The sequence below is a fragment of the Actinoplanes lutulentus genome, from assembly GCF_003259845.1.
Classification (GTDB): domain Bacteria; phylum Actinomycetota; class Actinomycetes; order Mycobacteriales; family Micromonosporaceae; genus Actinoplanes; species Actinoplanes lutulentus.
This window is the reverse complement of record NZ_QLMJ01000006.1, coordinates 56,321-113,991: the sequence shown is the minus strand read 5'-3', so window position 1 is coordinate 113,991 and position 57,671 is coordinate 56,321. Positions and strand designations below refer to the sequence as shown.

The 57,671-nt window shown below is 69.6% G+C and carries 49 protein-coding genes, 1 tRNA gene and 1 riboswitch (2 of these 51 running past the window's edge); of the genes, 16 read left to right on the top strand and 34 right to left on the bottom strand.

Features of this window, described 5'->3' with window-relative positions; genetic code table 11:
- Window positions 1–439, bottom strand: the beginning of a protein-coding gene (gene groL, locus B0I29_RS15800) for a chaperonin GroEL (RefSeq protein ID WP_111649750.1). It extends 1,184 nt beyond the left edge of the window; only the first 439 of its 1,623 coding nucleotides appear in the window; it begins with the start codon at window positions 437–439; its stop codon lies beyond the left edge, outside the window.
- A gap of 365 nt (window positions 440–804) precedes the next feature.
- Between groL and B0I29_RS15795 the strand changes: the two genes are divergently transcribed.
- Entirely contained in the window at window positions 805–1,311 is a 507-nt protein-coding gene (locus B0I29_RS15795) for a GNAT family N-acetyltransferase (RefSeq protein ID WP_245972545.1), read from the top strand.
- Window positions 1,311–1,751, top strand: coding sequence for a hypothetical protein (locus B0I29_RS15790; protein WP_111649749.1), 441 nt, complete (start codon window positions 1,311–1,313; stop codon window positions 1,749–1,751). Before B0I29_RS15795 ends, B0I29_RS15790 begins: the two co-directional genes overlap by 1 nt.
- 224 nt (window positions 1,752–1,975) lie before the next feature.
- Here the strand turns inward: B0I29_RS15790 and thrC are convergent, their stop codons facing one another.
- The 4 genes from thrC to B0I29_RS15765 form a co-directional block, all read right to left on the bottom strand.
- Window positions 1,976–3,259: a threonine synthase gene (gene thrC, locus B0I29_RS15785; protein WP_111649748.1), complete on the bottom strand. Its 1,284-nt coding sequence runs from the start codon at window positions 3,257–3,259 to the stop codon at window positions 1,976–1,978.
- A gap of 10 nt (window positions 3,260–3,269) precedes the next feature.
- Window positions 3,270–3,407, bottom strand: a riboswitch (SAM riboswitch).
- Window positions 3,408–4,766: 1,359 nt separating this feature from the next.
- Window positions 4,767–5,633: an ABC transporter permease gene (locus B0I29_RS15775; RefSeq protein ID WP_111649746.1), complete on the bottom strand. Its 867-nt coding sequence runs from the start codon at window positions 5,631–5,633 to the stop codon at window positions 4,767–4,769.
- Complete coding sequence (locus B0I29_RS15770) at window positions 5,630–8,434, bottom strand: alpha/beta fold hydrolase (protein ID WP_111649745.1); 2,805 nt, start codon at window positions 8,432–8,434, stop codon at window positions 5,630–5,632. Before B0I29_RS15770 ends, B0I29_RS15775 begins: the two co-directional genes overlap by 4 nt.
- Before the next feature lie 46 nt (window positions 8,435–8,480).
- Window positions 8,481–9,098, bottom strand: coding sequence for a hypothetical protein (locus B0I29_RS15765; RefSeq protein ID WP_111649744.1), 618 nt, complete (start codon window positions 9,096–9,098; stop codon window positions 8,481–8,483).
- A gap of 75 nt (window positions 9,099–9,173) precedes the next feature.
- On the opposite strand from B0I29_RS15765, the gene B0I29_RS15760 reads away from it, so the two are divergent.
- The gene (locus B0I29_RS15760; RefSeq protein WP_111649743.1) at window positions 9,174–11,393 is read left to right on the top strand and encodes an AAA family ATPase; all 2,220 of its coding nucleotides are present in this window, start codon (window positions 9,174–9,176) and stop codon (window positions 11,391–11,393) included.
- A 9-nt stretch (window positions 11,394–11,402) separates the two neighbouring features.
- On the opposite strand, the gene B0I29_RS15755 is transcribed toward B0I29_RS15760, so the two are convergent.
- The 5 genes from B0I29_RS15755 to B0I29_RS15735 all read right to left on the bottom strand — a co-directional run bounded on the left by B0I29_RS15755 (window position 11,403) and on the right by B0I29_RS15735 (window position 14,958).
- Window positions 11,403–11,747 (bottom strand): DUF3263 domain-containing protein, encoded by a 345-nt coding sequence (locus B0I29_RS15755; RefSeq protein WP_111649742.1) that lies wholly within the window; start codon window positions 11,745–11,747, stop codon window positions 11,403–11,405.
- An 84-nt stretch (window positions 11,748–11,831) separates the two neighbouring features.
- Window positions 11,832–12,830, bottom strand: a complete 999-nt coding sequence (locus B0I29_RS15750; RefSeq protein ID WP_111649741.1) for an ABC transporter permease — start codon at window positions 12,828–12,830, stop codon at window positions 11,832–11,834.
- Window positions 12,827–13,813, bottom strand: coding sequence for an ATP-binding cassette domain-containing protein (locus B0I29_RS15745; RefSeq protein WP_111649740.1), 987 nt, complete (start codon window positions 13,811–13,813; stop codon window positions 12,827–12,829). Before B0I29_RS15745 ends, B0I29_RS15750 begins: the two co-directional genes overlap by 4 nt.
- A 49-nt stretch (window positions 13,814–13,862) precedes the next feature.
- Window positions 13,863–14,096 carry a contact-dependent growth inhibition system immunity protein gene (locus tag B0I29_RS15740; protein WP_111649739.1) on the bottom strand — a complete coding sequence of 78 codons (234 nt, stop codon included), beginning with the start codon at window positions 14,094–14,096 and terminating at the stop codon, window positions 13,863–13,865.
- A gap of 76 nt (window positions 14,097–14,172) precedes the next feature.
- On the bottom strand, window positions 14,173–14,958 hold the full coding sequence (locus tag B0I29_RS15735) for a DeoR/GlpR family DNA-binding transcription regulator (RefSeq protein WP_111649738.1): 786 nt from the start codon (window positions 14,956–14,958) through the stop codon (window positions 14,173–14,175).
- Window positions 14,959–15,150: 192 nt separating this feature from the next.
- On the opposite strand from B0I29_RS15735, the gene B0I29_RS15730 reads away from it, so the two are divergent.
- The 3 genes from B0I29_RS15730 to nagA are packed head-to-tail and all read left to right on the top strand — an operon-like array spanning window position 15,151 to window position 18,085.
- The gene (locus B0I29_RS15730) at window positions 15,151–16,074 is read left to right on the top strand and encodes an SIS domain-containing protein (protein WP_111649737.1); all 924 of its coding nucleotides are present in this window, start codon (window positions 15,151–15,153) and stop codon (window positions 16,072–16,074) included.
- Window positions 16,071–16,997: an ROK family protein gene (locus B0I29_RS15725; protein ID WP_111649736.1), complete on the top strand. Its 927-nt coding sequence runs from the start codon at window positions 16,071–16,073 to the stop codon at window positions 16,995–16,997. The genes B0I29_RS15730 and B0I29_RS15725 overlap by 4 nt, the downstream gene beginning before the upstream one ends.
- Window positions 16,994–18,085, top strand: a complete 1,092-nt coding sequence (gene nagA, locus B0I29_RS15720) for an N-acetylglucosamine-6-phosphate deacetylase (RefSeq protein WP_111649735.1) — start codon at window positions 16,994–16,996, stop codon at window positions 18,083–18,085. The genes B0I29_RS15725 and nagA overlap by 4 nt, the downstream gene beginning before the upstream one ends.
- Here the strand turns inward: nagA and B0I29_RS15715 are convergent.
- Window positions 18,080–18,784, bottom strand: coding sequence for a phosphatase PAP2 family protein (locus tag B0I29_RS15715; RefSeq protein WP_111649734.1), 705 nt, complete (start codon window positions 18,782–18,784; stop codon window positions 18,080–18,082). The genes nagA and B0I29_RS15715 overlap by 6 nt on opposite strands.
- A 10-nt stretch (window positions 18,785–18,794) precedes the next feature.
- Complete coding sequence (locus tag B0I29_RS15710) at window positions 18,795–20,201, bottom strand: trypsin-like serine peptidase (RefSeq protein WP_111649733.1); 1,407 nt, start codon at window positions 20,199–20,201, stop codon at window positions 18,795–18,797.
- 89 nt (window positions 20,202–20,290) lie between these two features.
- Here B0I29_RS15710 and B0I29_RS15705 point away from each other — a divergent pair, with 89 nt between their 5' ends.
- Window positions 20,291–21,526: a DUF4032 domain-containing protein gene (locus tag B0I29_RS15705; RefSeq protein WP_111649732.1), complete on the top strand. Its 1,236-nt coding sequence runs from the start codon at window positions 20,291–20,293 to the stop codon at window positions 21,524–21,526.
- A gap of 51 nt (window positions 21,527–21,577) precedes the next feature.
- On the opposite strand, the gene B0I29_RS15700 is transcribed toward B0I29_RS15705, so the two are convergent.
- A complete protein-coding gene (locus tag B0I29_RS15700; protein WP_111649731.1) occupies window positions 21,578–23,305 on the bottom strand; it encodes an NAD-binding protein in 1,728 nt (575 codons plus the stop codon).
- 137 nt (window positions 23,306–23,442) lie between these two features.
- Here B0I29_RS15700 and B0I29_RS15695 point away from each other — a divergent pair, with 137 nt between their 5' ends.
- Window positions 23,443–24,255 (top strand): hypothetical protein, encoded by an 813-nt coding sequence (locus B0I29_RS15695; protein ID WP_146616799.1) that lies wholly within the window; start codon window positions 23,443–23,445, stop codon window positions 24,253–24,255.
- 68 nt (window positions 24,256–24,323) lie between these two features.
- Here the strand turns inward: B0I29_RS15695 and B0I29_RS15690 are convergent, their stop codons facing one another.
- On the bottom strand, window positions 24,324–25,820 hold the full coding sequence (locus B0I29_RS15690; protein ID WP_111649729.1) for an outer membrane protein assembly factor BamB family protein: 1,497 nt from the start codon (window positions 25,818–25,820) through the stop codon (window positions 24,324–24,326).
- A 96-nt stretch (window positions 25,821–25,916) separates the two neighbouring features.
- Here B0I29_RS15690 and B0I29_RS15685 point away from each other — a divergent pair, with 96 nt between their 5' ends.
- Complete coding sequence (locus B0I29_RS15685) at window positions 25,917–26,399, top strand: MSMEG_6728 family protein (RefSeq protein ID WP_111649728.1); 483 nt, start codon at window positions 25,917–25,919, stop codon at window positions 26,397–26,399.
- A 348-nt stretch (window positions 26,400–26,747) separates the two neighbouring features.
- On the opposite strand, the gene B0I29_RS15680 is transcribed toward B0I29_RS15685, so the two are convergent.
- Both B0I29_RS15680 and B0I29_RS15675 read right to left on the bottom strand, forming a co-directional pair.
- Complete coding sequence (locus tag B0I29_RS15680) at window positions 26,748–27,209, bottom strand: GNAT family N-acetyltransferase (RefSeq protein WP_111649727.1); 462 nt, start codon at window positions 27,207–27,209, stop codon at window positions 26,748–26,750.
- A gap of 175 nt (window positions 27,210–27,384) precedes the next feature.
- Window positions 27,385–28,473 (bottom strand): ABC transporter ATP-binding protein, encoded by a 1,089-nt coding sequence (locus tag B0I29_RS15675; RefSeq protein ID WP_111649726.1) that lies wholly within the window; start codon window positions 28,471–28,473, stop codon window positions 27,385–27,387.
- A gap of 139 nt (window positions 28,474–28,612) precedes the next feature.
- Between B0I29_RS15675 and B0I29_RS15670 the strand changes: the two genes are divergently transcribed.
- Window positions 28,613–28,686, top strand: a tRNA-Thr gene (locus B0I29_RS15670).
- A gap of 146 nt (window positions 28,687–28,832) precedes the next feature.
- Here B0I29_RS15670 and B0I29_RS15665 read toward each other — a convergent pair.
- Window positions 28,833–31,280 carry an Hsp70 family protein gene (locus B0I29_RS15665; protein WP_146616798.1) on the bottom strand — a complete coding sequence of 816 codons (2,448 nt, stop codon included), beginning with the start codon at window positions 31,278–31,280 and terminating at the stop codon, window positions 28,833–28,835.
- Window positions 31,273–31,728, bottom strand: coding sequence for a hypothetical protein (locus B0I29_RS15660; protein ID WP_111649724.1), 456 nt, complete (start codon window positions 31,726–31,728; stop codon window positions 31,273–31,275). The genes B0I29_RS15665 and B0I29_RS15660 overlap by 8 nt, the downstream gene beginning before the upstream one ends.
- Before the next feature lie 87 nt (window positions 31,729–31,815).
- Here B0I29_RS15660 and B0I29_RS15655 point away from each other — a divergent pair, with 87 nt between their 5' ends.
- Window positions 31,816–32,913 (top strand): outer membrane protein assembly factor BamB family protein, encoded by a 1,098-nt coding sequence (locus B0I29_RS15655; RefSeq protein WP_111649723.1) that lies wholly within the window; start codon window positions 31,816–31,818, stop codon window positions 32,911–32,913.
- A gap of 3 nt (window positions 32,914–32,916) precedes the next feature.
- Here the strand turns inward: B0I29_RS15655 and rlmB are convergent, their stop codons facing one another.
- The 5 genes from rlmB to B0I29_RS15630 form a co-directional block, all read right to left on the bottom strand.
- Entirely contained in the window at window positions 32,917–34,041 is a 1,125-nt protein-coding gene (gene rlmB, locus B0I29_RS15650; protein WP_111649722.1) for a 23S rRNA (guanosine(2251)-2'-O)-methyltransferase RlmB, read from the bottom strand.
- Window positions 34,041–35,450, bottom strand: coding sequence for a cysteine--tRNA ligase (gene cysS, locus B0I29_RS15645; protein WP_111649721.1), 1,410 nt, complete (start codon window positions 35,448–35,450; stop codon window positions 34,041–34,043). The genes rlmB and cysS overlap by 1 nt, the downstream gene beginning before the upstream one ends.
- A gap of 80 nt (window positions 35,451–35,530) precedes the next feature.
- A complete protein-coding gene (locus tag B0I29_RS15640; protein WP_111649720.1) occupies window positions 35,531–37,183 on the bottom strand; it encodes a S8 family serine peptidase in 1,653 nt (550 codons plus the stop codon).
- Between the two features lie 78 nt (window positions 37,184–37,261).
- Window positions 37,262–38,659 (bottom strand): class II fumarate hydratase, encoded by a 1,398-nt coding sequence (locus tag B0I29_RS15635; protein ID WP_111649719.1) that lies wholly within the window; start codon window positions 38,657–38,659, stop codon window positions 37,262–37,264.
- Window positions 38,660–38,663: 4 nt separating this feature from the next.
- Window positions 38,664–41,588, bottom strand: a complete 2,925-nt coding sequence (locus tag B0I29_RS15630) for an AfsR/SARP family transcriptional regulator (protein ID WP_245972544.1) — start codon at window positions 41,586–41,588, stop codon at window positions 38,664–38,666.
- 282 nt (window positions 41,589–41,870) lie between these two features.
- On the opposite strand from B0I29_RS15630, the gene B0I29_RS15625 reads away from it, so the two are divergent.
- Entirely contained in the window at window positions 41,871–42,386 is a 516-nt protein-coding gene (locus tag B0I29_RS15625) for a hypothetical protein (protein ID WP_111649717.1), read from the top strand.
- A 34-nt stretch (window positions 42,387–42,420) separates the two neighbouring features.
- Here the strand turns inward: B0I29_RS15625 and B0I29_RS15620 are convergent, their stop codons facing one another.
- From B0I29_RS15620 to B0I29_RS15610, 3 genes are all read right to left on the bottom strand, one after another.
- Window positions 42,421–44,085, bottom strand: coding sequence for a fumarate hydratase (locus B0I29_RS15620; protein ID WP_111649942.1), 1,665 nt, complete (start codon window positions 44,083–44,085; stop codon window positions 42,421–42,423).
- An 84-nt stretch (window positions 44,086–44,169) separates the two neighbouring features.
- Window positions 44,170–45,462 (bottom strand): outer membrane protein assembly factor BamB family protein, encoded by a 1,293-nt coding sequence (locus tag B0I29_RS15615; RefSeq protein WP_111649716.1) that lies wholly within the window; start codon window positions 45,460–45,462, stop codon window positions 44,170–44,172.
- 62 nt (window positions 45,463–45,524) lie between these two features.
- On the bottom strand, window positions 45,525–46,013 hold the full coding sequence (locus B0I29_RS15610) for an Lrp/AsnC family transcriptional regulator (RefSeq protein ID WP_111649715.1): 489 nt from the start codon (window positions 46,011–46,013) through the stop codon (window positions 45,525–45,527).
- 169 nt (window positions 46,014–46,182) lie between these two features.
- Between B0I29_RS15610 and B0I29_RS15605 the strand changes: the two genes are divergently transcribed.
- Both B0I29_RS15605 and hisC read left to right on the top strand, forming a co-directional pair.
- Complete coding sequence (locus B0I29_RS15605; protein ID WP_111649714.1) at window positions 46,183–47,190, top strand: RDD family protein; 1,008 nt, start codon at window positions 46,183–46,185, stop codon at window positions 47,188–47,190.
- Window positions 47,187–48,266: a histidinol-phosphate transaminase gene (hisC, locus tag B0I29_RS15600; protein ID WP_111649713.1), complete on the top strand. Its 1,080-nt coding sequence runs from the start codon at window positions 47,187–47,189 to the stop codon at window positions 48,264–48,266. The genes B0I29_RS15605 and hisC overlap by 4 nt, the downstream gene beginning before the upstream one ends.
- A gap of 138 nt (window positions 48,267–48,404) precedes the next feature.
- Here the strand turns inward: hisC and B0I29_RS15595 are convergent, their stop codons facing one another.
- Window positions 48,405–49,622 (bottom strand): MFS transporter, encoded by a 1,218-nt coding sequence (locus B0I29_RS15595; protein ID WP_245972543.1) that lies wholly within the window; start codon window positions 49,620–49,622, stop codon window positions 48,405–48,407.
- A 44-nt stretch (window positions 49,623–49,666) separates the two neighbouring features.
- On the opposite strand from B0I29_RS15595, the gene B0I29_RS15590 reads away from it, so the two are divergent.
- Complete coding sequence (locus tag B0I29_RS15590; RefSeq protein WP_111649711.1) at window positions 49,667–50,794, top strand: ROK family protein; 1,128 nt, start codon at window positions 49,667–49,669, stop codon at window positions 50,792–50,794.
- Here the strand turns inward: B0I29_RS15590 and B0I29_RS15585 are convergent.
- The 7 genes from B0I29_RS15585 to B0I29_RS15555 form a co-directional block, all read right to left on the bottom strand.
- Window positions 50,791–51,933 carry an outer membrane protein assembly factor BamB family protein gene (locus tag B0I29_RS15585; RefSeq protein ID WP_111649710.1) on the bottom strand — a complete coding sequence of 381 codons (1,143 nt, stop codon included), beginning with the start codon at window positions 51,931–51,933 and terminating at the stop codon, window positions 50,791–50,793. The two genes, B0I29_RS15590 and B0I29_RS15585, sit on opposite strands and share 4 nt — an antisense overlap.
- 18 nt (window positions 51,934–51,951) lie before the next feature.
- Window positions 51,952–52,794: a hypothetical protein gene (locus B0I29_RS15580; protein WP_181557826.1), complete on the bottom strand. Its 843-nt coding sequence runs from the start codon at window positions 52,792–52,794 to the stop codon at window positions 51,952–51,954.
- 39 nt (window positions 52,795–52,833) lie between these two features.
- Entirely contained in the window at window positions 52,834–53,964 is a 1,131-nt protein-coding gene (locus B0I29_RS15575; RefSeq protein WP_111649709.1) for a tetratricopeptide repeat protein, read from the bottom strand.
- Window positions 53,965–53,983: 19 nt separating this feature from the next.
- Window positions 53,984–54,370 (bottom strand): PPOX class F420-dependent oxidoreductase, encoded by a 387-nt coding sequence (locus B0I29_RS15570; RefSeq protein ID WP_245972542.1) that lies wholly within the window; start codon window positions 54,368–54,370, stop codon window positions 53,984–53,986.
- Between the two features lie 970 nt (window positions 54,371–55,340).
- A complete protein-coding gene (gene ispF / locus B0I29_RS15565) occupies window positions 55,341–55,817 on the bottom strand; it encodes a 2-C-methyl-D-erythritol 2,4-cyclodiphosphate synthase (protein ID WP_111649707.1) in 477 nt (158 codons plus the stop codon).
- Between the two features lie 26 nt (window positions 55,818–55,843).
- Complete coding sequence (ispD, locus tag B0I29_RS15560) at window positions 55,844–56,701, bottom strand: 2-C-methyl-D-erythritol 4-phosphate cytidylyltransferase (RefSeq protein ID WP_111649940.1); 858 nt, start codon at window positions 56,699–56,701, stop codon at window positions 55,844–55,846.
- A gap of 47 nt (window positions 56,702–56,748) precedes the next feature.
- Window positions 56,749–57,234 carry a CarD family transcriptional regulator gene (locus tag B0I29_RS15555; RefSeq protein ID WP_014447856.1) on the bottom strand — a complete coding sequence of 162 codons (486 nt, stop codon included), beginning with the start codon at window positions 57,232–57,234 and terminating at the stop codon, window positions 56,749–56,751.
- A 335-nt stretch (window positions 57,235–57,569) separates the two neighbouring features.
- On the opposite strand from B0I29_RS15555, the gene B0I29_RS15550 reads away from it, so the two are divergent.
- Window positions 57,570–57,671: the start of a hypothetical protein gene (locus B0I29_RS15550; RefSeq protein WP_111649706.1), read on the top strand. The gene runs 678 nt beyond the window's last position; the window shows 102 of its 780 coding nt (coding positions 1–102); the start codon lies at window positions 57,570–57,572; the stop codon falls past the right edge of the window.

The following is a 57,671-nucleotide window of genomic DNA, read 5'->3' as shown; positions in this document are numbered from 1 at the left end:
CGGTGGAGGCGATCTGCTCCTTGGTCTCCACGTCCTTGGCCAGCTGCTGCAGGCCCTCGGAGACGCTGGCGACAGCAGCCTCGATGCCACGCTTCAGGGCCATCGGGTTGGCGCCCGCGGCAACGTTACGCAGGCCCTCACGGACCAGCGCCTGCGCCAGGACGGTCGCGGTCGTCGTGCCGTCACCGGCGACGTCGTCCGTCTTCTTGGCGACCTCCTTGACCAGCTCGGCGCCGATCTTCTCGAAGGTGTCCTCGAGCTCGATCTCCTTGGCGATGGATACACCATCGTTGGTGATCGTGGGGGCGCCCCACTTCTTCTCGAGGACGACGTTGCGGCCCTTCGGGCCGAGCGTCACCTTGACGGCGTCGGCAAGCTGGTTCATGCCGCGCTCGAGGCCCCGACGAGCCTCCTCGTCGAATGCGATGATCTTGGCCATACGGCGTTGTCCTCCCGGACATCCGCGGTGCCGGGCCTCGTCGGCCCCGCTTTCCGCACGTTGAGGAACGTCTGTGGACGTCACCACCTGGCGATGTGACGTCCTCAGGCCGAGCCGGAAAGCCCGCGACGACCGGTTTCGTGTCGAAGCACCGATGGCAGCGCTGCGACCGGAACCCCACCGTCCCGACCTGCTGGCACTCACAAGTAGCGAGTGCCAATGACTTGTTTAGCACTCTGGGGTACCGAGTGCAAGAAACACCATCTTCCCGCGAAACCCGCGACCCCGGCCGTGTATTCACATAAGGATCTTGAAAGTGCAGGTCAGGGTTGCTCCCGCGCACGGCGGACGGTATGGAGGACGTCATGGAGAACTGGACCGTACGCCGGGTCACACCAGAGGACACGGGACGGATGCGGGCCCTGCGACTGGAGATGCTCGCGGACAGCCCGCTCGCTTTTCTGGAAACCCTGGCCCAGGCGGCGGCCCGGCCGCACGAGAGTTACCGGCACCGGACCCGGCAGTCCTCGTCCGGCCCGGACACCGCCCAGTTCGTCGCCGACCCGGTCGACGGTCCCCTGATCGGGCACGCCGGTGGGACCGTGCTGCCGGACGAGCCGCACTGCACTGTCGTCTTCGCGGTCTACCTGACTCCGGCACATCGGGGCGGCAAGGTGCTGGCTCAGCTCGTTGACGCGGTCGCCGACTGGTCGCTGGCGTCCGGGCGGGACGAGCTGATGCTGGAAGTGGTGGTCGGCAACGATCGGGCCGTCCGGGCGTACGAAAAATTGGGTTTCACCGACACGGGGGTGCGGTTGCCGCATCCGACCGTGCCCACGCTGACCGAGCTGCAGATGCGCCGGCGGATCTGATGCGTCCGCGGGCTCGCACTGTCCTCACCGCCGTCAACGGCACCACGGGCGCGGGTCTGCTGCTCGCGCTCGCGACCCGGACGAAGATCAGGCGGGGTCCGGACGGGATCCTCATCGCCGAGAACTACCGCTTCAAGAAACCGCCGGCGTCCTGCTTCACGATCGGCTCGGTGATCATCACGAAGCGGTCCGCGGAGTGGCTGCTCGACCCCCGCCGCGAAAAGCTGCTGCGCCACGAGTGCCGGCACGCCAGTCAGTACGCCGCGCTCGGCCCGTTCTTCTGGCCCGCGTACTGGATCGCCTGCATCTGGTCGATCATGCTCACCCGCTCATTCGGGGTTCGCAATTACTTCGAGAAGGCGGCCGGGCTCGCCGACGGGAACTATCCCGAACTCGAACCGCTGCGGCCATGGGTGCAGCGACTGCTGCGGAAACCCTGAAGAAGTTGGTCGGGAGGACGGACGCACAGCGCCTCCGGCTCGAAAGCCACGTGGGTCAGCGCTGGATCGTTGGGTCCCTCGGAGATTGTCGCCAATGTCCAGGTGAGGAGCCTCGTACGGCGTCGCGTCCTCCCGCAGTGAGCATCCTGCCGATCCGGAGATCAGATCGCAAGTCCTCGCAGGAGGGAATCTTCGACAGCGGGCAGAGAAGTGACTACTGAGAGTTATCCCAGCAGGCCGGCCTCCCGGGCGCCCTTCAGCGACGGCTTGATCGTGTGGGTCGGTCCAACCTGGCCGGCGACAGCGTCCAGAGTCTTCAGGCCCTCGCCGGTGTTGTAGACGACGGTCTCCTTCTCCGGGTCCAGCTTGCCGCTCTCGACCAGCTTCTTCAGTACGGCCACCGTGGTGCCACCGGCGGTCTCGGCGAAGATGCCGGTGGTCTCGGCGAGCAGCCGGATGCCGGCGCGGATCTCGTCGTCGTCGGCGTAATCCATCCAGCCGCCGGTCCGGTTGACCGCCTCGATCGCGTACGACCCGGCAGCCGGGTCGCCGATGTTCAGCGACTTCGCGATGCCGGTCGGCTTCACCGGGATGATCTCGTCGGTGCCCTTGTGCAGCGCCGTGGCGATCGGGTTGCACCCGGCCGACTGCGCGCCGAACACGGCCCAGCCGCCCTCCGGCGCCTCGACCAGTCCGATCTCGACCAGCTCGGTGAACGCCTTGTCCACCTTGGTGAGCAGCTCACCCGACGCCATCGGGATCACGACCTGGGCCGGGATGCGCCAGCCCAGCTGCTCGGCGACCTCGTACCCAAGGGTCTTTGATCCTTCGGCGTAGAAAGGACGCACGTTCACGTTGACGAACGCGGTGTCCTCGAACTCGTCGGTCTCGACGAGCTCGCTGCAGAGCCGGTTCACATCGTCGTAGGAGCCCTCGATCGCGACCAGCTCGCCACCGTAGACCGCGGTGGTGATGATCTTGCCCTGCTCCAGATCGGAGGGGATGAAGACGATGCTCGGCACTCCGGCGCGGGCCGCGTGCGCGGCGACCGAGTTCGCCAGGTTGCCGGTCGAGGCGCAGGAGAAGCGGTTGAAGCCCAGCTCCTTGGCCGCGGTCAAGGCCACCGAGACGACCCGGTCCTTGAACGAGTGGGTCGGGTTCTGCGAGTCGTCCTTCACCCAGAGCGGCGCTTTCAGGCCGACCGCGGCGGCCAGCGCCGGCGCGCTCACGAGCGGGGTCAGACCGGGGTCGAGCGTCACCCGGGTGGCCGGGTCCTGGCCGGCGGGGAGCAGCCCCGCGTAACGCCAGATGTTCTGCGGGCCGGCTTCGATCTCGGCCCGGGTGACCCGCGCAAGCGCCGCCTGGTCGTAGGCGACCTCGAGCGGGCCGAAACACTCGTAACAGGCGTGCTGCGCGGCGAGCGGGTATTCCGCCCCGCACGCACGGCAAACCAGGCCGCGAGCGGGGGAAGTGGTGGTAGCGCTGGGTGCACTGACGGCAGACGTCATCGAGGCTTTCCTCTCATCTTTCCCCGCGGCGACCTGCCGGAACGGGGACGGAATTAGCACCTGCCGCAGCGCTGGCCTCGTCATCGAGACACGCGCGGTGGTTGCCGGGGCTTCATCGGGCCGTTCCCTCTGCCCCTCTGGATGAGGTATTCAGTTGTTTCTCGAAGCTTACGACGAGATTCCGCCATCACCACCACGAGTTCCCGAGGTGTGAGCGACTACTCCCCTCAAAATCCAGATCAACTTCAGGTCGCAGCCGGGTGGTGGGTACAGACCGCTGCTCCCGCCGAGGGCCCGGCGCGCCTCGCTGGCCGCTACGCGTCCAACCCGCTCCCCCCACCGCGCGACCTGCGTAATCCCCCCCCCCCCCACCCCCCACCCCACGTGCCGGCGGGTGCCGGCGGGTGCCGGCGGGTGCCGGCGGGTGCCGGCGGGTGCCGGCGGGTGCCGGCGGGTGCCGGCGGGTGCCGGCGGGTGCCGGCGGGTGCCGAGTCGCGGTTAGGGGTGACAGAAGCACACGGTGGGCTCCTGTCACGGCGGCGAGCGCACGCCTCCGCCACCCCGGCCAGAGCGCGTGTCGAATTGCGGCGCGCATCGAACCCCACCTCGACACAGAACACCGGCCAGCGGCACGCGTGTCGACTTCAGGTTCGATACGCGCCCTAACTCAACACGCACCAGCGGCGGATCACTCGCGGCGGGTCGACTTCGCCCCGGAGCGGAACCCGAACCGCCCATTGAGCAAGCCGACCCCCCGAGCGGGCCGACCACCCAGCGCGAGCCGACCACTGAACGCGGCGGACCGCTCAGCGCGAGCCGACCGCTCAGCGCGAGCCGAGCCGTAGCTCAGACGCGTCACCGGGCCCTCATAACGTGCCTGAACGACGGCCGAGGGACGCGAGCCGTAGCTCAGACACCTCATCGCAGTCGCATGACATGTCTGAGCTACGGCTCGCCCCCGCGGCTGGCCGATCTTGGGCCGCTATGCCCCCTGGGGTGTGGCCCGGGGACCAAGATTCGCGGCAGGACGCCTCTCGCTGGCAGCCGTGCCGCAGAACGAGCGAACGAGCGGGCGACTTCCAGATCTTGAGCGATCGTGCACCGCCGACGGTGGAAAATCGCTCAAGATCTGGGCGGCTGCGGCACCGCAAACGCCCCGCGCACCGGGGCGGCCCGGCGAACAAGCTCTCAACCGGCCAGCCAGCCAACCGGCCAGCCAGCCAATCGGCCAGCCAGCCAGCCAGCCGCCAGCCAGCCAGCGGCCAGCGGCCAGCGGCCAGCGGCCAGCGGCCAGCGTCCAGCGGCCAGCCAGCGTCCAGCGGCCAGCCAGCGTCCAGCAAGCCGGCCGACCGCCAGCGAGCCGGCCGCCAGCGAGCCGGCCGCCAGCGAGCCGGCCGCCAGCGAGCCGGCCGCCAGCGAGCCGGCCGCCAGCGAGCCGGCCGCCAGCGAGCCGGCCGGCCGGGCCGCGGCCCGGCCGGCCGGGCCGCGGCCCGGCCCCCGCGAAGCGTCAGGAAGTGATGTCCTTGCGGGTGAAGCGGTAGAAAGCGACCCCCCAGAAAACCGTGGCATACACAATCGCCGAGATCGCGCCCTTCGCCAGGTCCTCGGATTGGATCGGGGTGGAGAGCAGCCCCCGCCACGCATCCGTGTAATGCGTCGGCAGGAAGTCCCGGATGCCGCCGAGCGCGGTGATCTGGTCCAGGATGCTGGAGAGGATCCACAGCATCACCGCACCGCCCACGGCACCCAGCGCGGCATCGGTCAGCACCGACATGAGGAACGCCAGGCCGGCCACAACGAGCATGGTCACCAAGAGGTAGGCCAGGATCCCGAGCAGCCGCAGCAGCCCCTCAGCAGGCGGGATCTCCGAGGCGATGGTGCTGCCCAGCGGCCCCCAGCCGTACCGCAGCGTGCCCATCAGCAGCGCCGACCCGAGCAACGTCAGGAACGCCAGTACCGAGTACCCCGCCGCGACGATCAGCTTCACGCCGAGCAGCCGGGCGCGTGGCACCGGGACCGCCAGCAGGTAACGCAGGCTGCCCCAGCTCGCCTCCGAGGCCACCGTGTCGCCGAAGAACAGCGCCACCACCACGACCAGCAGGAACCCGGCCGAGACGGCGAGGCAGAAGAGCGCGAAGTTGAGCCCGCCGGAGGTGCCCAGGTCGGCGATGCTGCTGAACGCGCCACCGCCGTCGGCGTCCTCGTCGCCCGGACCGCCGGTGTCGAACTCGAACGCGATCAAGATGATCAAAGGCAACAAAACCATGAAACCAAGAGCCAATTGGGTACGCCGACGCGAGGCCTGCCGGCGTACCTCGGCCCAGATCGGCAGCGTGCGAGACGCCCGGTACCCGGTTGCCGCAGATGCGCTCATCGGTCCCCACTCCCCCGCGAGTTGTCGCCCACCAGGGCCAGGAACGCGTCTTCGAGCCGACGCCGGGGCACCAGCCGGTCCACCCCGATGCCGGCCGTGACCAGCGAGGCGACCAGCTCGGACCGGGCCGTTCCGTTCATGTCGACGATCAGGCCGTGCGTGCCTTCCGGCGTCACCGAACGCACGCCCAGCTCTTCCAGGACCCGGGTCGCGGCCGGCACGTCGGAGACGTCCAGCTGCACCGACGGCGAGTCGCCGACGATGTCGTCGACCAGGCCGGACGCGACGATCCGGCCCTTGTTGACCACGACGGCGTGCGTACAGGTCTGTTCCACCTCGGCGAGCAGGTGGCTGGAGACCAGCACGGCCCGGCCGTCGGTGGCGTACCGCTGCAGGACGCGGCGCATCTCGGCGATCTGCGGCGGGTCGAGCCCGTCCGTCGGTTCGTCGAGCACCAGCAGCTCGGGCAGACCGAGCATGGCCTGCGCGATGGCGAGGCGCTGCCGCATGCCGTGGCTGTAGTTCTTGGTCCGGCGGTGCACCGAGTCGCCGAGGCCGGCGATCTCCAGCGCCTCGTCGAACCGCGCGTCCTCCCACGGGCGGCCGGTGGCCTGCCAGTAGGCGCGAAGGTTCTCGTACCCGGTGAGGTGCGGCAGGAAGCCGGGGCCCTCGACGAGCGCTCCCACCCGGGACAGGATCGGTGCGCCCGGCACGAGCCGATGCCCGAACACGTAGATCTCGCCGGCGGTCGGTGTGGTCAGGCCCATCAGGACCCGCAGAGTGGTCGTCTTGCCGGCGCCGTTCGGGCCGAGCAGGCCGACGACCTGCCCCCGTTCGACTTTGAAGCCGATCTCCTGCACGGCCACGAACCCGTCGCCGTACGCCTTGCGCAGTCCGTCGACCACGAGGGGCGTTTCCGCGTACCCATCAATCACCGAGGTCTCGCGACGCCGATGCCGGCGGCGAATCACCAGAATGACCACCGTCAGGCCCAGAAGGATCGCCGCGATCACGCCCGCGAGGGCGTACCACCAGAGCGTGCCCGGATCCGCGATCGGCGTGCCCACCAGGGTGGGAAGCGTGAGCGAAGGCTCCACCGCGACGGTGTAGGTCGCCGGCTGGGCCGGCGTGAGGAACGCCTGGTCGGAGGTGGCGACGGCGATCCGCACGGTGTGACCGGCCTCGATCCGCCGCACGATCGCCGGCAGCGTGACGGTGATCGGCGCCGCGGTGGCGATGTCGGCGGGCAGGCCGGTGAGCCGGACCGGGGCGACGAGACCGGCGCTGAGCGTGGACGCGCCGTTCTGGTCGACGTCGTAAAGCTTCACGAAGAGCGTGGCCTCGCCGGTCGGCGACGCCGCCTTCAGCTGGAGCGTCGGCGAGCCACCGACATCCACCCCGGCGGTCAGCGGCTCCGAGGTGAAGGTCGCCACCTGACCGGGAATGTCCATCGCGACGCCACCGCTCAGCACCGAACTGAGCCGCCCGCCGAGACCGGGCAGCGAGCTCAGCGCGCCGGGATTGCCGTTCGGCGGATTGGCGATCGGCTGCGCCGATCCCGTGAGCGAGATCTGGGTGCGACCGGTTCCGCCCATGCCCGGGTACGCCTGAGCGGAGTACCCATTAGTCACCAGCCCTCGATCGAGGGCACTGAAACCGGCCACCCGCGACCACGTGAAGTCGTCGCCGGGCACCTCTCCTTCGCCCTTGAGGTAATGATCGAGCCACTGCACCGTGAGGTACTTGACGCGATCCGAGTCGGAGGTCGGCCCCTCACCGCCGTCGTGTCCACCGGTGAACCAGGCGACCCGGACCGGCGTGCCGGTCGCGGCGATGCCCTTGGCGTTCGCGTCCGCCTCGGAGAGCGGGAAGAGCGTGTCGACCGCGCCCTGCACCAGCAGCGTCGGCGCCTTGATCTTGTCGAGCACGGTGGCCGGGCTGGACTTGCGCAGCAGCTCGGTGGTCGCAGCGTTCGGGATGCCGGTCGTGGCCATCTGCAGGTACGCGGCACAGACCTCGGCGGAGAACCGCCCGCAGGCGGGATCCAGCGCGGCCGCACCACCACCCACGCCGCCCTCGGCGGTCTCGGATCCGCCGCCCAGCTGGGCACTCACCGCGCTCTCCGCGCCGGCCGCGCCGTTGCCGAAGAAGAGGCCGGCCCAGGACTTCTTGAAGACCCCTGTCGCGTCGGTGCCGGCCGACTGCGGCAGGAAGGACTTGTTCAGGTCGTTCCAGGTGATCGACGGGACGATCGCGTCGACCCGCTGGTCCTGGCCGGCGAGCAGCAGTGCGAGCGCGCCGCCGTACGAGCCGCCGACCACGCCGACCTTCGGGTCGCCGGCCGCGTCGGTGCTCACCTCGGGCCGGGTGGCGAGCCAGTCGAGCAGCCCCTGAGCGTCCTTGACCTCGTAGTCCGGGCTGTCCAGGTGGATCTCGCCGCCGCTGCGGCCGAAACCGCGGGCGGTCCAGGTCAGCACCGCGTAACCACGGGAGGCAAGGCTTTCCGCGTCCGAGCTGACCGAGTTCTTGGTGCCGCCGAAACCGTGCGCGAGCAGCACCGCCGGAACCTTGCCGGACCGGTCCGCCGGCAGATAGAAGCGGGCGTCCAGGTCGACCGGCTCGTTGCCGGCCGGGCCGGAGCTGACGGTCAGCCGCAGATCTTCGGAGGTCCAGTCGCTGCGGTCGGATCGAACGGTCCAGACGGCCGCGGCGGCGAGCAGCACGACAACGACCGAAGCGGTGATCGCCCGGCGCCGGGTGAGCCGGGGTAGCTTGCGCAACCCGGCGGACAGGGCAGACATGGCGCACACGCTAGCCGGAACCGCCTGAGCAACGCCTGTGAACTGGTTAGCAGCCCATTCCGGCTTTGTAACGGCGTTCCACACTGGTGGCGAGGCCGCCGATGATCGTGGTCACGTCGTCGCCGGTGATCTTCACGAGCAGGGTGTTCTCGCCGTCGACGGTTTCCCAGCCGGCACCGGCCGGACCGTAGATCACTTTGCCGTCCGGGTACTTCTCCTGCGCCTCGGGGAGCTGCGCGCCGATCATCAGTCCGGTGTCGGTGACCGCGCCCAGCGTGCTCAGCTCGATCTGGGCCAGTTTGCCGTCGACGAACCGGAGCCGCGGCGAGTTCATCAGCTTCGAGCCCCAGCCGATCACGCAGCCGGTCTCGTCCACCTTCATGGCCCGGGCCATCTTCGCGTCGACCAGCTCCTGCTGGCTCTGACCCACTCGGTACGGCCCGTACCCGTTCGCGTTGAGCATCAGCGGGGTCTCGGCGCTCGCGGAGTGCCCGCCCGGCTCGCTGCGCAGCGGTTTCGGCGATCCGGCGTCCGCCGGCGGCATGTCCACCGGCCCGCTCGGCGCCGGAGTCGGCGAGACGACCGGTCCGGCCTCGTTGTCGCCGCTGTCGGTGCACCCGGCAAGGGTCGCCACGACGAACGCGGCGATCAGTACGAACCTCACCAGACGACCTCCCGAGCCTGCGACGGATAGCGTGGACGTCCTAGAGCCCCAAACGATCAATCGGAGGCATCCGCAGTGGCTGATGATCTCACGCTGACCGTGACATTACGGCCGGCAGCCCTGGACGCACGCCGAGGCATCGTCCGCCTTCACCCCGAGGTGATGGCCGCGCTCGCGCTGCGCCCCGGCGATCCGGTACGCCTCACCGGCGCCCGCACCACGGCCGGCATCGTGGCGAGGGCCGAGACGACGGCGAGCCGGGCACTGATCTACGCGGACGATCTGATCCTCGGCAACCTGGGTGTCCGCGACGGCGGCCAGGTCACGGTCGAGCCCGCTCCGGTGGTCGAGGCGCGCCGGGTGACGCTCACCGGCCCGCCCGAGATCGTCGCGGTGGTCTCACCGGAGATGCTGCGCCTCGCCCTGCTCGGCAAGGTGGTCAGCACCGGCGACGATGTCTCGCTGCTGCCACAGGACGTGCTGCCCGGCGCCGCTCATCGCGGCTTGGTCGAGGCGGCGCGGCGCAGCCTCGCCAACCGGGTGGGGTACGCGTGGACGAGCACCCTGTTGACCGTCACCGAGCTGGCCGGGCCGGACGCCGCCCTGGTCACCATGGACACCGTGGTCGCCTGGCAGGACGGCCAGGTCACGTCCGGGCCATCACCCGCCGCGGTCACCGCCGTCGTCGCCGACCCGGAGATGCCCCCGCCCAGCCTCGACGACCTGCCCGGCCTGCGCGCCCAGGCCAAGGAGCTGGAGGAGCTGCTCGACCTGGGCTTCAACCACGGCGAGGTGCTGGCCCGGCTGGGCACCAAGGTGACACTCGGCGTGTTGATCTCCGGCCCGTCCGGCTCCGGCAAGTCCGCGCTGGTCCAGGCGGTCGGCGCGGCTGTCGGCGCGACAGTCCGGCCGATCTGGGCACCGGAGCTGGCCGCGCTCACCAACAACGCGGCGGCGGCCCGGCTGCGTGAGCTGAGCAAGGAGGTCCGGTCCGGCAAGCCATCCGTCCTGCTCGTCTCGGACGTGGAGGCGCTGGCGCCCCGCGACGAGCCCGGGCCGATCTCCACGGTCTTCCGCCAGGTCCTCGCCGAGACGGTGGCCGACGGGGTGGCCGTGGTCTGCACGACCAGCCGGCCGGAGTCGGTGGACCCGGCACTGCGGGCGCCCGACCTGCTCGCGGTCCAGCTGACCGTCCCGCTGCCGGACGCCGCGATGCGCCGCGAGCAGCTGGGCGCGCTCACTCGCGGGATGCCACTGGCCGAGGACGTGCGCCTGGACGACGTCGCTGGGCGTACCCCAGGGTTTGTGGCCGCGGACCTGGGCGCGCTTGCGCGCGAGGCCGGGGTACGCGCGGCGTTGCGGCATGTCGGCAACGGAGTTGCCGGCGACGCGGCTGAAACTGACGCACCCAGCGTGACCATGGCTGACTTCGAGGCGGCACTCGACGTGGTCAGGCCGACGTCGATGGCCGACTCCACGCTTGAGGTGGCCGAGGTGACGCTTGACGACGTCGGCGACATGGTCGAGGTGAAACAGGTGCTCACCGAGTCGGTGCTGTGGCCGCTCACCTACCCGGACACGTTCGCCCGGCTCGGCGTCTCACCACCGCGAGGTGTCCTTCTGTACGGTCCGCCGGGCTGCGGCAAGACGTACCTGGTGAAGGCGATCGCCGGGACCGGCAAGGCGAACGTGCTCTCGGTGAAGGGCGCCGAGCTGCTCAGCAAGTGGGTCGGTGACAGCGAGCGGGCCGTGCGGGAGTTGTTCCGCCGGGCTCGCGAGGCCGCGCCGACCCTGGTCTTCCTCGACGAGGTGGACGCGCTCGCGCCGACCCGCGGGCAGTCCACCGACGGCGGCACCGCGGACCGGGTGGTGGCCGCGCTGCTCACCGAACTGGACGGTGTCGAGGACCTGCGCAACGTCGTGGTGATCGGCGCGACGAACCGGCCGGACCTGATCGACCCGGCGCTGCTACGACCCGGCCGGTTGGAACGGCTCGTCTACGTGCCGCCGCCGGACGGTGAGGCACGTGCCGCGATCCTGCGGGCGTCGTCAAAGGCGGTTCCGCTGGATCCCGCCGTGGACCTGGACGCGCTCGGCGCCGACCTGGAGGGTTTCTCGGCGGCCGACTGCGCGGCGCTGATCCGGGAGTCGGCGCTGGCCGCGATGCGGGACTCGCTGGAGGCCTCGACGGTCACCGCGGCGAACGTGGCGGCCGCGCGCAAGCGGGTGCGGGCGTCGCTCGACCCGGCTCAGGTGGCCTGGCTCTCGGCTTATGCGGAGACGCACCAGCCCTGAGCTTTGTGCTTATCGGCGGCGGGTGCGTGCCCGTGCTGATCGCAGCCGTCGCAGGCGGCCGATCAGCACGGGGTCGTGCTCCAGCGCGGCCGGGTTGTCGAGCAGGCCGTTGAGCAGCTGGTAATAGCGGGTCGAGGAGAGGTCGAAGGTGTCCCGGATCGCCTGTTCCTTGGCGCCGGCGTGCTTCCACCACTTCGTCTCGAACGCGATGATCTGCTGCTCGCGCTCGGTGAGCTTGGGTGTTTCCGGCGTCACCGGTTCGGTTGCCGCGGGCTCCGGGCTCTCGCGCGGGGCAGGGATGTGCTGCTGCTCCTCGACCGGCTGGTCTCCGGTCGGTTCGGCGGCGGGTTGCATGGCACTCCCAGAGCATCGGCAAGCACAGATGTACGAAGGGGATCACCAGCATAAACGCAGCCGGCGATCCCCGCGTACGTTACATCAGGTGATGTCGCGCTTACGCATTGTCCACATTGCGGCCCCCACGACGAGAGCCACGACAATCGCCATGCCGATGCCGGCGGTTTGCCACGTCATGGTGAATTTATCCAGTTCGCACCCGGCGGTCGCCGAGTAATCACAGGACCGGAAGTCCTCAAGAACCAACTCTTTGTCCAGCCAGGCATAGCCCCACACCGGCAGAACCCAGGCCTCGGTGAACTTGAACTCGGCCAGATTGGCCATCACGTAGACGCCGATCTGCAGCGCGCCGAGCCCCACCAGCGCGCCCAGCGCCATCCCGGTGTGCCGTCCCAGCGAGGCCAGCGCGAACCCGAGAGCACCCGCCACCAGGACCAGCGCGAGCGCGCGCAGCCCGGTCAGCCCGAACGACTGCCAGACGCCCGCGGTCATCTTCTCGGTCGAGCCGCGTACCTCGGCGACCAGCTGGAAGATCCCGGCCCAGGCCGCAAGGAGCAGAAGCGTCAGGCCGGTCAGCCAGGACAGGAAGACGGTCAGCTTGGTGGACAGGACGCGTACCCGCTGCGGGCGCCAGAGCAGCAGGTTCATCATTCCGCCGCTGCTCCACTCGGAGCCCACGAAGGACGCTCCGATCAGGAACGCCGCGCCGGCCAGCACCACGGCCAGCACCGAGATCATGTTCGGGAACTCGCTGCGCAGGTCGAACGTCGCCGGCATGTACCAGGTGTAGTCGTACTGATCCGGGGTCGGCACCCAGACCTGCTCGGAACAGGGCACGCCGTCCGTCGTGGGCGGCGCGGCCTGGCATTTCGCCATCTCCTGCTCGGACTGCCGGACCGCCTCCTGGTAGTCCCGGTCCGCCTGGGCCTTGGCGCTGGCGACCTGGGTCGCGCCCACCTTCTCGTTGCTGAACCAGGTGCCCGCCACGGTCGCGGCCAGCACCAGCAGCGCGCCGATGACGATCAGTTTGGTGAAGCGCCGTTTGAACAGGCGCCGTGACTCCGCGCGTGCCAGGCTCACTGACCCCACCCACCCTTGCCCGCGGTCATCGCGCTCTGGTCGACCTGCCGGTTCTGGCCCTCCACCGGCGCGGTGCCGGTGAGCTCCAGGAAGACGTCCTCCAGGTCGGCCGAGACCGGGGTCAGCTCGCTCACGTAGATCTGCTGGTCAGCAAGCAGTTTGGTGATCTGCGCCGGGTTGCTCGCGTTGCCGACGGTGAAGTAGTCCTTCTCCAGGGCGACCTGGGCACCGGCCGCGCGCAGCAGCTGGGCCGCGCCCATCAGGTCGACACCCGGTTCGAGGCGCACCTTGACGGCGCCGCTCGTGTGCTGCGCCAGCACCTCGGAGACCGAACCCGACGTGACACGCTTGCCGGCCGAGATGATCGTGACCGAGTCACAGATCAGCTGGATCTCACCGAGGATGTGGCTGGAGAGCAGCACCGTCATCCCGGAATCCGACAGGTCCCGCATCAGCGTGCGCATCTCCCGGATGCCACCCGGGTCCAGGCCGTTCGCCGGCTCGTCCAGGATGAGCAGCTTCGGCTCCTTGAGCAGCGCGGAAGCGACCGCAAGGCGCTGCTTCATACCGAGCGAGTACGTCTTGACCCGCTCCTTCGCCCGGTCCCGCAGACCCACCAGGTCCAGCACCGACACGACCCGGTTGCGGTTCACACCCCCGGCGTCGGCGAGCAGCGACAGCGTGGTCTCGGCGGTGAAGTTCCCGAAGAACTGCGGGCTCTCCACAATGGCGCCGACCTCGCGGGCCACCTCCGGCAGATGCCTCGGCACCTCACGCCCGAGGATCGCCATCCGGCCGTCATTGGGCTTGATCAGGCCGAGGAGCGTACGCAACGTCGTGGTCTTGCCGGAACCATTGGGCCCGAGGAATCCATGCACCTGGCCGGCTTCCACAACCATGTCGAAGCCGTCCAGCGCATTCCGGACACCTTTACGGCCGCGATAGGTCTTCCGCAGCCCTGATATCTCGAGTACGGCGGTCATGCGCCGCACGATAGGTGAAGATCGCCACCCCCGGGATCCCGAAATGCGGTCACCACCCCGAAGCGCCACTCCCGAGCTTCGCGATCTCGGTCTGAACCTCGTCGTCGATCTCCGCCAGACCCACCCGCTGACTGATCAACAGCCGGAGACCCTCGGCGCCGAGCTCAGCGATCGGCCGCCTGCGCAGAGCGTGCACACTCGCCACGAGGCGGGTGGAGTCAGCGGGCGGCTCACCCCAGTTCGCCCCCTCGACCTGCTCCAGCGACAACGCCTTCTCCTCCATCGCCCACGGCTTTCCCGGGTCGGCGGTCAGCGTCGCCGCTGAGGCCCGGGAGCAGATCCTGAGACCCGAAATGCGGTCAGGCGGTGATGACCTCTACGCCGGCTTCACGGAAGGAGGACACCAGTGCGGGTGATGCTCCGGAGTCGGTCACCAGGGTTTCGACCTTGGAGATGGGGCAGATCCGGGCGAACGCGTGGCCGCCCAGCTTCGACGAGTCGGCGATCACCACGACCTTCTTGGCTCTCGCGACCATCAGGCTGTTCATCGCGGCCTCGCCCTCGTGGTGCGACGCCGCGCCCAGTTCCACGTCCAGCGCGTCGACGCCGAGCAGGACGATGTCGATCGTGACTTCCTTGAGGAGCGCGCCGCCCAGAGGGCCCACCACCTCGAAGGACTGCGGGCGGACCACGCCGCCGGCTACGACGATCTTCATGCGGGAGCGGACCAGCAGCTCGTTGGCGATGTTGAGCGCGTTGGTCACAACGGTGAGCTGAGCGCCCTCGCCGACCGCGTTCAAATCGGGGCGGACCGCCAGCGCGCGGGCCACCTCGGTGATCGTGGTGCCGCCGTTGAGGCCGACCACGGTGCCGGGGGTGACCAGTTTCGCGGCGGCCTCACCGATGCGCTGTTTCTCGGCCGAGTGCTTGGCGCTCTTGTATCGCAGGGGCAGGTCGTACGACACTCCGTTGGCGACCGCACCGCCCCTGGTGCGGGTGATCATCTGCTGCTGGGCAAGCTGGTCGAAGTCGCGACGGATGGTCGCCTGGGACACGTCGAGGGTCTCGGCGGCCTCTTCGACCGTGACCCGGCCACTCTCGGTCAGTAGCTCGAGCAGGGCATTCCACCGCGCGTACCGGTCCACCCGTCACTCCCAGCTGCACGTTTCATGATAAGTGTGTGCACATTAGTGCGCGAAAGGCCCGGAAGCAAAGCGACACGGTGCTCAAAGGTCTCGCAGAGCTTGCCCCCACGGCAGCGTCATGAGCACAATAACGCGCGAAAGTCCCGGGAACCGAGCGCGAATGCGCAGCTACTACCGGTGTGAGGAACAGCCATGAGCCATGTGAAAGCGGAGATCGCGACTCAGCCGGAGTGCTGGCGGCAGGCAGCGAAGCTAGCCTCGGCACCGGGCCTGCCGACCACTGGGGAGCGGGTCGCCGTCGTCGGCTGCGGCACCTCCTGGTTCATGGCGAAGGCGTACGCGGCACTGCGCGAGAAGGCCGGACAGGGCGAGACGGACGCCTTCCAGGCCTCCGACTTCCCGCTTGATCGACGGTACGACCGACTGGTCGCGATCACCCGTTCCGGCACCACCACCGAGGTGCTCGACGTGATGCGTGCCTTCGGCGAGACCGCCCCGGTCACCGTGCTCACCGCGGACCGCGCCCAGCCGGCCGCCCAGATCGCCACGAACGCCGTGGTGCTGGACTTCGCCGACGAGCGTTCGGTCGTGCAGACCCGGTTCGCCACCAGCGTGCTCGCCCTGCTCCGCGCCGCCCTCGGCGAGGACCTGGAGGACGCCGCGACCGACGCCGAGGTGGCGGTACGCATGCCGCTGCCGGTGCACCCGGCCCTCTTCGACCAGATCACCTTCCTGGGCCGGGGCTGGACCGTCGGCCTCGCCGAGGAAGCCGCGCTCAAGTGCCGGGAGACTGCCGGTTTCTGGACCGAGTCGTACCCCGCAATGGATTACCGGCACGGCCCGATCTCGATCGCCGGCCCGCGCCGCGTCGTGTGGGCCTTCGGTGACGTCCCGGACGGCCTCACCGAAGAGGTGGAGGCGACCGGCGCCGCGTTCCTGCACAGCCGCCACCACGGCGGGTACGCCTCCCTCGGCAGCTGGGTCGGCGGACGTGAACCGCTCGACCCGATGGCCGACCTGATCCTGGCCCAGCGCGTCGCCGTGCTGCTCGCGACCACTCAGGGCCTGGACCCGGACAACCCACGCAACCTGACCCGCTCTGTAGTCCTGAAATGAGCCAAGCCGTCGTCGCCCTCGACGTGGGCGGCACCGGGATGAAGTGCGCCCTGGTCCGGCCGGACGGCACGGTTCACCACGAGGAACGCCACCCCACCCGGGCCGAGCGGGGCCCAGTCGCGGTCACCGAGAACATCCTGGAGATCGCCGAGTCGCTCGCAGGGAAGGCGCGCGCCGACGGACTCATCCCGGTCGCCACCGGCATCGCGGTGCCGGGGGTGGTCGACGAGGTCACCGGCGTCGCGGTCTGGTCCTCGAACGTGGGCTTCCGGGACGTACCCCTGAGAGATCTCGCACGGCAGAGGCTGGGCATGCCCGCCGCGCTCGGCCACGACGTCCGGGTGGGCGCCCTCGCCGAGGCGCGCCTCGGCGCCGGGCGCGGGCGCAGGCACGTGCTTTTTGTTGCCATCGGTACGGGCATCGCGGCCGGCCTGGTGGTGGACGGCTCCGGCTATTCGGGAGCGCACGGTGCGGCCGGCGAGCTCGGGCACGTCGTGGTCCGGCCGGGAGGTTCGCCCTGCGGCTGTGGCCTGCGCGGCTGCCTGGAGGCGGAGACCTCGGCGAAGTCGATCGGCCGGAAGTACGCGGAGCTGTCCGGCGAGCCCGGCGCCACCGCGTTCGACGTGGCGACCCGCGCCGCGGCGGGTGAGGAACTCGCCCGGAAGGTCTGGCAGGACGCGGTCGAGGCGCTCGCCGACGGTCTGCTGACCGCGCAGGCGCTCTACGACGTCGGAGTGATCGTGCTCGGCGGCGGGCTGGCCGAGGCCGGCGACGACCTGCTCCGGCCGGTGCGTGCCGCGCTCGCCGAGCGGGTCACCTTCCACCGGCCGCCGGAGATCGTCCGGGCCGAGCTGGGTGACACGGCCGGCTGCCTGGGCGCGGCTCTGCTCGCCCTCGACACCCTTGAAGAGGCCTCCCGATGAACGGCCGGATCGTCACCCCAGACGGAATTATCAACGGGCATATCGCCATAAATGGCGAAATGATCGAAGCGATCACCCCGGACGACACCACCGACGCCGCCGGCACCGACATCATCGTGCCCGGCTTCATCGACCTGCACTGCCACGGCGGCGGCGGGCACACCTTCACCACCGGCGACGCCGAGGCGGCCCGGAAGGCGGCCGCCTTCCACCTGCGGCACGGCACCACGACGATGCTGGCGAGCCTGGTCAGCTCACCGTTCGAGCTGATGCGGGACGCCGTCGAGGCGTACCAGCCGCTGGTCGCCGACGGCGTGATCGCCGGGATCCACTTCGAGGGCCCGTACCTCTCCCATGCGCGCTGCGGCGCGCAAAACCCCGCATACCTGCGAGACCCCGCGCCGGTCGAGCTCACCGAGCTGGTCAAGGCCGGTCCAGAGACGGTACGCATGATGACCATCGCCCCCGAGCTCCCCGGAGCCCTGGAGGCGATCACGTTCCTCCGCGATCACGGTGTGCTGGCGGCGATCGGGCACACCGACGCCTCGTACGATCAGACCCAGGCCGGAGTGGCAGCGGGCGCAACAGTGGGCACCCACCTCTTCAATGGAATGCGCCCGCCGCACCACCGCGAACCCGGACCGGTAGTCGGTCTTCTCTCGTCGATCGCGGCGGTCGAGCTGATCGCCGACAACATCCACCTGCACCCGGGCATGCTGGCCTTCGCCGCCCGCAGCGCCGGCCCGGACCGCGCCATCCTGATCACCGACGCGATGGACGCCACCGGCATGCCGGACGGGCGCTATGAGCTGGGCGGCCAGGAGGTAGTGGTCGCCGACCGGGTGGCCCGGCTCGCACACAACGGCTCGATCGCCGGCAGCACCCTGACCATGGACGTGGCGGTGCGCAACGCGGTCGCGGCCGGCCTGTCCCTGACCGAGGCGGCAACCATGGCCGCGACCACCCCGGCCCGCCTGCTGGGCCTCACCGACCGCGGCGCGATCACCCCAGGCCTCCGAGCCGACCTGGTGATCCTGGACGCCGACCTGAACCTGAAACAGGTAATCCACGCCGGCGTCCCGCTATAGGCCGGCGGGGCGTTCCCAGCCCTTCAGCGGCGGCAGGGGGATCGTGTCCCAGGGGATTCGGGTGAGGATGCGGGCCAGGACCAGGCCCAGCAGCACCCCGGCGACCGAGTCGGTCACCCAGTGGAAGCCCAGATAGACCGTGGTGCAGAAAACGATCACCACGGGCGCCACCCGGATCGCCAGCCACTCCCGGCGTGTCAGCTGCCGGTGCAGCAGTGCGGCCAGCAGCAGGGCCATCACGGTGTACCAGACCAGGACGTTGCCCATGTGCCCGGACGGATAACTCATCCCGTACTTGCCGATGGCCGCCGGGTTGAAGAGCTCGGTCTTGTCCGGGCCGGTGAAGGCGGGCGCGGCCCGGTCGAAGAGCAGTTTCGCCGGCCCGATCGTGAAGTAGGTCAGCACGAACGCCGCCGCGAACGGCAGCACCGCCCGCACCGACCTGGTCCGGTACAGCAGCAGGCCGGTCAGGATCAGTGAGATCGGGGTGAGCACCTGCCCACCCTGACCGAGATAGTTCAGCACCCGCGCGGGCCAGTAGACGACCGCCGGCTGGTGTGCGAACGCCCAGTCGGCCACCCGCTGGTCGAACGTCAGCAGGTGGCCGGAGGCGAGCGCCACGGTCAGGCCCGCGAAGGCTGCCACGGCCAACAGGTCAGGCCACCAGCTGGACGCCTGCCTGCGAAGTACAACGGTCACGTCAACAAAACTAGAGGTACGTGCGCAACCTGGCCGCCAGCAGGTCTCCCCGGACGCCCGAGTTGGGGCACCCACCGAAGTGATGCAGCGCCACAACCTTGTTGGTCCGCCGCGACAGCACCGGCGAACCGGACGAACCCCCCGCGGTGTCACAGAAGTACGAAATATCGGAATGCGCCGTATAGCCGGTGTAGTCCGGGTTCTCCACCGCGCAGTTGCTGGCCTTGTCCCCCTTGGCCCCGGCGATCTTGGTGGGTTCGCCGGCCGGGTGCTGTGGCACGTAGAGCTCCTGCCCCCGCACCGGCCTGCCGGTGTCGAAGGTGAGGTATCCGAACTTCTCCACCGTCGCGAACCCGTCGACCGAGAAGAGCGTGTAATCCAGCGTCTTGTCGGTGGCGAGCACCTTGTCGCCCCAGACCTTGGTGGGCTTGAAGACGTCGTACCCGCCGCACTTGGCGCACTGGTAGTTGAACCACACCTCGGTGTCGTACGCCTCGGTCGTCGACGTGAGGCAGTGGTTGTTGGTGATCATCCGGTTCTGCGGGCCGACACGCCAGCCGGTGCAGAGCTCGGTCCCGTTGATCAGGAGCCGGGCGATCGCCTTCGACTTGGTGTAGGCCACCGGGTCGGCCGACTGGTAACAGACCGCGTCGCTGGAGGTGTCCGCCCCGCAGACCGACTCCTCCCGGCCGGGCCCGGCCTTCTGCCGTTTGGAGGCCTTCTCGGTACGGTCGAAACCCTTGGCGACCCGGTCCACCCGCACCCCGAGATCGCCGAGCAGGTCGCCGAGACCCAGCGGATTGACCGCCCGGTGCATCCGGACCACCGCGGTCTCCCCGGTGATCGACATGGCCCAGCGGCTGGACTCCGGATCCTTCGGGGCGTCGTATCGGTAACTCTCGGTGCCCTCGGGGTTGGAGACGGTCAGATAATCCCCGGGCAGCATCGCCATCCGGTCGAAGTGCACCTTCACGTACGACGCGCCGGGGTAGTGGAACTTCTCCACCTTCGGCCCGGTCAGGTACTCCAGCACCCTGCGCACCGGCACCAGCTCGCCGATCCGCTCCCGTCCACCTGTCGCTTTCGCGGACTCGATGGGCCGTTTGCGCGTACCCGGGGAAGGCGGCGCGACGGAAGTCGCGGAGGGAGCCGCGGCAGAGGGCGTGGCCGGTGAGACGCTCGCGCTCTCCGAAGGTCTGGGTGTCGCCGTCGCACGCTCCGCGCGCGCCGATTCCTCGATGGTCGCGGCAGGTGCCTTCGCTTGCGCTGCCACTTCTTGGGTACGCGCTACCGCCGGCGATTCGTGCCAGATGCCGACCGGGCGATCGCCGGCCCGCGTGACCACTACCGCAGTGGCCGTGCCGGCCAGCGCGAAGGCGGCACACGTGCCGATGACGATGCCTGTCTTGCGTCGCATGCCACTCCCGTACGTCGTCGGCCGTTTCGCACCTGTGTAACGAGCCACGTACCTACGCGACGCGCCGAGCGAACGGGCACACTGGTGCGGTGCGCATCACCTCTGCCCTCATCGACCCCGCGCTCCTGGACCTGCCGTGGCACATTCCCCTGGAGGATTGGCCCGCAGATCACCTGGTCGCACTCCCGCAGGGCATTTCGCGGCACATCGTCCGGTTCGTCAAGCTGAACGACACCGTCTACGCGATGAAGGAGACCCGCGAGCGGATCGCCGAGAAGGAGTACGACCTCCTCCGCGCGCTCGAACGGATCGACTTCCCCGCGGTGCAGGCCGTGGCCATCGCGACCGACCGGCAGACCAAGGAGGGCGAACCTCTCGAGACCGTGCTGGTCACCCGGCACCTGCAGTTCTCACTGCCGTACCGCGCCCTGTTCTCCCGGGTGCTGCGGCCGGAGACGATGAACCGCCTGCTGGACGCGCTCGCCGCCCTGATCGTCCGGATGCACCTGACCGGCTTCTCCTGGGGTGACTGCTCGCTGTCGAACACGCTGTTCCGGCGGGACGCGGGCTCCTTCGCGGCGTACCTGGTGGACGCCGAGACCGGCAACCTGTACCCGAAGCTCTCCGAGGGCCAGCGCAGCGAGGACATCGAGATCCTGCGGCTGAACATCTTCGGCGAGTGCCTCGACCTGCAGGCCGCCGAGCTGCTGCACGAGTCGATCGACCCGATGTCCGTGGTCGACGACATCGTGGCCCGCTACGAACGGCTGTGGCACGAGGTCACGTACGAGCAGGAAGTGGCGAAGGACGCCCGGCACCACATCGAGCGCCGGATCCGCCGTCTCAACGAGATGGGCTTCGACGTCGCCGAGGTGTCTATGTCCACGATGGATGGCGGTTACCGGGTGCGGCCCAAGGTGGTCGACGCCGGGTACCACACCCGCCGGCTCATGCGGCTCACCGGACTCGACGCCGAGGAGAACCAGGCCCGGCAGCTGCTCAACGACCTGGATACGTACCGGGCGGAGAGCCACCTCACCGACGAGCAGCAGGCCGCCCATCGCTGGCTCACCGAGGTCTTCGAGCCGGTGGTCCGCGCCGTCCCGGCGAACCTGCGCCAGAAACTGGAGCCGCAGGAGATCTTCTCGCAGATCATCCAGCACAAGTGGCTGCTCTCCGAGCGGGCCGGCCGGGACGTCGGGATGGGTCCGGCCGTCGGGTCGTACCTGACCGAGGTCCTGGTCAACAAGCCGGACGAGCAGGCCGTGCTGGGTGTGGACGCGGACGATCTGAGCGCTGTGGAAGTGGAAGCCGGTCTTCGTTAGGTTTTGTCGGGTTGCCAGCTCGGCTTTTGTCAGGTCGCCAGCTCGCTTTCGTCAGGTCGCGAGCTCGACCAGGCCTCGGAGTCCGGCCCGGCGGGCGACCACCAGGATCCGGTCGCCCTCGGCCAGCACCCGGCGGCGGTCCGGCACCCAGTCGACCCACTCGCCGCCGTTCGCCGACATCCCGAGCACCCGTGACTCGCCCGGGTGCTCGGCGTGTTCCAGCGGCGCGCCGTCCAGCAGCGACCCGGCCGCGACGGTGACCGTGGCGACCAGCACGGCGTGCCGGTCGACCGGGATGGTGGTGTGCACGTCGCGTTCCAGCAGCGCGGCCGCGAAGACCGGCGCGCAGAGCCGGGACACGCTGCGCGACGTGTTGATCTGGAACGCGGACTCCATCCGCTGGGCGAAGTCGTCGTCGAAGAGCCGCAGCACCACCCGCAGGTCCTCGTGGTTGCTGCGGGCGCGCAGGGCCGCTTCCAGGTTTACCGGGTCGTTGGTGGAGAGCACCACCAGCGCCTGACAGGTGTCGATCGAGGCGGCCCGCAGCGTCTCCTCGGACGCCGCGTCGCCGGTGATCACCGGGATGCCTCGTTGCCGGGCCGGCTTCACGCCCGGTGCGTTCGGGTTCCGGTCGATCGCGACCACGCGTACGCCGAGGTCGTGCAACTGGCGCATCACCTGGGTGCCGACAGTGCCGAGCCCGACCAGCACCACGTGGTCGGCCAGCTCGCTGGTGAGACGGCCCTGCGTCAGCGCCAGACGCGCGTTGACCATGCCGTCCACCACGGCCGCCGTGATCAGCGGGATCAGCGCGAGGCCGGCGATGGTCAGTACGAGCTGGGCGGCCTGGGCGATCGCGTTGCGCCCCTCTTCCACATCGGACGAGCCGACCGCGGTCAGCAGGGTGATGTAGATCTGTTCCCAGAGGTTGTGCGGATTGTTGTCGTACCCGTTCAGGACCGCGCCGGCGACAAGCGTGGTGCCGATCGTGATCATGACGGCGATGCCCAGTTTCCGGCTCAGCGCGGCGCGTACCGCCCGTGCGAACGTGAGTATCCGCCGCGGCCGGCGACCGGCCCGGGACAGCAGCCGCCGGGTCACGTCCTCGCCGGGCGGGCGGCCGACCGCCTCGGCCAGCACCAGGTCGGTCGGCAGCATCTCGGCGGCGGACGGCTCGGCCGGTAGCACGCTCACATCACCGTCCGCGTCGGTGACGGTCAAGGTCAGGACGGTACGCCGGGCCGGGACGTCGGCCCGCTGTGCGACGTACAGCGTCCGGTTGGCCCGCCGGAAATGGGTCGGCGCGACCTCGCCGAGCGCCGCCGCGACGAAGGCCGGCGCCGCCATCTCGGCGTCGGAGAGCACCGCGCAGTCCGGGAAGAGCCGGTCGACGCTCTTGGACAGGCCACGGCTCGACATCCGGACCACCACCCGCAGAGTCGCCTCGACCTCGCGGGCACAGAGCGCGGCGTGCAGGTTGGTCATGTCGTCCGGCATGACCAGGGCAAGCGCCGTGGCACCGGCCAGTCCGGCTTCCTCGAACGCCTTCTCGTCCAGGCGATCGGCTTTCTGCCACTCGACGCCGCGGTCGGCCAGTCCGGCCAGATCGGGTACGTCCGCGCGTACCCGATGGGGAGTGATCACTGTGATCCGGATCCGGTCCCGTGAGTTCGCCAGCTCCTCGGCCAGCGTGTAGACCAGGGCATCCGCACCGCAGAGCACCAGGTGGAGACGGTTGTCCTCATCGGACTCGGGCTGGTTTGCCGGTAGAACACTCACGTTCGCAGATCGTAGTCAGCCGGAACCCCCGGCCGGGGCCGCTCGTTGCCCCATCCGAACCATTCGTCCGACTTGGTGGGTATTAGCCCGATGGGTATTGCATCGGCCCATCGACCGAAGCGGCTTGGAGATGATCAGTGCGGAAGTTGTGGTGTGCCGGAGCGATCGCCGGTGGGATCCTGCTCTTCGGGGCAGCGCCTGCCCTGGCAGACGAGAGTCCGCTGTCCGCGGCCCTGCAGGAGACCGGTGACTTGCGGGAGTTCGCTCCGCTCGCCTCGGACCCGCTCAGTGGACAGCCGCTGATCAATTATTCGGCGGGGGGCTTCGGGCGTACCGAAGCTGGTCGCACTGGAAAGAAGCCCGCGCCTCTCCTGCCCGCAGCCGACGTGGTGGGCGGGACCCTTCCGTCCGGCGTCGCTGCCGCCGCAGGCGGCAAGACGGCGAGCCGGACCCGCGGAGCGCTCGGCAGGCTGCCCAACCCGGGGCCGGCCGCCCTGGACGCCAAGGACGCGGCGTTCTCCAACCTGCCGTTCGAGACGCTGGTCAGCGGTGGGACGCAGAGTTTCACCGCGCTCGGGCCGGACGGGGTCGGCACCAATGGCGCCCCGAAGCCGGAGGCGGCTCGCAAGCCGGCTGAGCTGCCGGTGGTCGGTGGTGTCCAGCGGCGCCTTGATGATCTCGGCAATGATGTGGCCGGGTTGCCGCTCGGCGGGTCGCCGGTTCAGCTCCAGTCCGGCCGGGCAGTGCCGTCGTCTCCGTCTTCTGTCGCGCCTTCTTCCGAGCCGTCGCTCGCGCCTTCTGAGGCTCCGGCGGTCGCGCCTTCGTCCAGCGTTGCCGCTTCCCCCAGCGTCGCAGCCTCTCCCAGCGTCGCAGCCTCTCCCAGCGTCGCCGGGCGGGACAAGATCGACGACCCGCGTCTGCTCGAAGAGCCCACCGAGGGCCTCAACTGATTCTTTGATCCCAGCGAGAGCGCGCGCTGCCAGCGTCCAGCAGCGCGCGCTCTCGCGCAGCTTTTCCCTCAAGCAAACGAGAACAGTGCGAAATCGGTCTCCCGCACGCAGGCGAGAACCGTCGTGTTCCACGCGCAAGCGCCCGGCCGCACATCCCGCAGCAGCCCCATCTCGGCAGCCTCGTCGCCCACGTGAACCCCGGACAGCGAACGGCTGCTCACCGACGTCGTCAAACTGTCGGAAAACCGGAGGACGTTGCCGGCGTCAAGGCGTACCGCGACACCCGGCACGGTCCACATCGGATCACCACCGACATCCAGGAACGTGCTCGACTCGTCCGTCACCACCAGCAACGACCCGCCGACCGGGGTAAGTGAATCGACGTCGGGCACGTCACGACGCCAGACCTCGCCGCCCTTGACCGCGTCGACGGCCACCACCTGGTCCTTGTCATGGCTGTAACCGGCCGTCTCGACGAAACAGAGCCGCGCCTCACCGCACGGGGTCAGATCGCTCATCGAAGCCGCCGGCGCGGCGGTGTGCAGGGTCGCCGGCTCACCGAGCGTCTCCAGGTCATAGGCGAAGATCCGCTGAGCGTTTCCGGACTCCTGCACGAACAACCGTCCATCATGGGCGACCACTTCGTCGGAGGTGGAGGCGACACTGGGCCGGGCCTTGGCGATCTTTCCGGTGCGGATGTCCCGCACGCTGACCGACCGATCACTGTTGATCTGCACGAACCGGTCGTCGTCCGACACATTCGGCGAGAACGGCCGTCCCGCCGAACCCGCCGGCCCCGCCAGGTCCGCCGGAGTGGTGACCGTGACGACTGTCGTCGAGTCCGGATCTTTCTCCTCCCACCGGACCTTCCCGCTCGCCAGATCGAGCCCGAGCAGCCGCGACTCCACCCGGTCGACCAGCACCATCGTGTCCGCACCGATGTGCACGACGTCCGAACCGCCGAGCGGCCGGTTCCACAGGACCTTGCCGTCGTCGGCGCCGAGCACCCGCATCTGCGCCTTGCCGGTGCCGGATTCAAGATGCGAGAAGACCACCAGCCCGGTGGGCAGCGCGATCATCCGATCCCAGAGCGTCGAGACACCGGCCGCCGGATTGCTCCAGACGACCTCCCGGCTATCCGTGTCGACCGCGACCACACCGAGCCGCCCGTCCGCATCCGAGCTGGCGAAATAGGCCCGATCCCCGATCACCTCGGCGTCCGACCAGGCCGAGCTGATCGCCACCGCCGGATCAAACCGGGCGATCTCCTCCACCGGGTGAAAATCCAGCGCCCGGACACCCGGCCAGAAAACCACCGCGGCGGTCACGCCAAGCGCCACGGCGCCGGCCACCACCAAGATCAAAACCCGCTTCCGGTACGCCTTGACGACCGGTTCCTCACGAGTCGCCGGCATCGGCGGCGTCCCCGCGATCGTCCAGGTGGCGTCATCTTCCGGGCTCATCTGATGGGGCAGCTGATGTCCGGCCGCGACCGCGGCGGCCTCTGCCGTCGCCCAGGGGTCGACCGGCTCGGCGTACCCGTCCTTCTCCCCCGGAGACGCCATTACGCCACCCCTTCATCCACGACCGTTGTCGGCCCGTCATGCTACCGATCCCCAGGTAGCAGGTTTGCCGCCGCGCGACCTGGAGACGATCGTGATGTGCAGACCTTCCTGCCATACCCGGACTTCACGGGCAGCGCGCAGACCCTCGACCCGAAGCGGCTGGGCAAACAACGGGTCGAAACCATCCAGGTCCTCCGAGGCCTGATCCAGCCCGGCTACGGCTGGCGCCACCACCCGGCCGTCAAAATGTGGCAGGGATACGAGGAGGCCCTGGTCCGCTACGGCCTGGACATCTGCGCGGCCTGGACGGCCACCGGCCGAGCCGACACCTGCGCCGCAACCCTCCTGACCGACCTCCGAGCCGCAACCGGCATCACCACGATCCGCACAGCGGCCGAACTCTCCGCAGCCGGCGAGATGCCACCCTGGCTGGGCGACGAGCCCTTGCACAAAAGCCACCGCTCAGCCCTCCTACGCAAGGACCCAACCCACTACCGCCCCCTGTTCGGCCCCGACCTACCCGACGACCTCCCCTACATCTGGCCCCCACCAGCCCGCGCCAAAACCCCACAAAGCTGAGAGAACAACACCCACCCGCGAAGCCCGAGATCGCGACCCCGCCAATCGTGTCGACTTCGGGTTCGCTACGCCCCCAAACTCGACACGCACCGGCGGGGCACTCCCAGCGTGTCGAGTTGAGGCGCGTAGCGAACCCGGAATCGACACAGGCAGGCGGTTCGCGACGTGCGTGTTGATTTAGGGCGCGTAGCGAACCCGAAGTCGACACGCACGCTCTGGGCTGCGGGATCTTGGGCTTCGGGCCCCCGCGGGATGTGGTTCGGGGACCAAGATTGCCACGAGAGGGCGGGCGAAAGGGCCGAAAGCGATCTAGGCCCGGGCTTCCGCTGCCTGCCGGATTTCGGATGGTCAGCTGGGTTGGTTGCGGGCGTCCGTTGGGGGGATTTCTGGGGTTGGCTCGCTCAGGTCCCAGCTCAGGAGGGTGAAGGTCATTTCCTCGCAGGCTCCGGCTCGGCGGTACGTGGCCAGGGCTGCCTTGTTGTCGGACTCGGTGGCTACCCACATGCCGTAACAGCCGTTCTCGCGGGCGATCTTGGCGAGGGACTCGACCAGGGCGCTTCCCACCCCCTGCAGGCGGGCCACCGGGGCCACGCCCAGCTCGTAGACCAGCATCTCGGTGCCCTTGTCCGGGTGGGTGGTCTCCACGCCGCTGATCATGCCGACCGGGCGGTTCTGCTCGTCGTACGCCAGGAGGAGGTGGTGGTTCGCGTCGGACAGGAAGCGGGTGGTGGCCTCCTCCAGCGGGGGCGTGTCGAAGAGGTCGGCCGCGCGGTGGACCTCGGAGGCCGCGGTTACTCGTTCGATACGCATTGCGCCACGATAGCCATCCGCCGATGGGTGAACTGAGCGAAACCCGCGCCGGGGCCGGCGGCGGGACGCGCCGGGCCGGGGCCGTCAGGGGCGGAAAATGACTGGGCTTGTGGTCGGGCGTACCCAAAAAAAGCGTGACCTCCCCGAATGGAGAGGCCACGCCTGGTTTTCAGTTTCAGATGCGCTGGCCGGAGCCGGCGTTGAAGACGTGCAGGGCGCTGGGGTTCGGCTTGATGTAGACCGTCTCGCCCATGCTCGGCATGTAACGACGCTCGGTGCGGACGACGAAGCGCTCGGAAGCGCCGCCGACCTCGGAGTGGCCGTAGACGTTGGCGTCCGAACCGAGGTCCTCGACCAGGTCGACGACGATCGGGAGAGCGCCGGTCGACTCGGTGACCACCTCAGCGGCCTCCGGGCGGAAACCGACGGTGACCTTGCCGTCGCCACCCTGCTGGGCGGCGGCGACCTGCTCGCGGGTCAGCGGGAGGTTCAGCGCACCGAACGTCGCGCCCGACTCGGTGAGCGGGACCGTCTTGATGTTCATGGCCGGGGAGCCCATGAAGCCGGCGACGAAGACGTTGCCGGGGGTGTCGTAAAGCGCCCGCGGGGTGTCGACCTGCTGGAGGACACCGTCGAGCATGACGGCGACCCGGTGGCCCATCGTCATGGCCTCGACCTGGTCGTGGGTCACGTAAACGGTGGTGACACCGAGCTTCGCCTGCAGCGAGGCGATCTGCGAACGGGTCTGGACGCGGAGCTTGGCGTCGAGGTTCGACAGCGGCTCGTCCATGAGGAAGACCTGCGGCTGACGCACGATCGCGCGGCCCATCGCGACACGCTGACGCTGACCACCGGAGAGCGCCTTCGGCTTACGCGAAAGGTATTCCTCCAGCTGGAGCAGCGCGGCGGCTTCCTTGACCGCGCGGTCGATCTCCGACTTCGGAGTCTTGCGCAGCTTCAGGGCGAAGGCCATGTTCTCGTACACCGTCATGTGCGGGTACAGCGCGTAGTTCTGGAACACCATCGCGATGTCACGGGACTTCGGCGGGAGGTTCGTGACGTCCTTGTCGTTGATCAGGATGCGACCGCGGTCGACATCCTCAAGGCCGGCGAGCATGCGCAGGCTGGTGGACTTGCCACAGCCGGAAGGGCCGACCAGAACGAGGAACTCACCGTCGCCGATCTCGAGGTTCAGCTCGTTGACGGCGGGACGCTCAGAGCCCGGGTAGATCCGGGAGGCCTTGTCGTAAGTGACGGTAGCCATGGTGAATCGACTTCCTTTCCACCGGCAGGAACGTGCCGGACGATCCGAGTAGAAGGAACTGCCTGGCAAACGTAATTGTTTTTCACCGTCATGCCAAGATGGCAGCCAAATCACCGGACGTTATGCTGAGGCCTGATACGCCCCTGTAGCTCAGATGGCTAGAGCACCCGTCTTGTAAACGGGAGGTCGTCGGTTCGATCCCGACCGGGGGCTCGCCGAGGCCGGAGTCTACCTGCGGAGAGCGCAGGTGGGTCGGCTCGCTTCGCTTGCCGGGGGGCCGAGCCCCCCGAACCCCCCACGTTGACTGTTGGTTGCGCTCTGTGGGTGGTTGCGCCCCCCTTGGGTACGCACGGAGCGGGTCAGCGGTTCTCGATGCGCCAGAGTTCTAGGGTTCGTCTGACGCCGCCGATTGCTAGCAGGGTGCCGGTGGGGTTGATGTCTACGCTGGCGATGATGTCTTGGCCGGTCAGCTCGTCTAGTAGGCGGCCGGTTTCGGTGTTCCATAGGCGGACGTTGCCGCCCGTGTCGCCGGAGGCCAGGAATTTGCCGTCGGGGGAGAATGCCAGGTTTGTGGTGATCTCGCCGCTGGTCTTGAAGGTTCGCAGCTGGGTGCCGGTGCTGATCTGCCAGAGGCGGACGGTGCCGTCCTTGCTTGCGCTCGCCAGCAGGTCGTCGTCGGCGGGGTGGAACATCACCTCGTACACCGTGTCGGTGTGGCCTTTCAGGGTGGCCGTTGGTTTCCGGCTGGCCAGGTCCCACACCACGACGTCCTGTTCGCCCCGGCCGGCCGCGAGGGACTTGCCGTCGCCGCTGAGCGCCACGCCGAAGACGGCGGTGTTCGGCGCCGAGTCGAGCAGCCCGCGGTCCGATCCTCCGCCGAGATCACGCAGCCGTACGTCACCGCCGGCGCTTGCCACGGCCACGGTCGAGCCGCCGTCGATGAGCGCGAGCAGCGGAGGGTACGGCGCGGAGGCTGCCGCGCCGGTGAGCTTGCCGGACTGACGGCCGGTCTCGACATCCCAGAGGCGAACGGTGTTGTCCAAGCCGCCGGAAACCAGCCCGCGACTGTCGGACGTGAATTCAAGGTCGATCACCTTGCCCTCGTGGCCCCGCAACGTGGGCAGCTCCCGGCTGGTTGCGGTCTCCCACACCCGTACGGTTCCGTCGTCGGCGGCTCCGGCCACGTAGCGGCCGTCGGGGCTGAAGCGGACGCACTCGACCACGTCGGTGAAACCGGTCAGCACGGCGGCGGCGCTGAGAGTCGGATCGGCTGGTGTGTTCCGAGGCTCAATGAAGTCGTCGCCTTTGCCGAGCGCGACGATGGCGAGCAGCGCGAAGACCAGAACCAGCACGACCGCAGCGATGGTGTGCGATGACTGCCAGTCGTCGTCCTGGTCCGCCGCGCGGTTGGCCTGGAGGCCGGGTGACCAGGCCGGTGGAAGCACGGCCGTAGGCGTGGCTTGAAGCGGCACGGACACGGGTGTGGCTTGAAGCTGCACGGGCGCAGGGGCGGGCGCAGGCGCAGATGCCGGGGCGGGCGCGGGCGCAGATGCCGGGGCGGGCGCGGGCGCAGATGCCGGGGCGGGCGCAGGGACGGGCGCGGGTGCCGGGGCAGGGACGGGCGTAGGCGCCGGCGCGGCGGCTGGAAGGGCTGATGGGAGGGCTGCTGGCTGGTCGGCGTGGAGGCTGCCCTCGGCGACGATCAACTCGGGCTGGTCGATGACCGTCGGGACGATCCGGAGCCGCCGGTGCAGCAGGGTGCTGACGAGCGGGATCCGGCCAGAACCGCCAACCAGGAAAACGCCCGCGACGGCTTCGGGGGCTACCCCCGCCTCCCGGAGCACCGCGAGCGTGAGGTCGACGGTCCGGTCGAGCAGCGGGCGCGCCGCCGCGTCGAACTCGTCCCGCGTGACGTGCAGATCAACCCCGACCAGCGGCAGGTGCAGGTCGGCGCTCGTATGCCTGGACAGCAGCTCCTTGGCAGCGCGTGCGCCCTGCCAGACCGCGTACCGGGCCTGATGCTCGGCGGCCGTCTGCGGCCAGTCCAGCCGGCCCCAGGCCTCCTGGGCGTCGGTGTGTGCCCGGGCATGCTCGACGATCGTGGTGTCGAGATCCCGGCCACCGACGTCGATGCCACTGCTGGCCAGCACCGTGAAACCAGCGGGCACCGCGGAACCATCGGGCACGGTGGAACCAGCCGACGACCCGCCGCGACCGGCCGGCACCGCGGAACCGGCCGGGGTCAACCGGACCACGCTCACGTCGAACGTACCCGCGCCGAGGTCGTAGATGACAAGGCTCTGCCCGGATGCGAAGCGGTGACCGAGGACGGTGACGAAGTAGGCCGCCGCGGCGACCGGTTCGGTGACGAACACGACCGGGCCGAGGCCGGCGCGGCCGGCGGCCTCGGTCAGCACACCGAGGCGGGCAGGCCCCCAGCCGGCGGGGTGTGTCAGCACGATCTCGTCGGGCGGGCCACCGGCGGCCCGGCGGGCCTCGTCCAGCACCCGTCGCAGGACGGCGGCGAACAGGTCGGCGACGGCGTACTCCTGCTCGCCCAGCCAGGCGGTGTCGTCGTCGACCAGACGTTTCGGGGCGGCCTCGTAAGCGCCGGGTGATGCGACCGCGGCCCGCGCGGCGTCGGCGCCGGTCAGCAGCGTGCCGTCGGGACCGGCGAAAACGCCGGACGGCATGAGCGGTGAGGCGTCGAACAGCAGCGGGCGGATCTGCCCGTCCCGCCCGGCGAGCATCGCGACGGTCGTGGTGGTGCCGAAATCGATTCCGAGCCGTACCCGAGCGTCAGCCACGGGCCACACCGCCGGCCGCCGAGTCGATCCCAGCCCCGGCTCCGGACCGCCACCACTGTCGCAACGCGGCGAAGACCGGCACCCGCACCACCACGGAGACGGTGAGCGCGGCCAGCCCGGCGCCGTACAGCCGATCGGCGTCGGTGAGAACCGCCCAGCTGTAGAGCAGGACCAGCGCGAGCTGCATCAGCGACACCACGAGGAACGGCCAGGTCAGCACCCGGATCGGCCGGGGCACGCCGGCCGAGGCAGCGGCCAGGAACAGCGTGGTGACGACCAGATCAGCGGCGACCACCAGCCCTCCGGCGCCCTCACCGAGGTAGACGATGTCGGTGAAATTCCGATACGCGATCCCGAGCAACGGCAGGAGCAGGCTGAGTACGGCGGCGAGCACCGCGGCGAGAGCGAGGACACGGGCTTTGGCAGGCAACGGCCGGCGTGACGACACCTCAGAGATCGTAATCGATACGGCAAGCGTCCGATACGCAGCGGAACCGCGCGATCACTGCAAGAGGGCTCCACTCGTTGATCTTGCATGAGTTCCGTACTGGTGACCGCGCTTGTCGCGGTCCTGACCCTGCCCCTCTCAGGACCTCCGTCCGAGTGGACTCAGCCCGGGTACGGCCCGGGCGCGACCTTCTACAACCCGCTGGAAAACGGCCTTGATCCGTCGAAGCTCGTCAAACGGTGGGAGATCCCGACCCACGGCTCACCGGAGTGTGAAATCGGCCGGGAGCCGCTGATCGCGGGCGGCAACGTCTATTCCAGCGCGGCGGGAGGCTTCGCCGCTTTCGACCCGGCGACCGGCGCCCGGCGCTGGTTCACCAAGCTGGTCCGCCGCGGGATCACCCGGATGGCGATCGCCGACGGCAAGATCGTCACGCTCACCTACACCTGCGACGGCCAGGGCAGCTTCCTGACCGCCTTCTCCGCCACGACCGGAACCCGGCTGTGGGAGGTCCCGATCGGCGGGCCGGCGCAGGACATGGTGGTGGATCGGGGTGTGGCAGTGGTCGACACCCGGCCGGACTACACGCTCAGCACCACGGGTTACCGGCTCGGCGACGGCGGCCGGCTGTGGCGGCTCACCGGGACCCGGGGCGACGGCCTGCTCTCCTCCGGCGGACGGCTGCTGCTGCGCACCAACGAGAGCGGCGCCCGGGCCGTGGACATCAAGACCGGCGGAACCGTCTGGCAGACCACACAGAATTGGTACGCCGTAGGCAGCGACCCGGCCGGCACCAGGTTCTACGTCAGCGGCACCGGCGGCGCCCTGGCCGCGGTGAACGCGGCGAACGGCTCGACGATCTGGAAGTCCGACGTACCGTCGCCGGGCGTGACCGCCGACGACAAGCGGGTTTACCTGCCGCGTTATCGCAGCGTGCTCTGCCTCGACGCGGGGACCGGCCGCAAGCTCTGGTCGGTGCACCTGCCGGACGCGGCGGGCCAGCCGGTACGCGCGGGCGCCCTGCTGTTCAGCCCGTCCGGAATCGACTCACCGCTGTCGATCGTCGACGCGGTGACCGGCAGGGCGATGAAGGGCGGGATGCCGAGCGACCAGCATTACCCGCCGGCTGTCGCGGGCGGCCGCCTGTTCCTCACGGACGGCGACCGCCTGCGCGCGTATTTCTAGCCCTCAGGCCCGCCGGCGACGGCTGACCTCGGCGAGGGTCACCGCGGCCGCCACGCTGGCGTTCAAGGACTCCACGTCGGAGGCCATCGGGATGCCGACCCGCAGGTCACAGGTCTCGCCGACCAGGCGGGACAGCCCACGGCCCTCCGAGCCCACCACCACGAGCAGCGGGCCGACCGCCGCCTCGAGCTGGTACAGGTCGGTCTCACCGTCCGCGTCCAGCCCGATCGCGATGAACCCGGCCTTCTGCGCCGCCTTGATGGCACGGGTCAGGTTCACCACCTGGGAGACCGGCACACGGGCCGCCGCGCCGGCGCTGGTACGCCACGCCGTCGCGGTGATCCCGGCCGCACGCCGCTCGGTCATGAACACGCCGTGCCCACCGAACGCGGCGACCGAGCGGATCACGGCGCCGAGGTTGCGCGGGTCGGTGATGCCGTCGAGCGCGACCAGCAGCGGGGCGGTCTGCTCCAGCGACGCCGCGACGAGGTCGTCGAAGTCCTCGTACGCGAAAGGCGGCACCTGAAGGCCGACGCCCTGGTGCAGCACGCCACCGGTCATCCGGTCGAGCTCGTTGCGGCTGATCTCCAGGATCGGGATGCCCCGGTCGCCGGAGGTCCGGACGATCTCGGTGATCCGGTCGTCGATGTCGATGCCCACCGCCACGTAGAGCGCGGTCGCCGGCACCAGCGCACGCAGCGCCTCGACCACCGGGTTGCGGCCGAGCAGCAGCTCGGGGCCTTCCTTGGTGGGGTTGGACTTGCGGCCCGGTGCGACCCGGGGACCGCGCGGACCGGAGGCCCGGCCGCCACGAGCAGCGGCGGTGGCCCGGGTCATGCTCGTGCCACGGCCACCGCCCCGGCCCCAGGTGGTGTCCTTGGTGCCCGGCGCGCCGATCTTGGGCGCCCGGCCCTCGGCTGCCGCGGCGCGGCGCTCTTTGTCCTGCTTGCGGGCGGTCTTCTCGGGCAGCTTCTCGGTGCCCGAGTAACCCTTGTGCCACGGGCGCTCGTCGGCGGGCAGGGTCTTGCCCCGGCCCTTGAGGCTCCCGCGGTTCTTGCCGCCGGAGCCCATGGCGGCGCCCTTCTTGGAAGTGGAGCGCTTGCTCGCGTTGTGAGTATTTCCTGGCATCAGTGCTCTCCTACCGTCCAGCGCGGCCCGGTCGGAGTGTCCTCCACCTGAATACCCGCGTTCTTGAGCTGGTCCCGCACCGAGTCGGCGGCAGCCCAGTCTTTCCGTGCGCGGGCCTGAGCCCGCTGTTCCAGTGCCAGGGCGACGAGTCCGTCGACCACCGGCTTCAGGTCGTTGCCGTTCTCGCCGCTGTTGTCCCACGCGGGGTCGAGCGGGTCGATCCCGAGCACACCCAGCATGGCCCGGACCGCGGTGAGCGCGCCCCGGATCCCGGCCTCGTCGCCGGCGGCGAGCGCGGTGTTGCCCTCACGGATCGTGTCGTGCACGACGGCGAGCGCGGCCGAGGTGTTCAGGTCGTCGTGCATCGCGTCGGCGAACGCGGGCGGCACCGTCTTGGGCCGGCCGGGGCCGACCACCTCGACGGAGCGCTGCACGAACCCCTCGATCCGGCGGTACGCCACGGCGGCCTCGCGCAGCGCCTCCTCGGAGTAGTCGATCCGGGAGCGGTAGTGCGGGGAGGCCAGGTAGTAGCGCACCTCGACCGGGCGGATGCCGGACTCGACCAGCGAGTCCAGGTCGATCACGTTACCCAGCGATTTGCTCATCTTGGACTCGCCGAGGTTGAGCAGCGCGTGGTGCACCCAGTAACGGGCGAAACCGAGGCCGGCCGCCTTGGACTGGGCGATCTCGTTCTCGTGGTGCGGGAAGGTCAGGTCGAGGCCGCCACCGTGGATGTCGAACTCGTCACCCAGGTAACGCCGGGCCATCGCGGAGCACTCGATGTGCCAGCCGGGCCGGCCCCTGCCCCAGGGCGAGGGCCAGGTGGCGTCATCGGGTTCGGTCTCCTTGACGCCTTTCCAGAGCGCGAAGTCTCGCGCGTCCTTCTTGTGGCGGTCGGGAGCGTCACCGGCAGAGCGCATGTCGGACGGCTTCTGGCCGGACAAAGCGCCGTACTCCGGGAACGACGACACATCGAAATACACGTCACCGCCCTCGGCGGCGTACGCATTACCGCTGGAGATCAGCGACTGGATCAAGGCGTGCATCTCGGTGATGTGCCCGGTCGCCAGCGGCTCGTAGGTCGGCGGCAGAACGTTCAGCGAGCGGTAGTCACGGTCCAGCAGCAGACGGTTCTCGAAGGCGATGGCCCAGAACGGACGTTTCTGCTCCTGCGATTTCTGCAGGATCTTGTCATCGACGTCCGTCACGTTGCGGACGAAGGTCACCTCGAAGCCGGTGTGCAACAGCCAGCGGCGCAGGACGTCGTAGTTGACGGCGGACCGGAGATGCCCGATGTGTGGTGAAGACTGCACGGTGAGACCACACAGGTAGATCCCCGCCTGACCGGGGGTCATCGGGACGAAATCCCGGACCGATCGGGTCGCGGTGTCATACAAGCGCAGCGTCACCGTACAAGGGTACCGGCACTAAATAGCAGAAGGCCGCCCCACCTCAGCGGGGCGGCCTTCCAAAGATCAACAGATGAGGATCAGCGTCCGCCGACCGCCGCATAGGCGTCGACGATGCCGTATCCGTAGAACCCGTTGAACTGCTTGCTGCCCTCGCAGAGCGCGTCGAACTCGGCCGGGCGGCCCTCGTTCGCGTAGCTCACCAGGCGCGGGGTCGGGCAGGCCTGCTCGGCCGCCGACTTGTAGAGCTGCTTCTCGACCACGTTCGGGTCGAGGGTGATGCCACCACGACGCCAGTCGGTCTTGCCGTAACGGCTGACGATCAGCGCGGCGACACCGGCGGCGTGCGGCGACGCCATCGAGGTGCCCTGCAGGTACGTGTAGTACCCGCACTTGCCGGCCTTCGTGCAGTCCTTGAAGACCAGGCCCTCACCGGCGGGCAGGATGTTGCCGGCCGCGTCCACCAGCTCTTCCTCGATCAGCACGTTGAGCGGGTAGCTGGAGAGGATCCGGTTGCCCGGGGTGTTGTAGGTCGGGGTGCCGAAGCCGTCACGGGCGTAACCACCCGGGGCAGCGACCGAGATCTGCTCAAGACCGTAGTTGCTGAAGTCGGCCTTCTTGCCCGACGGGCCCACCGACGAGACGCCGATGACGTGCGGGCCTTCGACCGGCAGGTCCCAGCAGGAGCTGTTGTCGATCGGACGCTCGTACGGGTCGGCGCCGTAGTCCGGGCTGGAGATGTCGGTCCGCGGCTTGCCGAGGTCCTCGTGGTTGTTGCCGAGCGCGCCGACCAGGGTGACACCCTTGCGGTGCGCGTAGTTCAGCGCCCGCTTCATGCCGGCGATGATGGCCCGCTGCTCCGCCTGGTCCTCGGCGCTGTCCGCCGGGTTGGACGTGCAGTTGTAGAGCCACGGGTCGACGTAGAACGACATGTTGACCACGTCGATGCCGACGTCAGCGGCGTGGGTGAGGCCGTTGACCACCGGGTCGAGGAAGAAGTAGCCGGAGTCCTGGCCGGCCTTGAGCTCGACCAGCGTGACGTCCGGGGCGACACCGGAGATGCCGGTGCCGTTCGCCGCGGCGCCGACCGTGCCGGCCACGTGGGTGCCGTGCCCGCCGTCGTCGGTGCCGACCGGGTCGAGGCAGCTCGCGACCTCACACGGACCGTCGATGTCGGTGATGTCCGGCGCGAAGTTGCGGGAGAGCTTGGTGCTGAAGTGCGGCGCCAAGTCCGGGTTGGACGCGTCCAGACCGGTGTCCAGGATGCCGACGGTCACGCCCCGCTCGCCGGACTCGATCTTGCGAGCCTTGTCGGCACGGATCTGCTTGAGACCCCAGAGCTTGTCGTCCAGCGGGTCCAGCTTCGGGCCCTTGGCCGAGGAACCCTTTCCGGAATGCCCGGTCTTCTCCACCTTTTCCAGACCATTCGGCGCCTGGCCGATTGCCCGGCGCTCGGAAGCACCGATCAGCGCACCCGACTTGATGGCTTTCGCAGTGAATTTCGTGTCTTTCGAGGTAACCCGATAGACGCCGACCGAGTCGTTGCCGGTCACGATCGTGCCGCCGGCGGCCTTGATGGCGGCCGAGGCCTCCGCGGCCGAGGCGCCGTCGGCGGCCACGACGGTGTAATCGACCGCGTTACCTGGCTCGGCAACGGCCGAACCAGGTACGACGGTCAAGAAAGCCAGACCGGTCGCTGTAACGACCGCCCCCGTGATGACGCGTCTTCTCATGGAATTCGCTCCTAGTGTTTGGACTAGGACGAATCAGATCGAGAAACATCGCTCAACACAAGATGAACGTCAGTCAATTTACGGACGGGTCATACGGAGCACATCAAGAGCGTCGTCCAACTGCTGCTCAGTGAGCTTTCCCGAAACCACGTGACCGCGTTCGATCACGACCTCGCGGATGGTCCGCTCGGTGGCGAGCGCCTGCTTCGCGATCGCGGCGGCCTCGTCGTACCCCAGGTACCGATTGAGCGGGGTGACGATCGAGGGCGAGCCTTCCGCGTACGCCCGGGCCACCTCCACGTTCGCCTCCAGGCCCGTGACGCACCGGTCGGCGAACTGGCGGGAGACCGCGGCCAGCAGGCGGATCGATTCGAGCAGGTTGCGGGCCATCACCGGCAGCATCACGTTGAGCTCGAAGTCGCCCTGTGTCCCGGAAAAGGCCACCGTCGCGTCGTTGCCGATCACCTGCGCACAGACCTGGCGTACCGCCTCGGGCACCACCGGGTTCACCTTGCCCGGCATGATCGACGAGCCGGGCTGCAGGTCGGGCAGGCGCAGCTCACGCAGGCCGGCCCGGGGGCCGGAGCCCATCCAGCGGATGTCGTTGGCGATCTTGTAGAGGCCGACGGCCACCACGCGCAGCTGGCCGGACGCCTCGACCAGCGCGTCCCGGGCACCCTGCGCCTCGAAGTGGTCGCGTGCCTCGGTCAGCGGCAGACCGGTCTCCTCGCGGAGCAGCTCGATCACCGTGGGCGCGAAACCGGGCGGCGTGTTCACCCCGGTGCCGACAGCGGTGCCGCCGAGCGGCAGTTCACCGAGCCTCGGCAGGGTGGCGGTGAGCCGCTCGACGCCGTTGGCGACCTGTTGCGCGTACCCGTTGAATTCCTGGCCGAGGGTGACCGGCGTGGCGTCCATGAGGTGGGTGCGACCGCTCTTGACCACATCTGCCCAAGCAGCCGCCTTTCCCCGAAGCGCCTCCTCCAGAAAACGAAGAGCAGGGATCAGATCGGCGCTGACCGCCTCGGTCGCCGCCAGGTGGATCGACGACGGGAAGACGTCGTTGCTGGACTGCGACGCGTTGACATGGTCGTTCGGGTGCACCGCGCTGCCCAGGTCGCGCGATGCGAGCGTCGCGATCACCTCGTTGGCGTTCATGTTCGACGAGGTGCCCGAGCCGGTCTGGAAGACGTCGACCGGGAACTGATCGTCGTAACCACCCGCGACGACCTGCGCCGCGGCGGCCGCGATCGCGTCGGCGAGGTCTTTCTCCAGCACCCCGAGGCTCGTGTTGGCCCGCGCCGCGGCGCCCTTGATCCGGGCCAGCGCCCGGATGTGCGCCGGTTCCAGCCCACGCCCAGAGATCGGGAAGTTCTCCACCGCGCGCTGCGTCTGCGCCCGCCACAGCGCGTCCGCCGGAACCTTGACCTCGCCCATGGTGTCGCGTTCGATCCGGAAGCCACTCTCGTCAGTCGTCACGGTTTCATCCTCTCTCGACGATTCGGCCGCTGCCGTCGATCGTGGTGATCCCCATCTGGTTGAAAAGCTCACATGCGTTCGCCCGGAGCCTGACGGCTTCCGGATCGTCGTGGTCCAGGCAAGCGGCCAGCCCGGCCTGTGCGTGGGCCATCGGGTACGGGAGACGCGCTGCCGTGGCGATCCGGAGCGCGTGTCCGTACATGGCACGGGCGGCCGTGACATCGCCGCACAGCCGCAGGGTGTCCGCGTAATCGTTGCGGAACTCCGACTCGTGCAGGGCGTCCCGGGCCTCCACCACGAAGTCCAGGGCTCGCTGATGCGCGGCCACCGCCTCGGCACACCGCCCGGAGTCACGCAGCAATCGGGCCCGGTCGTTGTTGGCGTCGGCGAGAACCGCCCGGAACCCGGCCTGCTCGGCGAGGCGCATCGCCACGGTGACGTAGTACAGCGCCCGTTCCACTCCGATCGTGCCCATCGCGTACTTGAACCGTCCCGCGGCCAGCAGCGAACCCGCGATCGAGCCGCGATCCTTCGTCTCGATGCCGTACATCAGCCGGAGATGGGTGTAATGCAGCGCCTCGCCGGTCCGGCCCAGCCGGTGCAGCGAGGCGGCGATGACGGCGAACGCCGACACGGCCTTGCCAGCCCAGCCCCTGCTCAGCGTGGCGAGACGGAAACAGGTCCGCACCGCCTCGACGCTCTCGGCGAACCGGCCCTGCTGCCGGTAGATCATCCCCAGGTTGGCGTACACGTTGCTGGCCTTGTTGAGGTCCTGGAGCACCCGCGCGGACTGCAGCAGGTACCGCTCGGCCTTCTCGTGCTCGCCGGCCCGGGCGTACACCGAGGCCAGATAGTTCGCGGTGACGGCGATCGCGAATCGGTCACCGGAATGCTCGATCTTCTCCATCGCCAGCAGATGCAGGTCCCGGACGTCGTCCATGTAGGCGCGCACGAAAAGCCCCGGCCAGGAGGCCCGGACGATCTGCCAGGTGTAATCGTGCAGCCCGGCGGCTGCGGCCGCCTCGACGAACGCGGCCAGGTTGGGCCGTTGCCGCTCGAGCCGGACACCCGGATCCCCGAGCGCGTCCATCAGGTCCGGCCGCTCGGGCTTGCGGTCACCGATGTCGCCGAGCAGCACGCCACGGTGGCCGGGCGAGGCGGCCGCGATGAGGGCGTTCAGCTGGAAGTCCAGCGCACCGTTCAGGGCGGTCAGCCGTTCCTCGGCCGGCAGCTCGCCGGCGAGCGCACCGGCGTACTGCCGCAGCAGGTCGTGCAGCCTAAACAGCCCCGGTTCCGGTTCGTCCACCAGGTGCACGTCGACCAGGTCGTCGAGCACGCCGGCCGCCGCGTCTTCGGAGATCCCGGCGAGGGCCGCGACCGCGAGCGCGTCGAAGCTCGCACCGGGATGGATCCCGAGCAGGCGGAACACGTCGCGCGGCAGCTCCGGCAGCTGGCGGTAGGTGAGCGAGAAAGCGCCGGTCACGGTCCGGTCCTCGGCGGCCAGCTCGGGCAGAGCGGTCCCGCCCATCCGCAGCAGCAGGTCGGCCACCCGCCAGCGCGGCCGGTGCACCAGGCGTGCGCCGGCCAGGCGTACCGCCAGGGGCAGGCCACCGCAGCGCCGGACCACCTCGGCCGCCGCCTTGGGCTCGGCGGCCACCCGGTCACCGGCGATCCGTTGCAGCAGCGCCACCGCCTCGCCGGATTCGAGCAGCGGTAGCGACTCGACCCGGGCGCCGTCCAGCCCGGCCAGCCGGCGCCGGGTGGTGACCAGGGTGAGGCTGCCGGGCGAGGACGGGAGCAGGTCGGTGACCTGTGAACTCCCGGCGGCGTTGTCCAGCACTACCAGCACCTTGCGGCGGGCCATCTCGGTGCGCCAGAGCCCGATCCGGTCCACCGGGTCGAGCGGGATGTCGGCGGGCGCCAGGCCGAGCTGGCGGAGCAGCACGATCAGCGCGGCGGCCGGTTCGACCGGCGGCTGCTCGCTGTAACCGCGCAGGTCGACGTAGAGGTGCGCGTCCGGGAACCGCTCGCCGGCCGCCGTCGCGAGGTGCAACGCCAGAGTGGTCTTGCCGCTGCCGGCCATCCCGTCGATGACGAGCACGGCCGGGTCGTCCGTCTCGGTCTGCGCGAGGAGCCGGTCGACCAGCGCGGTCCGGCCGGTGAAGTCACCGACCGTGCGGGGCAGGCAGCGGACCGCTTTCCGCGCGGTGCCGGCCAGGATGCTCCGGTGCAGTTCCTGCAGCTCATGGCCGGGTTCGATGCCCAGCTCCTCGCGGAGGACATCGCGCGTCCGGCGGAACTCGGCGAGCGCGTCGGCCTTGCGCCCGGCCTGATCCAACGCGGTCATCAGCTGCCCGCGCAGCCGCTCCCGCAGCGGGAACCGCTCGACCCATCCGGCCAGCTCACCGAGCAGCTCCCGGGCCTGCCCGGCGGCCAGCTCCAGGCCGGCCCAGTCCTCCACCGCCATCGCGCGACGCTCGTCCAGCGAGGCCGCCGCCGCGCGGACCGCGGGCGCGTCGATCTCCGCGCAGGCGTCACCCTTCCAAAGATCAAGAGCTTTCTTGTACGCCCGCCGCGCGGCCCCCGGATCCTCCGCGGCTCTCGCCTGCTCGACCAGGCGCAGGAAGACCGTGGCATCCAGCTCGTCCTCGCCGGGCCGGATTCCGTACCCCGCCGGGTCGCTGAGGATGACGCCGGCCGGCAGCACCCGGCGCAACCGTGAGACGCAGGTCTGCAGCTGGCCGCGCGCGGTGGCCGGCGGGTCGGCGCCCCAGACCGCCTCGATGAGCTCACCCGGGCCGACGATCCGGCCGGGTCGCAGCAGCAGCATCGCGAGCACGACGCGGTCACGCCCTGCCGTAATTGCCACCTTCTGCTCGTCGACGGTGACGGAGAGTGGCCCTAGGATGCCGTAGCGCAATGTAGTCACCCGCCCCCCATGCCGTGATGGAAGCCTATCCGAGCAGGCAGGAGCGGATCGACAGCGAAACGAGAGCGGCCCCGGGCAGGCTGTCCTCAGCGCCGTCCCGCCGCCTGGGCGCCCCTCATGCGGCGGGGCGGCCCTGACGTCCAACGGGGGTGTGCGGCCCGTCCGTGGGTATCCCACGGACGGGCTGTTCGTATCTTGATGATCACTCTCGGTTGGACGCGGTAGCGAACGGAACGTACCGTCGGCTGGGTTCCCCGACCCGCGACGAAGAGGATCCCCCTGATGCGACGCGCCATCCTGGCCGCGCTCGCCGGTGGCGTCATGCTGACCGGCGCCGCCTGTGAGAGCGATGCGAACACCAGCGAGATCGCGGCACCGGCCGCCGTCACCGCTTCGGCCACACCGGCCACCACCGTGCCGAAACCGGACTACTCGGCGAACACCGAGAAGGTCTGCGGCCGCCTCGACGAGGTGTTCAGCGCCGCCCTGGGCGACTTCGGCACCGAGCTCGGCAAGATGATCGCCCACAAGGAGGCGAAGCAGACCGACGAGGCGGAGAAGGCCGAGAAATCAGCCGCCGCCGAGCTGAAATCGGTCGGCACCCAGATCCGCAAGGAAACGGCCGGCGCGGAGAACCCCGAGCTCAAGGAAGCCGGCGTCACGTCGGCCACCAAGATCGAGAAAAGCGCGAAGGACCGCAACTACATCGAAAAGATCAAGACCACCAAGGACCTGGACAAGACCCTGAAGGCCCAGCTCGCCGAGTGGCTGAGCCCGGTCGCGGGTTACTGCCGCTGAGCTGGTCGAAGGGCCCCCGCGGGGGCCCTTCACCTCAGCGCTTGCCGATGGTCAGCACCGGCTTGGGCTTGGTGACCTCGGCGAAGAAGTCCTCACCCTTGTCGTCGACGACGATGAAGGCGGGGAAGTCCTCGACCTCGATCTTCCAGACCGCTTCCATGCCGAGCTCCGGGAACTCCAGCACCTCGACGTGCCGGATGCAGTCCTGAGCCAGCCGGGCCGCCGGTCCGCCGATCGAGCCGAGATAGAACCCGCCGTACGTCTTGCACGCGTCGGTGACCTGCTGCGAGCGATTGCCCTTGGCGAGCATCACCATCGAGCCGCCGGACGCCTGGAACTTCTCCACGTACGAGTCCATCCGGCCGGCCGTGGTCGGACCGAATGATCCGGACGCGTACCCCTCGGGGGTCTTCGCCGGGCCGGCGTAATAAACCGCGTGGTCCCGCATGTACTGCGGCATCGGCTCACCGGCGTCCAGCCGCTCGGCGATCTTCGCGTGCGCGATGTCCCGGGCGACAACCAGCGGACCGGTCAGCGAGAGCCGGGTCTTCACCGGGTACTTGCTCAGCTCGGTGCGGATCTCCGACATCGGCCGGTTCAGGTCGATGTTGACGACCGGCGACGCGTCGAGCTCGGCCTCGGGAAGGTAGCGGGCCGGGTCGGTCTCCAGGCGCTCCAGCCAGACACCCGACGGGGTGATCTTCGCGACCGCCTGCCGGTCGGCCGAGCAGGAGACCGCGATCGCGACCGGGCAGGACGCGCCGTGCCGGGGCAGCCGGATCACCCGGACGTCGTGGCAGAAGTACCGTCCGCCGAACTGGGCGCCGATGCCGAAGTCGCGGGTCAGCTCCAGCACCGCGGCCTCCAGTTCGAGGTCGCGGAAGCCGTGCGCCAGCATCGTGCCGGACGTGGGCAGGTTGTCCAGGTACTTCGCACTGGCCAGCTTCGCGGTCTTCAGCGCGTGCTCGCCGCTGGTGCCGCCGACCACCACGGCCAGGTGGTACGGCGGGCAGGCCGACGTGCCGATCAGGCGCAGTTTCTCGTCCAGGAACTGCATCATCCGCTGCGGGTTGAGCAGCGCTTTCGTCTCCTGGTACAGGTACGACTTGTTTGCCGAGCCGCCGCCCTTGGCCATGAAGAGGAACTTGTACGCGTCGGGGTGGCCGCCCGGGTCCTCGGCGTAGAGCTCGATCTGCGCCGGCAGGTTCGTCCCGGTGTTCCGCTCGTCCCACATGGTCAGCGGCGCGAGCTGCGAGTACCGCAGATTCAGCCGGGTGTACGCCTGGTACACCCCGAGCGCGATCGCCGCCTCGTCAGCACCGTCGGTCAGCACGTGCCGGCCACGCTTGCCCATCACGATCGCGGTGCCGGTGTCCTGGCACATCGGCAGCACCCCGCCGGCCGCGATGTTCGCGTTGCGCAGCAGGTCCATCGCGACGAAGCGGTCGTTCGGCGACGCTTTCGGGTCGTCGATGATCGCGCGCAGCTGGGTGAGGTGCGCCGGGCGCAGGTAATGCGCGATGTCGTGCATCGCCTCGGCGGTGAGCGCGGTGAGCGCCGACGGCTCGACGGTCAGGAATCGCCGGCCACCCGGGCCCTCGACGACATCGACGCCCTCGTCGGTGACCAGACGGTACTCAGTCAGATCCTCGCCGGTCGGCAAGAGCGGCGAGTAGGTGAAAGCGGCGCCTCTGCTCATGAGCGGCAAGCCTAGGGCAGCGGACCCGCCCCGCGCGAACCCTCCCCGATCCTTCGCCCGACGGGAGACAAAACGGCGACGGAATCAGGCGAACGGCAGGTAGGCCATGTCCCGGCCGGAGACCGCGATCAAACCCTCCGGACCGACCGCGAAGACCTTCGCATCGGTACGCACATCGGCACGGACCACCCCGCTGGCCGGTGCCAACGCGGTGACCCGGTTCTTGGAGACGACGACAGCGGCGTACGGGGTGAGCGCCGCACCGGCCTTGTCCCGCCCGGTCTGCGTCCACACCGTCTTGCCCTTGCTGAACGAGTACCCACGCAGAGTGTCGTCCTTGCGGATGACCGCGTAGGTGTCGTTCACCGCGAGCACGTCGGAGTCCTTGTCGCCGTACCAGAGGTTGCGCCCGTCGTTCCCGTTGATCAGAACCTCACGGCCGTACGGGTCGACGCCGAGCACCACGTTGTACCCGCCGGCCGGGTCCTTCTCCTGCTCGCAGGCCGACCCGTTGTCCGCGGTACGCAGATTGAGCCCGTCCCGCCGCCACACCACCGCGTTGCCGGGCGGATCGGTCGCCACCACCTCGTAGTAACAGGTGCCGTCGGCCGGGGTTCCGTTCACCGTGAGCACCCGGCCGCCGACCACCACGACCTTCTGGTCCCGGGCCTCCCGCAGGGTCTGCACGAGCTTGCCGTTCGCCGTGTCGATCACCCGGATCTGCCCGTCGTTCGGCAGGCCCATCAGGCCGGGCAGCGCGGGCGGCCCGGCGATGTCGTCGTCCACCTCGTCGGACACCAGCCGCCGGGTGTCCGGCAGGTCGGGGTTGGCGGCGTCCAGCACGAACCCGATGCCTCCGGTGTCCACGCTCCAGAGCTGGCCACCGGCCTTCGGGTCCCAGGCGGTCAGCCGGCAGTCGTTGCCTTTGGAGCAGCTCAGGTCGACGATCGCGTCCTGGTACGTCCAGACGGCGCCGGCCGTGGTGTCCGATCGGCGTACCACCCCGGTCCGCGGGTCGAGCACCTGATAGCCCTTGGTGAGCAGCCGGCCGGTGACCACCACGGCGGCGGCGCCCGAGCCCGCGATCGAGGCCCAGTCGGCGTCCGACTTCCAGAGCGGGACGGCAGCGGTCAGCCCGTACGCCTCGACCGACGTCCGGTACTCGACGATCACCGCGTCGCCGACGATGGCAACGCTCTGCGGTGTGCCGCCGAGCGTCTGCTGCCAGCGGGTGCCAGGTGCCACCGGGCCGCTGGTGTTGACCCAGGACCACATCTGCGGGAACGGGTTCCACACGCCCGTCGTGGCGAGCACGGTGACGACCACCGCAGTGGTGAGCACCGTGTATCCCTTCCAGGAACCCCCGCCCGAGGCCATTGGAGCAGGGTAATGACCTAGATCGGCTCAGCCCGAGAGCACGGAATGCCCGTGTCGACGCTCTATTTCGCGTTATATGACGATTGGACCAGCGGCGCAGTCCGGTACGGAATCAGCTCCGCCAACGCGATGATCGTGTGCGCCCGGACGATCCCCTCGTACCCGACGATCTGGTCGATCACCCGCTGCAGATCGGCGTTCGCCCGGGCCACGATCCGGCACAGGATGTCGCCACTGCCGGTGATCGTGTGCGCCTCGAGGACTTCAGGAATGTCGGCCAGGTGCCCGGCGACGGCGTCATGCCCGTACCGTTGCCTGATCTCCAAGGTCACGAAGCTCGTGACGCCGAACCCGATCGCGGCCGGGACCACCTCGGGGCCGAAGCCTTTGATCGCGCCGCGCGCGATCAGCTTGTCGAGACGCGCCTGGACCGTGCCGCGCGCCACCGCGAGCCGCCGGGAAAGCTCCAGGACACCGATCCGCGGCTCCGTCCCCAGCAGTGCGATCAGCCGCGCGTCGAGGCCGTCGAGCTGAACAGTCTGCTCACCCATCCGGCGAAGTTACCGTACGGATTGCACAGGTTGACCAGCACAGATCCAAACTGTTGCCCAGGACAGAGCCGTGCGCCACTGTCACGGCACAACCACGCGGCGCTCTGGGACACTGAGATCAAAGACCGGGCCGCAGGGAACGGTCAGGCTGTCGTGTAAAGGTTTGCCCATGAGTTCGCTTCCCGCGGGTTGGTACAAGGACCCGGCCGACACCAGTACCCAGCGCTACTGGGACGGTGACGGCTGGCTGGGCAAGGCCATCCCGGCCGACGAGGTCCCGCCGGAGGGACCACCCGCGGTCGAGGAGGAGCCGGCGGCACAGGTCTCCCCCGCCCCGATCACCCCGGCGCCGCAGCCCCAGGCCCAGACACAGCCGCCGGCCCCTTACAACCCGCCGCCGGGCTGGCAACAAAACCCGCAGCAGGGCCCGCCGCCTCAGGGCTGGCAGCAAGGCCCGCCACCGCCGGGCTGGCAGCAAGGCCCGCCGCCCCCGGGCTGGCAGCAAAATCCGCAACAAGGCCCGCCGCAGGGATACCCCCAGCAATACCCCCAGCCCACCTGGGCCGGCCAGCCCCCACACGCTTACCTCTACCCCATCCCGCAGGCGATGCCGCACGGCTTCCCGCTCGCCGGTCTGGGCCGCCGGCTGACCGCCCGGCTCATCGACATCGCCGTCGTCCTGCTGCTCAACGTCGTGGTCAACGGCTGGTTCATCTATCAGTACTGGCAGGACTTCGCCCCGATCATGCGGGACTACATGTCCCAGGTCGAGGCGAACAGCGCCACCGCCACGGTCGGCGAGCCCACCGCGCGCATGCAGACCCTGTCGATCGCCATCGTGCTGGTCGCGACCCTGCTCTGGCTGGTCTACGAGGCGCCGTCGATCGCCGGCCGCGGTCAGACCATCGGCAAACGGCTGATGGGCATCAAGGTGGTCCCGGTCGAGAGCACCAACCCGCTCGGTTTCGGGCGCGCCTTCACCCGCTGGGCCCGTCTCGGCATGTGGACGCTGTTCTGGTGGTGCGGGATAGGCCTGGTGATCCAGTTCTTCGCCGCGCTGTCGCCGGTCTTCGACTCGCGCCTGCGTCAGGCCTGGCACGACAAGGCGGCGGCCACCGTCGTCGTCGCCGTTCCGCACGGCGTACAACCCATCGCCCCTCCCGGAGGACTTAAATGACCCGGCTGACCCGCGCCGATCTGGACGCGCTGCCGAACTACGTGCCCGGCCGCAACGTCGCCGACCTCGCCCGCGAGCTCGGCATCGGCGAGGCGATCAAGCTGGCCAGCAACGAGGTGCCGTACGGCCCGCTGCCCGGCGTCGTGGAAGCCGCCACCGAGGCCATGGCGTCGGTGCACCGGTACCCCGACATGGGCGTGGTGAAGCTGCGTGAGGTGATCGCCGAGCGGTTCGGCGTGAGCCCGGACCGGATCGTCACCGGCTGCGGCTCGGTCGCGCTCGCCGAGATCCTGACGAAAGCCACCTGCCTGCCCGGGGACGAGATCGTCTACTCGTGGCGGTCGTTCGAGGCGTACCCGATCATCGCGGCCGGCGGCGGCGCCACAAGCATCCGGGTTCCGAACACCGCAGCGCACGGCCACGACCTCGCCGCGATGGCCGAGGCGATCACCGACCAGACCCGGATGATCTTCGTCTGCAACCCGAACAACCCGACCGGCACCTCGCTGCGCAAGGCCGAGATCGACCGCTTCCTCGCCGACGTGCCCTCCGACGTGCTGGTCGTGCTCGACGAGGCGTACCGCGAGTTCGTCACCGACCCCGACGTCCCGGACGCGCTGCAGACCTACGGCGATCGCCCCAACGTGGTCGTGCTGCGCACCATGAGCAAGGCGTGGGGCCTGGCCGGCCTGCGGATGGGTTACCTGGTCGCCCAGCCCGAGGTCGCCGCGACCATCCGCAAGGTCGTCACCCCGTTCTCCACCAGCACTGTCGCTCAGGCCGCCGCCCTCGCCGCCCTGGCGCAGGAGGACGAGGTCCGCCGCCGCTGCTCCCTGGTCGTCGCCGAACGCGACCGCCTCACTGAAGCCCTGCGCAAACTCTCCATTGAGGTCCCGGCCAGCCAGGCCAACTTCGTCTGGCTCCCGCTCGGCGACCGCACCGCCGCCTTCGCCGCGGCCTGCGAGAACCGCGGCGTCATCGTCCGCGGCTTCCACCCGGACGGCGTCCGCGTCACGGTCGGCACCCCCGAGGAGAACGACCAGTTCCTCGCCGCCGCCGAAGCCGCTCTCGCCTAAGACCCCTTCTTCGATACGCGTTCCCGGCTGCGCCAAGCGCAGCCGGGCCCGTACCGTCAGCCCCCGGTTCTGACGTCCATGCCCCGGCGCGACCCGCCGCCGGCCCCGGCGACGGCACGCCTGCTCAGTGCTGAGAGATCAGTGCTGCAGCGCCGCCGCCTGCGCCTCGTCATGTTCCTCGGCGCTGATCCGGGCCGGGAAGGTCTGCCGGAACGTCACCACCAGCACCGACGCGACCACCGCGAAGACCGCCGTGACAACCGGCAGCACACCGAGGTGCCCGGCGCCGACCATCCGCTCGCCGATGAACGCCCCGCCGCCGATGCCGATCTGGAACGCCACCACGTAAACAGCCGAGGCCGCGTCCCGGCTCGCCGGCGCCACCCGCAACGACGCCGAGCCGAGCAGGACCGGGATCGCGTTGAACGAGCCGCCCCAGACCAGCACGGCCAGCACCGTCCCGACCGGGCCGAGCACCGGCGCCAGCAGGATCACCGACACGGCGACGGTCACGGTGAGCCCGAGCAGGATCGGTCCGGGCCGCCGGTCCACGAACCGCCCGACCACGAAGTTGGCGACCAGCCCGACCGCGCCGTACCCGAGAAGCAGCAGGCTGAGCGCCGCACCGTCGAACCCGGCGTCCCGGCGGACCAGCGGCGCGATGTACGTGTACGCCGCGAAGTGCCCGATGACCACCACCAGGGTGACCGCGCAGAGCCCGAAGACCCGGCCGTTGCGCAGGATCAGCACGGCGTCGCGCATCTGGTCCTTGAGCCGGGCGGCCCGGTCCCGCGGCAGCACCGGCATCTCCGGCAGCAGGAAGATCAACGCGACGAGGCAGACCAACCCGGCGGCCGCGATCACGCCGATCGACAGCCGCCAGCCGAGCCACTGACCGAGCGCGGTGCCGAGCGGAACACCCAGCACGATGGCGAGCGAGTTGCCGATGAATACCAGTGACGTAGCCCGCCCGACCTGCCCGGGTGGCGCCAGCCGCGCGGTGATCGGCCCGATCACCGACCAGAACACCCCGTGCGCCAGCGCGCAGACGAGCCGGGAGAGAACCAGCACCGTAAAGGTGGGTGCGAGCGCCGCGGCCGCCTGGGAGACGACGAAGACCGCTACGGTGACCGCCAGCAACACGTGCCGGGGAACCCGCATGGTGAGTGCGGTGAGCGGGATGGTGCTCAGCGCGGCCACCACGGCGTAACTGGTGAGCAGGAGCCCGACCTGGGCCTCGGTGACGTCGAGGCCGGCCGAGATCTGAGGTAGCAGGCCGACAGGAAGGGTTTCGGCTGTCACATAGCAGAACGTCGAAGTGCCGAGGACGACCAGCGCCGGGCGGTTGAGCTTCACCGCCACAGAATAAGCTCTGATGCAGAGCAAAAAAAGGAGTTGACGTGACGACCCGCTCCACCGAGCTTCTCCGTGTGGTGCATCACACGCCCGGTGTCACCCGCGCCGACGCGGCCCGCCTCCTCGGCGTCGGCACCGGCGCGGCCACCGAGCTGGTCACCAAGCTCAGCCGGGCGTCACTGCTGGTACAGGCACCGGCCGCACCGAGCGGCAGCCGGGGCCGGCCGACCACCGTGCTGCTGCCCCACCCGGAAGGCCCGGTCGTGCTGGCCGTGGCGATCACCCACGAGGCCTGGCGGGTCGACGTGGTCGAGCTGGGCGGCGCCACCGCCGCCTCCCGATCGGGCCGGCACGCCTCGACCGGCTGGGACGAGGTCCGCGCGACCGTCACGGCCGCGATCGCCGAGGTCATCTCCGGGTTCGGCGACCGCCCCCGAGCAGTCGGCGTCTCCGTGCCGGGCACCGTCTCCCGGTCCCTGCGCCTGGACGCTTCGACAGCGGGCTGGCACGACGTCGACCTGACCGCCCTCTGGCCCGCGGCCGACGTCTTCGTGGCCGGCAACGACGCCACCCTGGCCGCCACCGCCGAATCCCGCCGGGGCGCTGCGGTCGGCGCCGCCGTAGCCCTGCACCTGCGCATCGAAGCCGGCCTGGGCGGCGCGGTGGTGGAAGGCGGCCGCCCGACGATCGGCGCCCTGGGAGCGGCCGGCGAGTTCGGCCACATGCCCTTCGGCGACCCGTCGGTCCGCTGCCCCTGCGGCGCCCCCGGCTGCTGGGGCACGGCCGTCGACGGCACCGCCCTGGCCCGCCTCCTGTCCGAACCCCCACCCCGGGACCCGGTCACCTACGCCCGCCGAGTGATCGCGACGGCACGCGCGGAACCGCAGTCGGCCGAGCTGACCGCGGTCCAGGAGGTCGGCGCAGCCCTCGGCCGGGGCATGGCGGGCCTGGTGAACGGCCTCGACGTAGACCTGGTCACGCTGGGCGGCCTGGGCGTGGACCTGCTGGCCGCCGTGCCGGACGCGATCAACACGGCTTACCGGGACGGCCTCATGCTGATCCACCGAGCGTCCCCACCACCGGTCCTGCCCGCCACCCTCGGCGACGACGAGGGCCCCATCGCAGGCGCGGCCGAAGAGGCCTGGGCAGCCCTGTTACCCCAGCTCACCTAGAGCGCCGCGATGATCACCGTGTCGAGCGTCAGGTAGTAGATCGGGGACTCCGGGTCGTCCTCGGGGGCATCAACGTTCAGTCGTTCCATCGCCAGGTATCCGCCGGCGATCCGGTAGCGGCCCGGCTTCCACTCGGTGCTCTCGGTCCCGAAGGCCAGCGGGAACCGCAGCGTCTCCACCCCGGTTCCGGCATCCACGCCGACCAGCGTGTTCTCCGGCGTCAGCAGCAGCACCGTCGCGTCCGAGCCGCCCAGCACCCGCGCCGAGCCGTTCCACGTCCAGAGCACCGCACCCGCGGCGGACCGGCCGGTCACCACCGCCCCCGCCGAGCTGACCACGACACCCGCCGCGACAGTGGCCTCCGGGTCGTCGAGCGCCGGCGCCCGCTTCCCGTCGATCCAGCCCTGCCCGGCGGCGTCACGGAGTCCGGCACACGCGGAACCGTCCGGCTCACACCCCACCGGTGTCCACGGCCCGGCCGGCAAGCCGGTCACCGCCTTGCCCGTCGTCGCGTCATAGGCGACGGAACACGCGAACACCGCACTCGACGTCGTGAACGTTTCCGCACACCCGGTAGGCCGGGGCAACCGCCAGCTGACTTCGCCAGTGCTCACGGCGTACCCAAGAAGCTCTTGATCCTCGGTGACCACGACGGTGCCGGCGGCGATCCGCAGAGCCCGCGCGTCCCAGACCGTCGCCGCGCCGGTGCGGTGACCGGCGTAATCCGGCGCCGAGGCAGCGGCGGACACCCGCCAGGCGATCTCACCCGTGCGTGCGTCGATCGCCACGAGCTCGCCGTCCGACCAGCGGGTGACGACCGTGGTACCACTCGCCGTCACCGCGCTGAGCTGCTCGGGCCAGCGGCGCAGCGACCACCGGGCGGTGTAGACGGTCCGGCCGTCGACCGGGCCGTCCGCCCGCACCTGATGCTTCGCCGCGTAGACCCGCAGCCGGCCGTCGACAACCAGCGGGGCCACATTGGTCCGGCCGGTGACACCCGGCGTGCGGATCGTCAGAGGGGGATAAGGAGAGGTCGCGCTCCCGAGGACCTCGGCCGGGCCGAGCACCCGCCAGCCGATCAGGACGGACGCGACCAGCAGAACCGCGGCCGCCAGAGTTCGTAGCAGCACCCGGGTCACCAGGGGATTATCCCATGGTCACTCGTAACCACCGTTTATCAGGCCCAGCCGGACCAGCTCGGTGAGCGGCTCCACCACGTTTGCCGCGCCGAATCCGACGAACAGCGGCCGGGTCACGGCCCGATGCACCCGGGCCGGCTCGACCAGCGGAACCGGGTGTGTCGCGGCAAGCGCCTCGGCGACCTCCGCCACCTCACCGCCCTCCGCCGCGGCCACCGTCGCGATCAGCACGTTGAGGAATCCGTGGTGGGTGAAACCGGTCTCCGGATCGGTGTGCCGGGTGGCGTGCCGCTGCCCGGCCGCCAGCTTGAACGGCAGCTCCCGGTCACGGCAGGCGCAGATCACCGCGGCCAGCTCCACCGGGGTCGGGAAGAGTTCCGCGGCGAGCCCGCCGACCCGGAATTTCGGCGCGATCGGCAACCCCTCGGCACGCGCCTCGGCGACCGTGTCCAACGCGGCGAGAAGACCCCAGCTCAGCGGGATCTCGGCGTACAGCTGGAGGTCACCCTGACGGGCCGCGAACTCGCGCAGCCCGGCCAGCCCCGGCTGCGGATCCTCACCCCGGCGGGCGACCGGCGCCTCGACGTGCTCGATCACCATGCCGGCCGCGCGCAGTTTCTCCACTGTCATCGGCAGGTTGGCGGCGGGCACGTCACCGATCAGTCCGGCGCGAACCTGCGGCACCGGCCCGGCGCCCACGACCGAAGCGGGCACCAGCAGCGAGCCGATCAGGTCCGAGTACCACGAACCGGTGTGCTCGTCGAATTTCGACACCGCGTCCGCGAGGCCGATCGGGCTGGGCGGAAGAAGGGACGCGTCATCGACGAGCCCTGCATACAGCGGAGGCACCATCGTCGACACAAAATCGAACCTAATGGACGCCGGGAATTGTCTCCAGCCTTACTTTCGGCTGGTCACCACCAGCACCTCGGCGACCGCGGCGAGGATCATGCCGGTCACCAGGGTGGCGACCCCGCCGAGCCCGGCATAGACGAGCAGGAACAGCGGCGCCACGAAACTCAGATAGGCGGCAATGGCGAGCCTGCGGTTGCTCGAACGCAGCCGCCTCAGCACCACTCCGCCCGGCTCCGGCAGCCGGCTGCTGAACCAGATCACCACGGCGCCGAACACCAGCACACCGATCATGCCGGCCCAGACTCGGGAGATCCCGGCGTTGACCAGGGTCATCGCGGCGGTCAGCACGGAGACCACGAGGGTGCCGGCTGCCGCGTACTGCACGGTCTCGCGTACCGCGTCTGCCGACTCCTGGGAGACGTCGAGGACTTGGCGGAACGGGCGGGCGACCGGTGCCGGTTCGGTTTTTTCTACTTTTTTCGGTCTTTCCAGTGCTTCGGGCGTTTCGGGGGTTTCGAGGGTCTCCGGCACTTCCGGCGGGACGCCCAGGGACGCCTCTTCGGCCAGGTCTTCGAGGGCGCGGGCCCATCGGCGCCGCTCGAACCGGACGATGCCCACCTCGCTGGCGGCGTCACCGATCGTCGAATCCAGTTCCAATGCTTCCGCGTACGCCTTCTGCGCCAGATCGAAGAGCCGCAGCCGCGCCGCCACGACGGCCAGGACCAGGTGCGCCTCGGCCTCAGCGGGGGCGACCCGGACACCGTTCCACGCGGCGTTCAGCGCCTCCTGCCCGTTGCGCGCCTCGCTGAGCAGGGCGGCGCCGGTGCGTTGTGCGTACGGATCAGTGGGGTGATCTCGCAGAATCGCCTCGGCGATCCGGGCGGCGTCACCGAACCGCCTGCAGTCGGTGAGCGCCATCGCCCGCACCACCAGCGAACCGAGCGCCGGAGGCGTGGCCGAGGCGGCCCGGTCGGCGGCTGCCAGAGCCTGGTCGGGCTGCTCAGCGGCAAGGTGGATCGTCGCGAGCGTGGTGAGCAGTTTGGCCTCCTGGGGCGCACTGCTCAAACCGGCTGCGATCTCCTCGGCGGCTTCGTCGTAACGGCCGAGGTCGGCAAGGAGAAACGCCCTCTGCCGGTGCTCTTCAGGCGTGGTCTCGGGCTCCATGGGGGCGGACACGCTGCCGAGCGTAAGCGGTCTACCTGAAGATCACGTGAGTCGGGGTGAGCCGGCACACCACACGCACCACATCCGTGCCGTCGGCGGTCCACGGCTCGTTCGCGTACTTGTAGCTCAACTCACTGATCAGGTCACCCGCGTCGTCGACAAGGCTGACCGTGCCGTCAACGGTGAAGTACGAGTACGGCTGCGCCGGGTCGTACCCGCAGATCGAGACCCGCGAATCCCGCTCCATGTTCCGGGTCTTCTGCCGCCCCCGAACCGTCGAGAAGACGACGTCGTCACCGTCACGCTTGACCCAGATAGGCGTCGACTGCGGCGAGCCGTCCGCATTGATCGTAGTAAGCACCACATAAGTGGGATTGTCGATCAGAGCCCGGGCAGCTTCCGGCAGCACAGCGGTCATGCAAGTGATCATGCCCGACGACCCACCCCACCCACCCGTGACAAGCACCACCACCCCACACCCACGACCCGGCCCCACCGCCACCACCCCAGCCGGAGCACAGGACACGCGGCCCCAGACCCACCGGCCGCCACCATCCCCGCCGCGGTGCAGGGCACGCGAACGCTGTTCACGTGAACTCGTCGCGACCTACTGAGCACCGGCAACAACTGGCGCACAGCTGACGGGAGCCTCAACCATCTCAAGCTGGACCACCATCGACCCAGGCCCAGCTGTCCAATCACCCCAGGCAATCGACCCAGGCCCAGCTGTCCACCAGGTCGCCCTGGCGTACAGCCACCAGCCCTGAACGACAGCCAGAGCGAAGCCCCAGCCCAAGATCGAGCAGCCAAACCAGCCGTGTCGAGTTCGGGTTAGATAAGCCCCCAAACTCGACACACAGCCCACAATTCCCCAGCCCGTGTCGATTTCAGGTCCGATACGCACCCAAACTCAACACATCCTGGCGACAACAAGCACGCCGAGCTGAGCCGCCCAACCGAGCTGAGCTGAGCCGCTGAGCGAGCAGAGCCGAGGCGCTGAGCCGAGCCGTAGCTCAGATATGTCATCGGGCTCTCATAAGGTGCCTGGACTACGGCCGAGCGGCGCGAGCCGTAGCTCAGACACGCAATCGCAGCCTCATAACAGGTCTGAGCTACGGCTCGCCCGCGACGACGGGACCTGCACCGACGGCACCTGCGGCGATGAGGCCCGCAATAACGAGCGAGAAGGCGCCGCAGCAAGCGAGGACACCCCTGCGACCGGCGAGAAGGTGCCCCCGCATCAAGCAAAGACACACCGTGCGACCGGCGAGAGGGTGCAACTCAGCAAACGAAGACACACCGTGCGACCGGCGAGAGGGCATCCCTACGGCAAGCGAGAACACATGACATGGGGCCCCGTGTGCGTGGGTGAAGAGGGCTAACCCGGACTACGCCATGGGGTAGACCATCGCCACCGCGATGCCGGCCAGGCCCTCGGCTCGGCCGGTCAACCCCAACCCGTCGGTGGTGGTTCCGGCCACTGTCACACTGGCGCCCACCGCGTCGGAGAGGACCCGCTCGGCCTCCGCGCGCCGCTTGCCGATCTTCGGGCGGATGCCGATCACCTGGATCGACACGTTGCCGATCTCGTAGCCCGCCGCCCGTACCCGCGACGCCGTCTCCTTGAGCAGCGCCACCCCGGCCGCACCCGCCCACTCGGGCCGGCTTGTCCCGTAGTTGCTGCCCAGGTCACCGAGCCCAGCCGCGGAAAGCAGTGCGTCGCAGGCCGAGTGCGCCGCCACATCAGCATCGGAGTGCCCGGCAAGACCCGGCTCCCCCGGCCAGTGCAGACCAGCCACCCAGCAGGGCCGATCGGCGTCAAAGGCATGAACGTCGGTACCGACACCGACCCGCGGAACGATCACCCCGCGAGCGTACGCCGCGGGTCCTCTCAGATGCCCGGGTCGGGGACCGTCAGCAGGTGGGCGGCCAGCGCCAAGTCCATCGGTCTGGTGATTTTCAGGGCCAGGTCCGACCCCGGCACGCACAGCACCGGCAGACCCAGCTTCTCCACCGCGCCCGCGTCATCGGTGTGCAACCCGGCCGCTGCCGCGTGCGCCGCTCGGAGGACTGACGCCCGGAAACCCTGGGGTGTCTGGACGGCGCGCAGCACCGACCGGTCGACCGTCCCCAGCACCACCCCGTCCGCGGAGACCTCTTTGATGGTGTCGACCACCGGCTGGGCCGGGATGACGGCGTCGGCACCGGAGCGGACGGCCTCGGCGACCCGTTCGAAAAGTGAGACCGGGGCCAGACAGCGCGCCGCGTCGTGAACCAGCACGATGCCCAGCGAAGACGGCACGACGGCCAGCGCCGCGGCGACCGACTCCTGGCGCTCGGCACCACCGGCCACGACCACGACCGGCGCGATCGGAGCGAGCAGCGCACCCACGGCGTCGACCTCGGCCGGCGGCGCCGCGACCACGATCATTGCGACCGAGGGCGACGCGGCGATGCGGCGGATCGCGTGAACCAGAAGCGGCTCGCCGTCGAGGAGCCGCAGCGCCTTGGGCGCGCCGGGCCCGAGCCGCAGGCCGGCTCCCGCGGCCGGAACAACGACCGCGACATCACCGCCAGCCCTCGAAACGACGACCGCGGCATCACCGTCAGCCCTCGAAACGACGGCCGCGGCATCACCGTCAACCCTCGGAACGACGACCGCGACATCATCGCCAACCCTCGGAACGACAGCCGCACCCCCGGAAACGACGACCGCGACGTCACCGCGAGCACTAGGCTGCGCGGTCACGTCGCGGTCGTCGGACACAGTTTTGAGGAGTGTTTGCGTCGGGTGGATCAGGCCTCGGTGAGGACCTTGTCGAGAAGCACCTCAGCCTCGTCCTTGGTGCTCTTCTCAGCGAGGGCCACTTCACCGACCAGGATGTCGCGCGCCTTCGCCAGCATGCGCTTCTCACCTGCGGACAGGCCACGCTCACGCTCACGGCGCCAGAGGTCGCGGACGACCTCAGCAACCTTCAGCGGGTTGCCGGAGGCAAGCTTCTCCAGGTTGGCCTTGTAACGCCGCGACCAGTTGGTCGGCTCCTCGGTGTGCGGAGCACGCAGGACGTCGAAGACCTTGCCCAGGCCTTCTTCGCCAACCACTTCGCGCACGCCGACTTCTTCGGCGTTCTCAGCGGGCACCCGAACAGTCAGATCGCCCTGGGCGACACGCAGAACGAGATACTGCCTTTCAACGCCCTTGATGACCCTAGTCTCGATTGCCTCGATGAGTGCGGCCCCGTGGTGGGGGTAAACAACGGTCTCGCCGACACTGAAAACCATAGGTTCGAAACCCCTTTCGCTGTGTCTAGGGTAACACGCCCAGGCGGCAGTGTCTCGCCCTGGCGGTCACTGTTAGTGCAGCTCAGGGGGCCTGTGATGGGGCTTTCTCCCGCTTGACACCGGCGCGAGAAGCTGCCTGCGTGACTCAGAGTGATCGGTGCGTGACGGTCCACGCCAGCGAGTCGGAAATTCCGGACCTGATGGCTTTGTCAGATCAAGCTTATCGCTAAGGTCCGCAATGACGCACCACTGGCGATGCGGCCCCGCTTGCGGGACGCTGGACGAGAGTTCCCCGACCGAAGCAAGATCTGGTCGGCCAGGGGGGAGGTTGAGTCATGGCTGGCGCGAGCGACAACGGCGGCTGGCCGCCCGACGGCGGTGCCAACGACGATCTTCCTGACCTCCCCGAGGAGTGGGGGGTCATCGTCATCCCGGAC

What these genes read in the sequence shown, in the direction of transcription:
- B0I29_RS15775 (WP_111649746.1), bottom strand. Translation starts at nt 5,633, where the DNA reads ATGAGCGCATCTGCGGCAACCGGGTACCGGGCGTCTCGCACGCTGCCG.
- B0I29_RS15690 (WP_111649729.1), bottom strand. Translation starts at nt 25,820, where the DNA reads ATGGCGTCTCCGGGGGAGAAGGACGGGTACGCCGAGCCGGTCGACCCC.
- B0I29_RS15675 (WP_111649726.1), bottom strand. Translation starts at nt 28,473, where the DNA reads ATGGCTACCGTCACTTACGACAAGGCCTCCCGGATCTACCCGGGCTCT.
- B0I29_RS15710 (WP_111649733.1), bottom strand. Translation starts at nt 20,201, where the DNA reads ATGCGACGCAAGACAGGCATCGTCATCGGCACGTGTGCCGCCTTCGCG.
- hisC (WP_111649713.1), top strand. Translation starts at nt 47,187, where the DNA reads ATGACCCGGCTGACCCGCGCCGATCTGGACGCGCTGCCGAACTACGTG.
- B0I29_RS15625 (WP_111649717.1), top strand. Translation starts at nt 41,871, where the DNA reads ATGCGACGCGCCATCCTGGCCGCGCTCGCCGGTGGCGTCATGCTGACC.
- B0I29_RS15740 (WP_111649739.1), bottom strand. Translation starts at nt 14,096, where the DNA reads ATGGAGGAGAAGGCGTTGTCGCTGGAGCAGGTCGAGGGGGCGAACTGG.
- thrC (WP_111649748.1), bottom strand. Translation starts at nt 3,259, where the DNA reads ATGACGTCTGCCGTCAGTGCACCCAGCGCTACCACCACTTCCCCCGCT.
- B0I29_RS15790 (WP_111649749.1), top strand. Translation starts at nt 1,311, where the DNA reads ATGCGTCCGCGGGCTCGCACTGTCCTCACCGCCGTCAACGGCACCACG.
- B0I29_RS15655 (WP_111649723.1), top strand. Translation starts at nt 31,816, where the DNA reads ATGAGTTCCGTACTGGTGACCGCGCTTGTCGCGGTCCTGACCCTGCCC.
- B0I29_RS15555 (WP_014447856.1), bottom strand. Translation starts at nt 57,234, where the DNA reads ATGGTTTTCAGTGTCGGCGAGACCGTTGTTTACCCCCACCACGGGGCC.
- B0I29_RS15745 (WP_111649740.1), bottom strand. Translation starts at nt 13,813, where the DNA reads ATGACCGCCGTACTCGAGATATCAGGGCTGCGGAAGACCTATCGCGGC.
- B0I29_RS15725 (WP_111649736.1), top strand. Translation starts at nt 16,071, where the DNA reads ATGAGCCAAGCCGTCGTCGCCCTCGACGTGGGCGGCACCGGGATGAAG.
- B0I29_RS15795 (WP_245972545.1), top strand. Translation starts at nt 805, where the DNA reads ATGGAGAACTGGACCGTACGCCGGGTCACACCAGAGGACACGGGACGG.
- B0I29_RS15570 (WP_245972542.1), bottom strand. Translation starts at nt 54,370, where the DNA reads ATGACCGCTGTGCTGCCGGAAGCTGCCCGGGCTCTGATCGACAATCCC.
- B0I29_RS15730 (WP_111649737.1), top strand. Translation starts at nt 15,151, where the DNA reads ATGAGCCATGTGAAAGCGGAGATCGCGACTCAGCCGGAGTGCTGGCGG.
- B0I29_RS15680 (WP_111649727.1), bottom strand. Translation starts at nt 27,209, where the DNA reads ATGCGTATCGAACGAGTAACCGCGGCCTCCGAGGTCCACCGCGCGGCC.
- rlmB (WP_111649722.1), bottom strand. Translation starts at nt 34,041, where the DNA reads ATGCCAGGAAATACTCACAACGCGAGCAAGCGCTCCACTTCCAAGAAG.
- nagA (WP_111649735.1), top strand. Translation starts at nt 16,994, where the DNA reads ATGAACGGCCGGATCGTCACCCCAGACGGAATTATCAACGGGCATATC.
- B0I29_RS15615 (WP_111649716.1), bottom strand. Translation starts at nt 45,462, where the DNA reads ATGGCCTCGGGCGGGGGTTCCTGGAAGGGATACACGGTGCTCACCACT.
- B0I29_RS15770 (WP_111649745.1), bottom strand. Translation starts at nt 8,434, where the DNA reads ATGTCTGCCCTGTCCGCCGGGTTGCGCAAGCTACCCCGGCTCACCCGG.
- B0I29_RS15605 (WP_111649714.1), top strand. Translation starts at nt 46,183, where the DNA reads ATGAGTTCGCTTCCCGCGGGTTGGTACAAGGACCCGGCCGACACCAGT.
- B0I29_RS15610 (WP_111649715.1), bottom strand. Translation starts at nt 46,013, where the DNA reads ATGGGTGAGCAGACTGTTCAGCTCGACGGCCTCGACGCGCGGCTGATC.
- B0I29_RS15620 (WP_111649942.1), bottom strand. Translation starts at nt 44,085, where the DNA reads ATGAGCAGAGGCGCCGCTTTCACCTACTCGCCGCTCTTGCCGACCGGC.
- B0I29_RS15640 (WP_111649720.1), bottom strand. Translation starts at nt 37,183, where the DNA reads ATGAGAAGACGCGTCATCACGGGGGCGGTCGTTACAGCGACCGGTCTG.
- B0I29_RS15755 (WP_111649742.1), bottom strand. Translation starts at nt 11,747, where the DNA reads ATGCAACCCGCCGCCGAACCGACCGGAGACCAGCCGGTCGAGGAGCAG.